The 53,529-nt window shown below is 39.6% G+C and carries 51 protein-coding genes, 1 tRNA gene, 1 rRNA gene and 1 riboswitch (1 of these 54 running past the window's edge); of the genes, 5 read left to right on the top strand and 48 right to left on the bottom strand.

The features are described 5' to 3' along the window. The 5 genes from BHF68_RS13655 to BHF68_RS13635 form a co-directional block, all read right to left on the bottom strand. A 16S ribosomal RNA gene (locus BHF68_RS13655) occupies nt 1-457 on the bottom strand; the annotation flags it as partial. Between the two features lie 338 nt (nt 458-795). Beyond that, on the bottom strand, nt 796-2,382 hold the full coding sequence (locus BHF68_RS13650; RefSeq protein WP_069644225.1) for a hypothetical protein: 1,587 nt from the start codon (nt 2,380-2,382) through the stop codon (nt 796-798). A gap of 53 nt (nt 2,383-2,435) precedes the next feature. Then, nucleotides 2,436-3,485 carry a selenide, water dikinase SelD gene (selD, locus tag BHF68_RS13645; RefSeq protein WP_084019474.1) on the bottom strand — a complete coding sequence of 350 codons (1,050 nt, stop codon included), beginning with the start codon at nt 3,483-3,485 and terminating at the stop codon, nt 2,436-2,438. Between the two features lie 2 nt (nt 3,486-3,487). Further along, complete coding sequence (gene selA, locus BHF68_RS13640; protein ID WP_069644223.1) at nt 3,488-4,885, bottom strand: L-seryl-tRNA(Sec) selenium transferase; 1,398 nt, start codon at nt 4,883-4,885, stop codon at nt 3,488-3,490. Continuing rightward, on the bottom strand, nt 4,882-5,811 hold the full coding sequence (locus tag BHF68_RS13635) for a stalk domain-containing protein (RefSeq protein WP_069644222.1): 930 nt from the start codon (nt 5,809-5,811) through the stop codon (nt 4,882-4,884). The genes selA and BHF68_RS13635 overlap by 4 nt, the downstream gene beginning before the upstream one ends. A gap of 144 nt (nt 5,812-5,955) precedes the next feature. Here BHF68_RS13635 and BHF68_RS13630 point away from each other — a divergent pair. The 3 genes from BHF68_RS13630 to BHF68_RS13620 all read left to right on the top strand — a co-directional run bounded on the left by BHF68_RS13630 (nt 5,956) and on the right by BHF68_RS13620 (nt 6,897). Continuing rightward, nucleotides 5,956-6,051: transfer RNA gene (locus BHF68_RS13630), tRNA-Sec, on the top strand. Between the two features lie 254 nt (nt 6,052-6,305). Beyond that, on the top strand, nt 6,306-6,569 hold the full coding sequence (locus tag BHF68_RS13625) for a type II toxin-antitoxin system HicA family toxin (protein ID WP_069644221.1): 264 nt from the start codon (nt 6,306-6,308) through the stop codon (nt 6,567-6,569). Then, nucleotides 6,562-6,897, top strand: coding sequence for a type II toxin-antitoxin system HicB family antitoxin (locus tag BHF68_RS13620; protein ID WP_069644220.1), 336 nt, complete (start codon nt 6,562-6,564; stop codon nt 6,895-6,897). Before BHF68_RS13625 ends, BHF68_RS13620 begins: the two co-directional genes overlap by 8 nt. 214 nt (nt 6,898-7,111) lie before the next feature. Here the strand turns inward: BHF68_RS13620 and mntA are convergent, their stop codons facing one another. The 19 genes from mntA to BHF68_RS13520 all read right to left on the bottom strand — a co-directional run bounded on the left by mntA (nt 7,112) and on the right by BHF68_RS13520 (nt 25,050). Next, a complete protein-coding gene (gene mntA, locus BHF68_RS13615; protein WP_069644219.1) occupies nt 7,112-7,498 on the bottom strand; it encodes a type VII toxin-antitoxin system MntA family adenylyltransferase antitoxin in 387 nt (128 codons plus the stop codon). A 72-nt stretch (nt 7,499-7,570) separates the two neighbouring features. Then, entirely contained in the window at nt 7,571-7,987 is a 417-nt protein-coding gene (gene hepT / locus BHF68_RS13610) for a type VII toxin-antitoxin system HepT family RNase toxin (RefSeq protein ID WP_069644218.1), read from the bottom strand. 168 nt (nt 7,988-8,155) lie between these two features. Further along, entirely contained in the window at nt 8,156-8,374 is a 219-nt protein-coding gene (locus BHF68_RS13605; RefSeq protein ID WP_069644217.1) for a hypothetical protein, read from the bottom strand. A gap of 255 nt (nt 8,375-8,629) precedes the next feature. Continuing rightward, the gene (asnB, locus tag BHF68_RS13600) at nt 8,630-10,480 is read right to left on the bottom strand and encodes an asparagine synthase (glutamine-hydrolyzing) (protein ID WP_069644216.1); all 1,851 of its coding nucleotides are present in this window, start codon (nt 10,478-10,480) and stop codon (nt 8,630-8,632) included. 246 nt (nt 10,481-10,726) lie between these two features. Next, nucleotides 10,727-11,560 carry a formate dehydrogenase accessory protein FdhE gene (locus tag BHF68_RS13595; RefSeq protein ID WP_069644215.1) on the bottom strand — a complete coding sequence of 278 codons (834 nt, stop codon included), beginning with the start codon at nt 11,558-11,560 and terminating at the stop codon, nt 10,727-10,729. A 199-nt stretch (nt 11,561-11,759) separates the two neighbouring features. Continuing rightward, entirely contained in the window at nt 11,760-12,419 is a 660-nt protein-coding gene (locus BHF68_RS13590; protein WP_069644214.1) for a formate dehydrogenase subunit gamma, read from the bottom strand. Beyond that, the gene (locus BHF68_RS13585; RefSeq protein ID WP_069644213.1) at nt 12,388-13,221 is read right to left on the bottom strand and encodes a 4Fe-4S dicluster domain-containing protein; all 834 of its coding nucleotides are present in this window, start codon (nt 13,219-13,221) and stop codon (nt 12,388-12,390) included. Before BHF68_RS13585 ends, BHF68_RS13590 begins: the two co-directional genes overlap by 32 nt. 1 nt (nt 13,222) lies before the next feature. After that, complete coding sequence (fdnG, locus tag BHF68_RS13580) at nt 13,223-16,228, bottom strand: formate dehydrogenase-N subunit alpha (RefSeq protein ID WP_141706298.1); 3,006 nt, start codon at nt 16,226-16,228, stop codon at nt 13,223-13,225. A gap of 620 nt (nt 16,229-16,848) precedes the next feature. Beyond that, nucleotides 16,849-17,811: a lysylphosphatidylglycerol synthase transmembrane domain-containing protein gene (locus BHF68_RS13570; protein WP_069644210.1), complete on the bottom strand. Its 963-nt coding sequence runs from the start codon at nt 17,809-17,811 to the stop codon at nt 16,849-16,851. Continuing rightward, entirely contained in the window at nt 17,789-18,502 is a 714-nt protein-coding gene (locus tag BHF68_RS13565; RefSeq protein ID WP_069644209.1) for a TVP38/TMEM64 family protein, read from the bottom strand. Before BHF68_RS13565 ends, BHF68_RS13570 begins: the two co-directional genes overlap by 23 nt. Nucleotides 18,503-18,543: 41 nt before the next feature. Then, complete coding sequence (locus BHF68_RS13560; protein ID WP_069644208.1) at nt 18,544-19,116, bottom strand: hypothetical protein; 573 nt, start codon at nt 19,114-19,116, stop codon at nt 18,544-18,546. Nucleotides 19,117-19,125: 9 nt separating this feature from the next. Continuing rightward, complete coding sequence (locus BHF68_RS13555) at nt 19,126-19,791, bottom strand: YdjY domain-containing protein (protein ID WP_069644207.1); 666 nt, start codon at nt 19,789-19,791, stop codon at nt 19,126-19,128. A gap of 132 nt (nt 19,792-19,923) precedes the next feature. Next, nucleotides 19,924-20,844 carry a LysR family transcriptional regulator gene (locus tag BHF68_RS13550; protein WP_069644206.1) on the bottom strand — a complete coding sequence of 307 codons (921 nt, stop codon included), beginning with the start codon at nt 20,842-20,844 and terminating at the stop codon, nt 19,924-19,926. 4 nt (nt 20,845-20,848) lie between these two features. Further along, nucleotides 20,849-22,006: a double-cubane-cluster-containing anaerobic reductase gene (locus BHF68_RS13545; RefSeq protein ID WP_069644205.1), complete on the bottom strand. Its 1,158-nt coding sequence runs from the start codon at nt 22,004-22,006 to the stop codon at nt 20,849-20,851. A 53-nt stretch (nt 22,007-22,059) separates the two neighbouring features. Then, a complete protein-coding gene (locus tag BHF68_RS13540; RefSeq protein WP_069644204.1) occupies nt 22,060-22,851 on the bottom strand; it encodes an acyl-CoA dehydratase activase in 792 nt (263 codons plus the stop codon). Between the two features lie 19 nt (nt 22,852-22,870). Next, nucleotides 22,871-23,215: a sulfurtransferase-like selenium metabolism protein YedF gene (gene yedF / locus BHF68_RS13535; RefSeq protein WP_069644203.1), complete on the bottom strand. Its 345-nt coding sequence runs from the start codon at nt 23,213-23,215 to the stop codon at nt 22,871-22,873. After that, nucleotides 23,215-23,430 (bottom strand): putative Se/S carrier protein, encoded by a 216-nt coding sequence (locus BHF68_RS13530; RefSeq protein WP_069644202.1) that lies wholly within the window; start codon nt 23,428-23,430, stop codon nt 23,215-23,217. Before BHF68_RS13530 ends, yedF begins: the two co-directional genes overlap by 1 nt. Further along, nucleotides 23,424-24,611, bottom strand: coding sequence for an aminotransferase class V-fold PLP-dependent enzyme (locus tag BHF68_RS13525; protein WP_069644201.1), 1,188 nt, complete (start codon nt 24,609-24,611; stop codon nt 23,424-23,426). The genes BHF68_RS13530 and BHF68_RS13525 overlap by 7 nt, the downstream gene beginning before the upstream one ends. A 19-nt stretch (nt 24,612-24,630) precedes the next feature. After that, nucleotides 24,631-25,050: a C-GCAxxG-C-C family (seleno)protein gene (locus BHF68_RS13520; RefSeq protein ID WP_069644200.1), complete on the bottom strand. Its 420-nt coding sequence runs from the start codon at nt 25,048-25,050 to the stop codon at nt 24,631-24,633. A gap of 216 nt (nt 25,051-25,266) precedes the next feature. Here BHF68_RS13520 and BHF68_RS13515 point away from each other — a divergent pair, with 216 nt between their 5' ends. Further along, nucleotides 25,267-26,130, top strand: coding sequence for a rhodanese-like domain-containing protein (locus tag BHF68_RS13515; protein ID WP_069644199.1), 864 nt, complete (start codon nt 25,267-25,269; stop codon nt 26,128-26,130). Between the two features lie 139 nt (nt 26,131-26,269). Here the strand turns inward: BHF68_RS13515 and BHF68_RS15450 are convergent, their stop codons facing one another. Genes BHF68_RS15450 through modA form a run of 3 tightly spaced genes read right to left on the bottom strand, consistent with a single transcriptional unit; the run spans nt 26,270 to nt 28,926 of the window. Further along, on the bottom strand, nt 26,270-27,370 hold the full coding sequence (locus tag BHF68_RS15450; protein ID WP_069644198.1) for a sulfate/molybdate ABC transporter ATP-binding protein: 1,101 nt from the start codon (nt 27,368-27,370) through the stop codon (nt 26,270-26,272). 3 nt (nt 27,371-27,373) lie between these two features. Beyond that, complete coding sequence (modB, locus tag BHF68_RS15445) at nt 27,374-28,060, bottom strand: molybdate ABC transporter permease subunit (RefSeq protein ID WP_069644197.1); 687 nt, start codon at nt 28,058-28,060, stop codon at nt 27,374-27,376. 29 nt (nt 28,061-28,089) lie between these two features. Further along, nucleotides 28,090-28,926: a molybdate ABC transporter substrate-binding protein gene (modA, locus tag BHF68_RS13500; RefSeq protein WP_084019471.1), complete on the bottom strand. Its 837-nt coding sequence runs from the start codon at nt 28,924-28,926 to the stop codon at nt 28,090-28,092. 90 nt (nt 28,927-29,016) lie between these two features. After that, nucleotides 29,017-29,193: riboswitch (molybdenum cofactor riboswitch) on the bottom strand. A gap of 165 nt (nt 29,194-29,358) precedes the next feature. On the opposite strand from modA, the gene BHF68_RS13495 reads away from it, so the two are divergent. Further along, a complete protein-coding gene (locus BHF68_RS13495; protein ID WP_069644196.1) occupies nt 29,359-29,592 on the top strand; it encodes a hypothetical protein in 234 nt (77 codons plus the stop codon). Nucleotides 29,593-29,680: 88 nt separating this feature from the next. Here the strand turns inward: BHF68_RS13495 and BHF68_RS13490 are convergent, their stop codons facing one another. The 21 genes from BHF68_RS13490 to BHF68_RS13385 all read right to left on the bottom strand — a co-directional run. Then, complete coding sequence (locus BHF68_RS13490; protein WP_069644195.1) at nt 29,681-30,370, bottom strand: formate dehydrogenase subunit gamma; 690 nt, start codon at nt 30,368-30,370, stop codon at nt 29,681-29,683. Then, nucleotides 30,370-31,182: a 4Fe-4S dicluster domain-containing protein gene (locus BHF68_RS13485; protein WP_069644194.1), complete on the bottom strand. Its 813-nt coding sequence runs from the start codon at nt 31,180-31,182 to the stop codon at nt 30,370-30,372. The genes BHF68_RS13490 and BHF68_RS13485 overlap by 1 nt, the downstream gene beginning before the upstream one ends. Nucleotides 31,183-31,232: 50 nt before the next feature. Next, a complete protein-coding gene (locus BHF68_RS13480) occupies nt 31,233-32,399 on the bottom strand; it encodes an aminotransferase class V-fold PLP-dependent enzyme (RefSeq protein ID WP_069644193.1) in 1,167 nt (388 codons plus the stop codon). 23 nt (nt 32,400-32,422) lie between these two features. Then, complete coding sequence (locus BHF68_RS13475) at nt 32,423-33,295, bottom strand: formate dehydrogenase accessory protein FdhE (RefSeq protein ID WP_069644192.1); 873 nt, start codon at nt 33,293-33,295, stop codon at nt 32,423-32,425. Nucleotides 33,296-33,320: 25 nt separating this feature from the next. Next, entirely contained in the window at nt 33,321-36,329 is a 3,009-nt protein-coding gene (fdnG, locus tag BHF68_RS13470) for a formate dehydrogenase-N subunit alpha (RefSeq protein ID WP_084019470.1), read from the bottom strand. Nucleotides 36,330-36,663: 334 nt separating this feature from the next. Beyond that, nucleotides 36,664-37,458, bottom strand: a complete 795-nt coding sequence (locus BHF68_RS13460; protein WP_069644189.1) for an energy-coupling factor transporter transmembrane component T family protein — start codon at nt 37,456-37,458, stop codon at nt 36,664-36,666. After that, nucleotides 37,448-39,103, bottom strand: coding sequence for an ABC transporter ATP-binding protein (locus BHF68_RS13455; RefSeq protein ID WP_141706297.1), 1,656 nt, complete (start codon nt 39,101-39,103; stop codon nt 37,448-37,450). Before BHF68_RS13455 ends, BHF68_RS13460 begins: the two co-directional genes overlap by 11 nt. Continuing rightward, nucleotides 39,081-40,136 carry an ECF transporter S component gene (locus BHF68_RS13450; protein WP_069644187.1) on the bottom strand — a complete coding sequence of 352 codons (1,056 nt, stop codon included), beginning with the start codon at nt 40,134-40,136 and terminating at the stop codon, nt 39,081-39,083. The genes BHF68_RS13455 and BHF68_RS13450 overlap by 23 nt, the downstream gene beginning before the upstream one ends. Then, the gene (locus BHF68_RS13445; RefSeq protein WP_069644186.1) at nt 40,127-41,725 is read right to left on the bottom strand and encodes a metallophosphoesterase; all 1,599 of its coding nucleotides are present in this window, start codon (nt 41,723-41,725) and stop codon (nt 40,127-40,129) included. Before BHF68_RS13445 ends, BHF68_RS13450 begins: the two co-directional genes overlap by 10 nt. A gap of 113 nt (nt 41,726-41,838) precedes the next feature. Next, a complete protein-coding gene (locus BHF68_RS13440; RefSeq protein ID WP_069644185.1) occupies nt 41,839-42,876 on the bottom strand; it encodes a molybdopterin-dependent oxidoreductase in 1,038 nt (345 codons plus the stop codon). 21 nt (nt 42,877-42,897) lie between these two features. Beyond that, nucleotides 42,898-43,971, bottom strand: a complete 1,074-nt coding sequence (locus tag BHF68_RS13435) for a hypothetical protein (protein WP_069644184.1) — start codon at nt 43,969-43,971, stop codon at nt 42,898-42,900. A gap of 40 nt (nt 43,972-44,011) precedes the next feature. Next, nucleotides 44,012-45,388: a molybdopterin-dependent oxidoreductase gene (locus BHF68_RS13430; RefSeq protein ID WP_069644183.1), complete on the bottom strand. Its 1,377-nt coding sequence runs from the start codon at nt 45,386-45,388 to the stop codon at nt 44,012-44,014. A 39-nt stretch (nt 45,389-45,427) separates the two neighbouring features. Next, a complete protein-coding gene (locus BHF68_RS13425; protein ID WP_069644182.1) occupies nt 45,428-46,516 on the bottom strand; it encodes a molybdopterin-dependent oxidoreductase in 1,089 nt (362 codons plus the stop codon). 216 nt (nt 46,517-46,732) lie between these two features. Further along, on the bottom strand, nt 46,733-47,866 hold the full coding sequence (locus BHF68_RS13420; protein WP_069644181.1) for an ABC transporter substrate-binding protein: 1,134 nt from the start codon (nt 47,864-47,866) through the stop codon (nt 46,733-46,735). Between the two features lies 1 nt (nt 47,867). After that, a complete protein-coding gene (locus BHF68_RS13415; protein ID WP_069644180.1) occupies nt 47,868-48,704 on the bottom strand; it encodes an ABC transporter ATP-binding protein in 837 nt (278 codons plus the stop codon). Then, nucleotides 48,697-49,749: a FecCD family ABC transporter permease gene (locus tag BHF68_RS13410; RefSeq protein ID WP_084019467.1), complete on the bottom strand. Its 1,053-nt coding sequence runs from the start codon at nt 49,747-49,749 to the stop codon at nt 48,697-48,699. Before BHF68_RS13410 ends, BHF68_RS13415 begins: the two co-directional genes overlap by 8 nt. 18 nt (nt 49,750-49,767) lie before the next feature. Beyond that, nucleotides 49,768-50,499, bottom strand: coding sequence for a hypothetical protein (locus BHF68_RS13405; protein WP_069644179.1), 732 nt, complete (start codon nt 50,497-50,499; stop codon nt 49,768-49,770). Between the two features lie 62 nt (nt 50,500-50,561). Further along, nucleotides 50,562-51,353 (bottom strand): hypothetical protein, encoded by a 792-nt coding sequence (locus BHF68_RS13400; protein WP_069644178.1) that lies wholly within the window; start codon nt 51,351-51,353, stop codon nt 50,562-50,564. Between the two features lie 16 nt (nt 51,354-51,369). After that, the gene (locus BHF68_RS13395; RefSeq protein ID WP_069644177.1) at nt 51,370-52,149 is read right to left on the bottom strand and encodes an ABC transporter ATP-binding protein; all 780 of its coding nucleotides are present in this window, start codon (nt 52,147-52,149) and stop codon (nt 51,370-51,372) included. 18 nt (nt 52,150-52,167) lie between these two features. After that, nucleotides 52,168-53,214 carry a FecCD family ABC transporter permease gene (locus BHF68_RS13390; RefSeq protein ID WP_069644176.1) on the bottom strand — a complete coding sequence of 349 codons (1,047 nt, stop codon included), beginning with the start codon at nt 53,212-53,214 and terminating at the stop codon, nt 52,168-52,170. Further along, nucleotides 53,186-53,529, bottom strand: the 3' portion of a protein-coding gene (locus tag BHF68_RS13385) for an ABC transporter substrate-binding protein (RefSeq protein WP_069644175.1). Its footprint extends 784 nt past the window's final position; only the last 344 of its 1,128 coding nucleotides appear in the window; its start codon lies off the right edge, out of view; the stop codon is at nt 53,186-53,188. The genes BHF68_RS13390 and BHF68_RS13385 overlap by 29 nt, the downstream gene beginning before the upstream one ends.

Below are 53,529 nucleotides of genomic sequence, written 5' to 3'. Positions count from 1 at the left end.
TTCCTTAAAGACAGAGCTTTACAATCCGAAGACCTTCTTCGCTCACGCGGCGTTGCTCCGTCAGGCTTTCGCCCATTGCGGAAGATTCCCTACTGCTGCCTCCCGTAGGAGTCTGGACCGTGTCTCAGTTCCAGTGTGGCCGATCACCCTCTCAGGTCGGCTACGCATCGTTGCCTTGGTGAGCCGTTACCTCACCAACTAGCTAATGCGACGCGGGCCCATCTGTAAGTGATGCCGTAGCATCTTTTATATAAAGTGTATGCACACTCTACAGTTATCCGGTATTAGCTTCGGTTTCCCGAAGTTATCCCAGTCTTACAGGCAGGTTGCCCACGTGTTACTCACCCGTCCGCCGCTAACTTTGATAAGAGCAAGCTCTCATCTCTGTCCGCTCGACTTGCATGTATTAGGCACGCCGCCAGCGTTCGTCCTGAGCCAGGATCAAACTCTCCAATAAATGTTTGTTTATATCCTTAACGTTACCTTGGCTAGAAGATAACGATTTTAAGCTCAAAAGTCACTGACTTTTTTTGTTGGATTCTTGCGAATCCGAATTGACGTTGTTTTGATTGCATTATACAGTTTTCAAGGAACTTTGTTGTCGTTTTTGGCGACTTTTATATCATATCACAGGTTGTTCGTCTGTGTCAATAACTTTTTTTAAAAAGTTTTGAGCAACTGCTTTATGAGATTTAAAATGCCGCTCGTTCGGAGCGACATTTAATAATATACCACATGTGTTAACAAGATTGCAAGCTTTTATTCATGGTAATATATTACACTAAACAGACACTATTAATCATTCTCTTCCGCCTTCTCTTTTACCAGTGTTTGCGACACTTGGTCTAGTATAATCATGGTGTTTGTATGACGCGAGAATATCACGGGTATGCGATTATCAGAAGCATAGTCTTTAATAGCCCACATACATGCGTGGGATATATGCTGAGTTAGAACGACAAGCACATCACTTTTATTCATTACAGAAATACCTTCAACGGTCTGAGCTGAATTAGCGTTTAATACTGTGCATTTATATGGCTCAATTTGCTCAGTCTGTATTTGTACATCTCCAAATATCCCGACTGTTTTATCGTCAAGTACAGTCGCATCCAAACCTTTAACTTCTTTCAAACCCGAATAATGGCTTGAATGATGGCAACTAGTGCTATCTTTTTGTAGCTTTCTCTCACTCGCAGTTGTAACTTGACCATCTTCTTTTTTATCCTGCACCTCATCACGTAATGTTTGCAACTCGTAGCGCAGGGATTCGATAATACCTTTAAGACCTTTAATTTTTTTTGTTTGTGTGATTAAGTTTGGCTGTTCTTCTTTTAATTGAAGCTCTTTATTAAGCTGGCTATTCTTTGACTCAATAGTTTCTAACTTACTTTCAAGTAATAATATAGTTTCTCTTTGACGTTCTATAGTCTGTTGCATCTTCTCAATTTTCTGATTTGCTTTTTTTAAATCATTTTGAACTATATTCATTACTTCGTGTCTTTTTTGGGTGGTTTTCTTCTTAGGAATTAATTTATATAGTGCCTCTTCCCTCAAGTAGGAAAAGTGTTTTGTCAAAGGGAATTGCATTACCATATATAGTAGTAATGTTTTGCCAATCATCTTCTGATACTTGCCAACATTCCAACGTAAATAATAAATACCTTGAATGAGCTCCCACTCGACAAAGTATTTAACTATCAAATAAAAAATCATTTGCTTGCCTTGGTCATCATGCTTTTCAGCAATTTGACGAATCTGTTTTTTCACCCAATTTAGATAAGTTTTCTTATCCTTTTTATTTACCTTTACTGGTGCTTTCAAGGATTTTAAGTGAATTCCATATGAGGTATTCATTACAGCATCTAGTACATCTAGTATCTCTTCCCCGTCCATTTCTTGAATAATTTCATCAAAATGTATTGAGAAGTACGAATAACAATGCTTGTAAAATTCCTCTTGCTTCCTAGCCAATAGACGTGTTTGCTGGGCCAGTTGCTTTTGGATGACAATTTGTTCTTCATATGATCTCGTTATCGGATAACTAAGTAACTCATCACTTATAACTGGTACTTTGATAGTACCTATCTTATAGAGCTGCTCCTCACTAAATAACATCTCGTCAATTAACGGATTTATTTTTCCATGCCCATCAGCTTTAAGGCGTATGTGGGTTGGATACTGTTTTTTGTCGCAGCAATCGAAGCTTGGTAGTATATATAAGTCTTTGTAAAAGAGCACCCACGGCATTGTCGATTTCGGTAACTTCTCAGGTGCCTTTTGCAGTTTTGCTTCTTTAACATTTCCACACGCTGAGCAGTTCAAGTATGCAGAGGGCGTTACTTCATAAAACTCAAGTATGTCTTTAACTATTTCATTCATAAGTTTGCCCCTTATTGTGTTATTTGTTTGCCCTTATCCTTGCGTGCTTGTTTTTATTTTACAAAAATATTTAACTCATCTCTTTTTTCTATTACTTTACCAATGATTTTGGCATCAATGTTTTGTTTGCGTAGTTCTTCTATTGCTCTCTCAGCATCTTCTGAATTCAAGCTAGCGAATAATCCGCCCGATGTAATTGCGTCACATAAGGTGTATTGCATATCCATTGTAATGTGTTCATCATACTTAACACATTCACCAAGCCACTGATGATTTGCTTTTGTTCCACCTGGTACTATACCTTCCCGTGCGAAGATCAATGTATTATCTAGTACTGGGACTTCTTTAGCAGTAATCTCTATGGCTACATCGCTTGCTTTAGCCATCTCATAGGCATGTCCTAGTAGACCAAATCCAGTAATATCCGTGCACGCAGATATTTCATACTGCTGCAGAACCTCACTAGCTATCTTATTTAAAGTTGCCATTGCCTCCGTTACCCGTTGCACGTCTTCGTCAGATGTACGATTTCGCTTAATAGCAGTCGTAATGATACCTACGCCAATTGGCTTCGTAAGGATTACGACATCGCCTACTTTAGCGCCCTTATTAGCCCAGTACTTTTGTGGATGACAAATACCCGTAACAGATAGTCCATACTTAGGCTCGGCATCATCGATAGAATGACCGCCTACAATAACAGCTCCAGCTTCTCTAACCTTATCTGCACCGCCACGGAGAATATCCGCTAAGACATGGGCACCTATTTTCTTAACTTGAAAGCCTACGATATTCATTGCTGTTATTGGTTTTCCGCCCATAGCATAAACATCACTAAGTGCATTGGCTGCAGCAATTTGTCCAAACATATAAGGATCATCGACTACTGGAGTGAAATAATCAAGGGTTTGTATTAAGGCAAGCTCGTCCGTTAGTCGATAAACTCCAGCATCATCAGAGTAATCTATACCTACTAACAAATTCGGATCTTCAAGATTTGGCGGTAAATGACACAATACTTGCGCCAGTTCGGCAGGGCCGATTTTACAGCCTCAGCCTGCTTTTGTCGATAATGAAGTTAGTTTTACTGTTTCTGTAGTCATCCTTACACCTCTCTGGTAGTTGTTTTTTCGATAATTTCTTTTATGCTGATAACAACCTCACTAAACTCTTCGTCAGCAATTGTTCTTACATCAAGTAGAATTTGTTCCTTCGATACCCTTGGCATTATTGGATAGCTCGCCTCACGCATTAGTTCAACCGCCCTTGCAATTGTCGTATCAGCAAAGGATAAAGCCACTACATAAGTAGGCATTTGCTCTAAAGGTAAGGCTCCACCACCGATTTGCGAAAAACCTGGCTGGACTTCAACTTCAATGCTATTACTAACTGCTTTTATCTGTTCTGCTAAAAGATTGGCTTTTTCCAACATACTATCTTCCGTTCCCATAATCATACGTAGGGTTGGAATCTTAGTGTATTCCTCTTTAACATAATGTAGCAATGTCGCCTGTAACGCCGCTACTGTAAACTTGTCCACTCGCAAGGCTCGATTTAGTTGGTTCTTTTTAATACGGTCAATGTATTTTTTTCTTCCTACTATAATACCAGCCTGTGGTCCACCCAGAAGTTTATCTCCACTAAAAGAGACTACGTCCACCCCTGCTTTAACGACTTCTTGTACTGTCGGTTCATCGCCCACACCAATACTCTTAAGATCATAGAGCATGCCACTGCCTAAGTCTTCGTATACAGGTATGTCAGTTTTTCTACCTAGCGAAACTAATTCCTCGGATTCAACACTCTTCGTAAACCCGACAATGCGATAATTACTTGTGTGTACCTTCATTAGCAATTTAGTATGCTCTGTTACATGGTCCTCATAATCATAAAGGTGCGTCTTATTGGTAGTTCCCACTTCTACTAGCTGTGCTTTACTCTCCTTCATTACTTCCGACACCCTAAATGAGCCACCAATTTCAACTAGTTCACCACGGGAAACAATAACTTCGCCACCGCTCCCTAGCTCTCTCAGGACAAGCAGCACGGCAGACGCATTGTTGTTTACAACTAGTGCTGCTTCAGCACCCGTAAGCTCACATATAAGCTCTTCTACATGGGAGTAGCGCGAACCACGCTTACCAGTGTCTAAATTCAATTCTAAATTATTATAAGAACGGGCAACTTGAGCAACCATATTGACAGCATCTTCAGATAACAATGCTCGTCCAAGATTAGTGTGTAATACTACACCAGTTGCATTTATGACGCGTTTTAAGTTAGGCTCAAGCTCATTATCTAGGTTTGCTTTTAACTTATTCAAAACAGCCTCTTGTTCAAATTCTTCAGGCAACAGCTCGGCGATTCGATCTCGCATCTCGTCTATCAGCTTTGCTGCTGCCTGGGATATCTTAGATAAAGGGTATTCTTTTTGCCACTCTTTAATAGTAGGGTGTTGTAATAGCTTACCTACCGCAGGCAGCATTCTATATTTTTCATTCATAGTCTCATTGCGCCTCCATAACCATCATTTGTCCTGTCTCTATTGTCTACTAAATGGTGTATAATTTCAACTATTATCCATTGTTGGTTTTGTAAGCGAAACTCATACTGCGAATGAACTTTGTAAGTGCTAAAAAGTGTTGGCTTTCTTTTCACATATAACATTAACCCAACTTCATTATTTAAATTCTTAATGCTCTGTAGTTCTATTGATTCAATATTATTAGCAGGCGCTATCGTAATTGGCCTATCCGTTGGTATCACTTGATAAAAACCTTCGTCATTTTTAATGTAGTAATGCTCTATAATTTGCTCGGATATCGCTTTTGAATAGTATCTTGTTAATCTTGATTCCAATTGTTTACGATCCTGTTGTGTTCTATCTTTAAAGACTCGAAAAAGGTACTCATCAGCTTTATGAACACATAGTGCTAATTGTTCAAGCTGGAACTCTTCCTGCTTCTGTTCTTTATAAATATTAGTCAATCGCAAACCATCAACACGGGCAATCTTCGTTTTAGTTATAAGTTCGACAAGTTCAACATTTATCATAGTCCTTCCAGATTTTATTACAGGTAAAGGGTGCTGTTTGCTGCTAAATTGCATGCCATTTACTTTCACAGAGTGTGCTGCTCCTGATTTATGATTAAAAATTATATATAATTCCTGCCCGTTTACATGCGCTATGACCTCTTTCGTGTGCGGCTTCCACTCGATTTCGCCACCTAACCCCTCTACTACAAACCGTATTGGTAATAAAAGATCAGATGAACTGTCTATCGGAGCAACATCAGGGTTTAAATTAGTTCCTTCTAAAAATAACCCCCATTCATTTCTATGATCTTGGTATTCACTAGCATAAATATTTCCTGTCAATATCAATATAAGGGCAATAATAGCAAAGCTATACCGAACTATGTTCTTCATTAATTATCACCTCCCCTCTATAAAACTAAATAGCTTTTGCTACATTCATATACAGTTAATATATTTTTATGACGGATTTGTGATTTTTACATTAATTACAGCTTGTTTCACTAGCACAAAATATGATATATTAATTAGACATGTGGGGGCGGATAGGGTACTGGTGTCCCTCCCGGTCTTCAAAACCGTGCGTGAGGCTTTAGGGTCTCAGGTGGGTTCGATTCCCACACGCTCCCGCCAAACCTTGATATATCAAGGTTTTTTTTTTATGCTCTATTTTACAATGTTAAACTTAGAAACACAGATTTATATTCTTGCAACTTATTATTAGGTGTTATATAAAATCATTTATTGATATCGGGTAATATTTGCCCCCATTAATTGACTTTTAAATCAATTTGGTATACATTAATAGTGTGTTAGCAACTACCAGATAGTTGCATGATGTCTTGTTGAATTTGACTGTAAAAATATTAATTTATAGGGAGCAGCAAATGACAAAAATAGAAAAGCTTTTGCAAAGGCTTTACAGTTTGCCAAAGGATTTCACCTATAGCGAGCTTAAAAAGATAATGAAATCATTAGGATTTATTGAGCATACTAAGGGCAAGACATCAGGTTCAAGGGTTGCTTTTCACAATCAACAGCATAATCTGATAATTAGGTTACACAAACCACATCCAGGTAATATTTTAAAAAGATATCAGTTAGTAGAGGTTATTAAAATAATAAAAAAGTTAGGTGATAACGATGAATAATCTACTATCTTACAAAGGATATCATGCTAGGGTTGAGTATAGTGATGCAGATGAAGTATTTTTTGGTCTAATTTTAGGAATTGAAGATAGTATTAGCTTCGAGGCTGATACTGTCATTAAATTAAAAAAAGCATTTCAAGAAGCAGTTGATGATTATCTAGAAATGTGTGAAGAACTAGGCAAAACTCCAGATAAAGCATATAAGGGTAGTTTCAACGTAAGAATATCACCGGAGGCACATCGGAAAGCTGATTTATTAGCTAAGTCAAAAGGAATATCATTAAATCAGTTTGTAGAAAAAGCCATTAAAGATAGTATGGCCAATTAGTAAGAAAAGTGACAGAATATATGGGGGCAATACGGGAGCAACTTCAAAACCGTGCGTGAGGCTTTAGGGTCTCAGGTGAGTTCGATTCTCACACGCTCCCGCCAAACCAGTAATAAAAAGAAAAGGCCATGCTGCTCTGAATAACTTTCAGTGTAGTATGGCTCTTATTATATAGATATTTTCATTTTAGTTAATTTTCAGGCAATTTTCACCGTTAGATGTATTTTTCTTTAAGTGCTCTATGTGAAGCTTCTAAATACTTCTCCATATCATCATATTCAAATAGAGCTTTGATGCGCTGTTCATTAACAAATGTTTGAGATTTTGCATAGATTTGAATTCCTGTTTGAAACACTTCTTTTTTTAGCAACGGTGCTGCATCGTTAAGTACTACTAAATCTACCTCTAGTTTAGTCAACTCAGTTAGCTCCATTTTCATTTTTAAATAATCTTCCAAATCTACTAACGGCTTATCTAACATAATTGCAACATCTAAGTCGCTGTCCTCACATTGCTTATTGATCGCATAAGAGCCAAATATAAAAGCGAATTGGACGGCGTCATATTCAGCTATTTTCTTTTTTATTAAATCGCATACCATATGACCACCTACTTCCTGTTCTCAAATTCTTAATTGCTATTTCTTGCGTTTACTTGCAGTTCTGCGTTGTTATTATATGATATCCTCTAGTACAAAACTGACAAATTCCTTTATATCTTTAACCTTTTCATTCATGGCTGTATATACTATTTTTTTGTCTAAACTTGTATATTGGTGTGCTATTATGTTGCGAAATCCAACCATGTTCTTGTAAGTAAAAAGTTGTCTCTCAGTGATGTATTTTTTTGCAAATAGTATTTCAAATCCATCAGACAGTTTTTCTGGCTTACCTAAATCCCCATCAGTTACAACATGTTGCGCAATATCTATCATAAGATTGATAGCTTGGAATAAGTTATACTCCACGACATCTTGTACAATATCATCCTGAGCAAACTGCTGATAAGTATAATTAGAATATTTATTAATTTTCTTAATGCATTCATCAATATAAGCTATTTTCCTTTTAACTAACTCGCTATTTACCACTTTTGTCACCCTCTTTGTTCAATTATAGCATACCTTTACCAATATTCTACATTTAACCAAGAACTTCTTTATTACATTCTTTATATACTAAGTATTTATTAAGCAGAAAATTTGTTTGCGAAATAGAACAAAAGACCAGGATTTGAACTGGTCTTTTGTAATTTCAAACTATGATAAATGATTAATCTTATCTTCAAACATTTTTTTCTGTTGCTTCATTAAATCAATTGCTGCGTCACTAAGGGTACTTAACTCTTGATATAATTCACGCGATTCTTGCTGATCTCCTTCTTGCACTTCAGAATATATTTGTTCTGCAAGCTCTCTTCTACGATGACCTATACTACGAAGCTGGTCTCCTAATGTGTTTAATTCCTGCCAATCCATTTTTTTCACCTCTACTTATTGTAATATTAATTCATCTCTTCTTAATTAATTTTCCGCAAATGGATTTAGCTATACTAATTAATACTATTTGCAAGTCTTGTTTGTAAATCTGTTTGCAAGTCTGATAGGAGAGACTGATTACCGCATCTTTTGCATCTTTGAAATACTTAACGTTATCAATATGCTGATTAACGAGTGCTTGCCCACCTATGATTATATAAAAAAAGGCTCAGGAATGAGCCTTTTTTATCTTAGCTACAGTTGTAGCTGTACTTTATATTTACGCATCCATGTATCTAGCTGCCCTATATACGCCAAGAATTGTGGCATATTCATTAACTGGCCGAACCAGGGCATATTTGAGCTTGGAGATACTGAATTTAAGAGTAATCTGATATTCTTACAGTTAATAATTTGATGAGTAGGCGAGTTTGGAGTGTTGATAATTTCTGTTACCCATTCCTTCATAGCTGCTAAATACGCAGGGTCGTGAGTTTTTGGATAAGGGCTTTTTTTGCGATAGAGAACGTCATCTGGTAGCACACCCTCTAATGCTTTTCGTAACAAGCCTTTTTCAATTTGATTGTAATACTTCATTTCCCACGGAACATTCCAGAGGTACTCAACTAAGCGATGGTCACAGAAAGGGACACGAATCTCTAATCCTTCTGCCATACTCATGCGATCCTTGCGATCTAAAAGCGTTGGCATCCAACGGGTTAGGTTTATATAGAACATCTCCCTTATACGCTCGTCATGCCCTTGCTCACCTTCAAGCCTTGGCACCTCCTCCATCGCCTCATGGAATCGCTGTTTAATATAGGACTCTGGTTTTATTATGTCTGTGATTTCTTGCGAGAAAACCGTCATTCTTTCTGACAGGTTTCTGGTCCAAGGGAACATTTCTAGCGGTCTATCATCTAGGTTTTTAAACCAAGGATAACCACCAAAAACTTCATCTGCACATTCCCCAGATAGCGCTACAGTAGCATGCTTTTTAATCTCATGACTAAAAAGCATAAGTGAGCCATCAATATCCGCCATTCCAGGTAAGTCCCTTGCCAGTGCAGCTTTCTGTAGCGATTCAACTAAGTTATCGTTTTTGATTCGTATATAGTGTGATTTACTACCTAGGTATTCATTAACACGTTTAATGAAATGTTCATCTGAGTTTGGTTGAAATTCATTCGGTTTAAAATGCTTGTCATTATCTTCATAGTCTACTGAGAATGTATGAAGTGGACCCATTCCGTTAGTAACACTCGCTCTGTGGGCGTATGCTGTAATTGCACTTGAGTCTAGCCCGCCTGATAAAAGTGTACAGAGTGGTACATCAGATACTAGTTGCCTTCGTACTGCATCTTCAAATATTGTCTTAACCCTTATTACTGTTTCTTCAAAACTGTGCGTATGTTTTTTAGATTCTAGTGCCCAATATTGCTGTGTCCGTACTCCTTCTCTACTGAACTGCATGAGGTGCCCTGGTTTTAGCTCATAAACATTTTTGAAAACCCCATGGCCAGGCGTTCTTGCTGGACCAATTGCTATTATTTCTGCAAGTCCTGAACGATCTACTATTGGCTCTACATCAGGATGACTTAACAGTGATTTCAACTCCGATGCAAACACAAGCGAATTACCTTTAAGGCTATAAAATAATGGTTTTACCCCTAGACGATCTCGAGCTAAAAATACTGTTTGCTTACGTTCGCGCCATATTGCAAAGGCGAATATGCCATTGAAGTACTCTACGCAGCGCTCTCCCCACTGAATGTATGCAGTCAATAACACTTCAGTATCTGAGTGTCCCTTAAATATATGACCACAGTTTTCGAGGATATTTCTTAAATCTTCTGTGTTGTAGAGCTCACCGTTGTATATAAGGACAAAGGTTTCTCCTTGGTGCTCTTTAACCATAGGCTGAACACCACCGACAGGGTCAACAACAACTAGACGCCGATGGGCAAACGCAGCATGGGCTGAGACCCAGCTCCCTTTCGCATCAGGTCCTCGAGGGATTAATGTCTCCCCCATTGCATTTATCACAACATCTATATTATCAGCGAGATTCATTTGGTAATGAATCCAACCTGCTATTCCACACATAGTAAAACCCCCACTTAATCAATCAACTTCCTAGATATCGATAAACTATCACTTGCTCGACATGATTATGATAATGTCATAAAGTCATATGATAATTTTTCTCAATCAAAGGAGCTTATATTTATGGTATGCAATAGCTGTATTAGGTTGCTAGTCCTAGCATAAATAATACAAAAACCCTTCCACGACAAAAGAAAGGGTTTATTTCTGTATTATTATATTTGAAATCGTAATCATTTCGTCTAACTATTTCATTGGCGAATAGCCTTTTTCTGCTGCTAAAAGATCTAAAAATAGTGTTTCTACATTTTCCATCAATTGATTATTTGACAATCTTGGCACATCTGCCCTTTGATCAAAAGTCTTAAGATAGGTCTTACATTCCTCACAGTGATATATTTTATATCCCTCGACATCTTCTAAAACAATGTATCCAAGCTTATCATAATCATCATTGCCACAGTAGCTACAGCCCATACGCTTGTATGGCCATTTAACATCGCATTGTATGCATATTAAATATCTTTTGCCATGCTTGTCTTCATCAAGTACAGCAAAGTCTGCAAACTGTCCACACACAGGACATGTTGGTCTCGAGTTTACAGGCAGATCAGTAATTTTTTCTTTATTATCACTAGCTACTGCACGCCAATATGGACTCATTGCCCAGTAAGAGAGACGCAATAGCGAATGCACATCAAGCTCTTTTTCTTCAGCAAGCTTAATTACACTTTCCTCAACTTCTTCTATTGGTTTATCCCAGAATTTCTGATTGAAAACATCTTCATCAATTAGCTTCTTTATAGAGTTAGCTAGTTGATTCTCAGGTGTACTTGCTTCAAGTAATTCCACAAGTTTATTAAAGTTTTTTGCTACCTGTTCACTATCCATTGGAACATAGCCTTCTTCAAGCAGTGAACTCTCTTTGCCAATTTTCTTTAGGAATTCCTCGATTCCTTCTACTTTGTTAATTGTTACTAACTTTAGGTTCTTTGTTTGATTACTAACAAACTCATCAAGATTTTTATAGTAAGCAACCATTTCCTCTGGAGGCTTAGGAATATTTTTGTTTTTATTCAAGGTGCTTCCCCTTTCTATTGTTTGCTACTATTATAACCTATAGCAAATTATAGGTAAAATCATTTTTATATATAAGTCCAATATTATTTTAAATTAAGCTTAATACTTTATTTGTATAGAATGTAACAAATGGGACTAGATAATCTAGCCCCATTTGTAATTCTTAAATATAATATTTACTTTGAAGCCTTATAGTCTATTATTGACTTTTTCCAGCTTTATAAACATCGTTGTACCATTGCTCATGGTTTTCAATCATGTATTTCTCAGATACTTTACCATGAGTCATAGCTCCAAGCGATTCGTTAGAGATTGGGTTTAATAATGCTAACCAGATGTGACCAATAGCTCCAGCAGTAGCTACTGCAAAGAACAATGCATGCAATGGAATTGCCCACATTAGTAATCCTGCACTAAATGAATCACTGAACCACATAATGAAACCTGTTACTATTAGGATTGCTCCAGAGAAAATTTGAATTAAAGAGTTAACTTTTTCTCCACCGTTATAGAATCCTTGTGGTGGAATTTCTTTCTTAATTCCCATGAACTTATGAGGGAATGTAGCTAAGAAACCAAAGTCATTTTTTGTAAATGTAAAGCAATCTTTAAACCAAGTTAACATCTCTTTTGGACGCATTAGTAATGATATTACAATTGAACTAACAAGGAAAACAGCTGCCACACGGTGAACAATCATAGCTCCTTCAATACCACCAAATAACGGTGCCATCCAGTCTAGCTTTGTACCGAATAGCATGTATCCAGTAATCGCTAGGATGATGAAACTGATTGCATACATCCAGTGTGTAATACGAACGACTGGACTAAAGCGCACGATCATTTTTTGTTTGCTCATCGTAGTAGCCTCCTTCTTCCAACTTAGCACTTTCCTTCAATCCTACAACCTTACGGCGTGAGAACAAGAACGCTAGTCCTGTAGCCGCTAAAGCTGCACCTACCATAAAGTTTCCAAACGGATGAACTAGGTCTTTCCAAAGTCCTAATGTCGGGTGTAATGTTGGATTTACTGGTAAGTCAAACTGATCTGGAGAGTCAGGTAAGATATAAATAGCACCTAATCCACCAAGCTCATCCTTACCATAAATTCTTGCATTTGGATACAAGTTTCTAGCTTGAACTACACGCTCATCAGCTAACCTTGACATATCTTCCCAAGTTCCATAGACAATCGCCTTAGGAACACACGTTTTAGCACATGCAGGTTGAAGATTGTTTGAAATTCTGTCATAGCAGAATGAACATTTTTTCATCTTCTCTTCTTTTTCATCAATCTTAGGAATACCGAATGGGCAATGTGGTACACAATAGCCACAGCCGATACAATTCTCTTCTACGCGAATAACTGCACCATTGTCAGCTTTTCTAATAGCATCGTTTGGACATGCCTTCATACAACCAGGATCACCACAGTGTAAGCAGCAGTTCTTACGGAAATGCCACTCAAGACCAGTAGCTTTCTTCTGCTCGTAGAACTTAATCATTGTCCAGCGACCAGGAGAATTGTCATGATGCGACTGATACGAACCAGTGAATTCACCAATTTCTCCTTCTAGTTGATTCCAGCTTTTACAAGCAACCTGGCAACCTCTACAAGCTGTACATCTAGTGATATCGATTAATCTCGCCATTCTTGTCATATTATCTCACCTTCCTTACATCAACCAGGAATGCTTTGTACTCTGGTATCGAAGTATTGGCGTCACCAACATGTGGTGTAAGTGCATTTGCAACGTCACCAGTAACAAGTCCTTTGAAACCAAAGTGCCATGTTAAACCGACCTGATACGTCTTATTACCATTAATGTTAAAGTCAGCATTACGAGGTGTAACCATTGCTACAGCTTTAATTGATCCACGAGCATTAACTATTTCAACTGTTTCACCATTCACAATACCTTTTTCAGCAGCTAAATCTTCGCTCATTTCAACGAATGAAGCAGGCATTAACTCAGCTAACCATGGCATATGACGGCTTGTTGCACCTGAATGCCAGTGCTCACATACACGCCATGTAGAACAGATTATTGGATATTCACTAGGATTACTTCTATATTCATCCGAGCTACCAACAGCACCTTTATAGTGTGCAGGATTTGTCTGTCTACCATTGAATACGTTTTCTGTTGGGCTCTCCCACGGCTCATAGTGCTCTGGAAGTGGTCCATCATTCAATCCGCCGATTGCGAATAGGCGACCTACTTGCTCTGTAAGCATGATGAATGGAGCATTAATGCTTCCATCTTCCGCTCTAAGTGGAGCACCACCATCAACAACATCATATCCACTCCAGCCAGTGCTTGCACTCCATCTCATGTATTCACGATCTTCTGACCATGGTCTACCGTTTGGATCAACTGATGCACGGTTGTAAAGAATACGACGGTTTGCTGGCCATGCAAATCCCCAATCAAGGTATGCACCCCAGCCTCCTGGATCATCTACTCCACGTCTTTGCGAGCGGTTTCCAAGAGCTTCAGTATAGCAACCAGAGTAAATCCAGTTACCACAATCTGTTGTACCATCATCTTGTAGTTCTGTAAACAGGTTAACCTGTAAACCAGTAGTTAGATTTCTACCACTAATTTCTCTAGTAACAGCATCAATAAATGCTCTATGATCTACTGCTGGGTCAGGATAATTCCAAGTAAACGCTTTAATTGGCTCATCTTCTGGTCTTGTACTACTAGCATATAAAGCTTTTAAGCGCTTAGCTAAGCGATCAAGAATGTAAGATTCTTGCTTAACATCACCAGGTCCTTCAACAGCCTTCCAACGATACTGCATTAGACGTCCACTGTGAGTTACTGAACCTTCCTTCTCTAAGAAGGTAGTTGGAGGTAATAGGAATACCTCTGTTTGGATGTCTCTAGGGTTTGCACCTGGACGCTTCCAGAATGCCGCTGTTTCATTCTCAAATGGATCTAAAACAACTAACCAATCAAGGTTTTCCATTGCTTTTGTACTGAAGTTGTAGTGAGGTCCTGCAACTACAGGGTTTTGACCCCAGCTGATAAGCCCTTTAACTTCTTCAGCATGCATACCTTCAAACACTGAAATATGCGAATAATCTTTCCCAGCTTTACCTTTTGGCAGCCATCCATAATGGAAGTCATTATCTGCTTGTGCTGAGTCACCCCACCATGCCTTTAATAAACTAGCAATGTATTTAGGACGGTTCGACCACCATGCAGGTGCCGCAGGAGTTGTTGCATTATATGCTTCTAACGTCGCTAAGCTCTCATTAGGAGCTGGAAGATATCCAGGTAAAATATGGAATAGGCACGCCATGTCTGTTGAACCCTGTACGTTTGAGTGACCACGAAGTGCCTGTGTTCCTCCGCCTGGAATTCCTAAGTTACCTAATAATAACTGAATCAAACCAAGTGCACGTACGTTTTGTGCCCCTGAAGTAAACTGTGTTTGACCCATAGCATAAAGAATTGAACCTGCTTTACCAGTTTCTCCTGTAGATGTAAATAGCTCATAAACCTGCTCAAGCTTATCAACTGGAGCACCCGCTGCTGCAGCAGTCTTCTCTAAAGTATAGCGAGAATAGTGATTTTTCATGATTTGGTATACTGAACGCGGATGGTTTAATGTCATATCTCTTACATAGTTACCATCTTCGTCACGCTCATAATCCCATGTAGAACGATCAGTATATCTTCCTACAGCTTCATCATAACCAGTAAATAAACCAGTTACATCATCGAAAGCAAATCCTTCTTTAATTACAAATGTTGCGTTTGTATAATGCAACACATAGTCTCTATGCATTCTGTCGTTTTCTAAAATGTAGTTAATCATACCGCTATAGAATATAAGGTTAGATCCACTTCGAATTGGACAGTATAAGTCTGATCTTGCTGATGTTCTTGTAAAGCGTGGGTCAACGTGAATAATCTTAGCACCGCGCTTTTCCCTTGCTTCAGTTAACCATGAAAATGATACTGGATGGTTCTCTGCAGCATTACTACCACAAATTAGTGCAACATCAGTGTTTTTCATGTCTTGCCAGTGGTTTGTCATAGCTCCTCTACCATACGTGGCCCCCAGACCGGCGACCGTAGAACTATGTCAAATACGAGCCTGATGCTCGAGATAGGTAACACCTATAACGCGCATTAACTTAGAAATTAGATATAAATCCTCATTATTTATAATAGAACTTCCTAAACTTGCAATAGCCTCTGTACGACTAACCATCCTACCTTGTGCGTCGCGAAGCTCAAAGCTTTCATCTCTAGTTCTCTTGATGTTATCAGCAATTCTATTAATTGCCCATTCCCATGTTTGAACTTCCCATACCTCTGAACCTGGTGCACGATATAATACCTTCGTTACACGCTCATCGTTCTTGTGAGTTTGGGATACTGCAGCACCTTTAGAACAGTTTGTACCGCGGTTTGACGGATTGTCAGGATCCCCCTCAGTAAATACTAATTCCCCATTAACAACTTGTGCGATAATACCGCACCCTCCAGAACAGAAACAGCAAATCGAAGGATATTCTCTTGCAAATTTCGTTCTTAACGTTGCGCTATCGGCTGAAACCTTAGAAACATTAAAGCCTAAGTTAGCAACCATAGCCGCTGTTGTACCAGCACCAGCTAGCTTCAACAGATTACGTCTTGATAACTTCATCAATTAGTCCTCTCCTTTCTATTCTTTGAAACTTTAGACTAAAAACTTTGATCCCCTAATCATTAGCGTAAGAGCAGTCCCCCTTCTCTAGAGTTATAAAACTAGATAGAGTCTGAGATTATACTAAGTCTAGTAAAAGGATATATCATTACTATATTTACTAGAAACAGACTTAATATATTCCTGACCCTTGGATAAACTCTCCGATAATAAATCTAAACTAATAATAGGAATATAACTATAAAAAGTACTAGTAATACGATAATAATATAACTTCACAAAAAATACAATATCTTTCATGAAATTAGCGTAAGTCAATAGTATTTAGTTTCCAAAAACGAATAATTAGCATTTTATAGTTCTGCTAATGTGCGCGCTATCACATAAATACCCCTTGAACATAACTGCAACAAACTAATTTATACTAAAACGCTAGTAATAGTGTGTATGTATTAAGTAGTAATGTATAGCTAGTTTAATCTTTATTTCTTCATTTTACTTCATGTTATATTGCACTAGCTTTTCCACTACAATCAGGGTTAATTCTATAAAATAAAAAGCCCCCATTGTTCAATAACAATGAGGTTATAGATAAATATTAAGCTGTATTTAATTTAATATTACATTTCTGCAACATTTTTTGACTTTAATTGACCTATGTCAATTTTCTTTTCTGATATCCATATGATGCCACCGATGGATGTGCATATAAGAACTGACAGATAAAATAGCAACGATACCGTAATCGAAATCGACTCTGCTATTCCGACTGTCGCAAAAAAATACGCGTACGTTCCTTCTCTGACGCCTAAACCATTCATCGAAATTGGAATCATCGTCATAGCTGATATTACAGCTACAAATCCAAGCTGATAGAGAAAATTCACCTCTATACCTAAAGCACGGAATAGCAAATCAGTGATCCAAACGAAGCATACCTGAAAGGCTAAAGATGCTAATAATAATTTGGTTAGCAAATACTTTCGCGTTTTATAGGTCTCAACTGTCTTATAAAAGTCTCGCACGCTTTTCCCTAGTCTTCTTGTAAGCAATCCAATGATATAGTTGTTGAACAACAGTAGATAAAGTACAGCAAATATTCCCGCCAGCAGCCATACATGATGAGCATATTCGCCAGCTCCACTAATTACTACGAATCCGATCACAGCAGTTATAACTAATGCAATCCCAGCAAACACCCGCTCAACGGTTATCGATGCTATCGCGTTTGTCATCCCTATCTTCTTACTTGCATAGTATGCCCTCGGTACATCACCACTAATACTACCTGGCAGAAAATTGCTAAAGAAAAAACCGATATAATACCAGCGCAAGCTCTCAACAAACGTAACATTCGATGTGCTTTTAGATAGTATATGCCACTTATACGCGCTAATAAATATCGCCAGTTTAGTTGCTAATAATGCTGCAATTATATACCTATAATCGGCCCCCTGGATGTGCTGAGGAACTTCCCTCCACTCAATTCGCCAAAACAAAAAGGCGAGAATCCCTGTAGATACAAGGATCCTAAATGCTATTGATAGCCTTTGTTTAGATTTATTTGATAGCTTCTTGTTCATTTTTTACCAAAAACCCTTTCGCTGCCCAGGCGAATACCATAAGTACAGAAACTGCAATCACTGCCCAAAAGATAATAGGTACTGAAATCACTGCGTCTCCGTGTAGAATCTCATCTCCGATTGAATAGGCAATATATGAGTAAACAATGGTTGCAGGCGCTTGACCGACGCCCGTAGCCCACCAATATGTCCAGAAACGCATTTTTGTTAAGCCTGCAGCATAGCTTACAATACCAAAAGATAGGATTGGAAGTAGTCGTGTAATTAAAATCGTATGCTTTCCGTACTTCGCAAAAAATCCATCAAATATATCTAAGCTTTTCTTACCAACCATTCTTTCTACTAGCGGTCGACCATAAATCTTAGCTAAAGCAAAATTTAGTGCTGCCCCAATCATAGCGCCGCTCCAGGATAATAAAATCCCCCATTGCCAGCCGTATAATAGTGAGTTAGCTACTGTAATGATAAATGTTGGTAATGGAATAATCATAGTATTGACTGTCATCATCAGCATTGATATAATTGGGCCCCATATACCAAACGAATGGATATAATCCCTCATAGCAACAAAGTTGTTCTTCTCAACAAGCCCTAGTACATATTCTCTCCATTGGGGCACAGCAAAAATGATAGCAATTACACCAACCAAAACCCCAATTTTTATCCACTGTTTCTTTTTTTCTGCGTCCAAAAACTCATCTCCCATCATCTATAAAAGCCAAGTGACCCCTGTTATATCCCAATCAGACTGTTTATAAAGTACCGTATTCCTGGTTGAACCATATACATAATTAAGATAATAAAGACAGTATACATAACAGTTAATATAATTATCCTTTTGGTACCTTTTAATGTTGATCGAGTATCGTCATTGTCAATAGATGTCTGTAGTTTATGATAAATTACATAACTAACAATCCCTATTAAAAATACGATTCCTACCCAAACGTTAATTTGATTTAGAGTTATATTTTTTAAAAAAAATCCAGCCCTTACCGTCGAAGCAGGGACTATTTGCATGTGAAGCGAATTAAAAGAGTTAGTCAAGGCAATAACTACCCCACTGGCTGCCACTAGTATGATAGCTAGTGGCCTTTGCCAATATAAAGTCTGATAAATCCTTACTTTAGTATTAATCAGATAAACAAATCCTGAAATCATCAATAATGCTGGGATTATTGCACCTGCATTAGTTCTCATATCTAGCCATGTCCACTTAACCATTAACATTGCAACCGCTAAGCCAACGAAAAAATGAATAAACAGTGTATTAAATAATCCCATGCTCCATTTTATTCTGTTCATACAGCTTACCTACTTGATTTTGTAAGTAACTACTACAGGTGTACCGTCACTTGGTAGAATATCTGCGTTGCCTTTAAACTCCGCTACTTTACTATCAAATGTTGTAGTTGGATGCGAGCTATTACTTGTAATACCCACAGGGCAGCTATCCAAGCACAGTAGGCAGCCTGTAAAGTTGCCTTCATGTCGCTCGTAGTTACCTCCGAATTTAAATACGAATGGCTTCTCAGCAGAGTCAATTAACACTTCATTAATGTCATATACCCTATCGGCGCCAGCCCAGGTAATCGTTACTTCTAAATCTTGTCCTTCAATATGAAGTTTTTCTGACATATTATCCATGGTAACGTTATTACCAGGTGTTGCCCCTAGCTCTATCATCGCATCATGAAAATTAAGTGGATTAGCATACGCTGCTAACACAGCTTGATCTCCAAAGCGGCCTTCATGAAAGTTCATTCCATGACGTGTTGGCTCTATTAAATATTTGCCATTTACCTTCGCGTATACAGATATAGTTTTACTTTGTTGATCAATTACTAGTGGATTACTTTCTGATACTTCCACACCAGTTGCCGCTTGTGTTTCAGTAGCTTCTTGATTCGAGCTACAACCCAACATAACCATACCTAATATCAGTGTTGCTAGCATGATAAACCATAATTTCTTTGTCATTCAGTTACTCCCCCTATTTAGTATAACTTTCAATAAAAATTCTTCATAAAAATTAGTTATAGTTATATAAGTAATTTTTATAGTGAAAGTATACCACTATCAAAAAAACAGGGTCAATTGTTTTACGTTAAATCATGTTTCTATTTTGTCACGAATATCTTGGTTATGTTGCGTATTTGGAATGCGGTGTATGAAGTGTATAAATTCTTTGGTAACTGGGTTTAAATAACGATCTTTTAAAACAGCCACATAAATTTGTCTCTTTATTGAGCCCTCGACAATTGGAATCTGTTGAATTTTTCCTAGCTTGATAGCGTCTTGCGTAACCCACTTCGAGAGGAAACTACAACCCATTCCACTTATTACCGCAGATAAAATTGCCCGATTACTACCTAGCTCCATAGTAGAGCCAGGTAGGGTTATGTTTTTCTCTCGCAAGAATTTTTCAACTACTGTCCTTGTACCTGATCCCGATTCCCTTGTTATCAAAGACTCAGTCCATTGATGCAAAGATGGTTTTAGTTTAATTTTGGGCTGAACTGCTCCCACGAGCACTAGCTCATCCTCGATAAATGACTGCAAGTCAAGCTCCTCATCATCAATATCAGCACCAATAAACGCTACTTTAACCACTCTATTTTTTAGCATAGATATAATTTCATTAGTCTTGGCAATTTTCATGCGTACATTGATATTAGGAAATAAAGTCTTAAATTCCCCTAATATTGAGGGAAGAATATATTCTCCTGGCAAGGTGCTAGCACCCACATCTAGGTATCCAGCCTGTAGCTGCTGAAGTTCCTGTACTGTTTCCTGCAAGCGATAATAATTTTCTAAAATTGTGACTACATGCTGGTAAAAAACATCGCCATATTCTGTCAACATTACCTCACGGTCATAGCGTTCAACAAGCTGCACACCTATTTCAGCTTCTAGTTTTTTCAATTGCTTGCTAACAGCAGATTGGCTCATGTAGGTTTTCTCGGCAGCTTTGGTGAAGCTCTTTTCCTGTACTATTGCAACAAATGTTTGAAACTCTTTTATAGAAGCCATAACTCTACCCCTGTATCATTTCTAAGAATGTATCAACCCTCAATTTAATTTGCTGGTTATCAGATTGGCTATAGTCCGTTTCAATTTGCAGCAGCGGAACACCATTATGCTCACGTAAATATTCTTTTAGTGTATAGGACTCAATATTGTACGTGTGACAAGCTTGTAACGTAATATCAACAACTCCATCGATGGCATACTCGTTACATAGGCCACTTGTTAACTCCATTCGTCTTGGGTTTGGCGATAGGCATGAGCACGGAATATCCATATATTTCGCAGCCAATGCTTCATATGGATCAGCTGTTTCGTCGACAAGATCCACGAAGCCTTTAATGCCACTACAGGCTTCTTGTAATATGACCTGACCGCCTGCATCCTCGATAATTTTCATTACCTTTTCTTGACCTACACCCGTCGGAGAGCCAGTAACTAGAATCCGTGGCTTCTTCGGTTGTTTTTCTGCCGTGCTTTGTTCACGGTTGGCCACAATGTCCTTAACCTCATCAATCAATGCTAGAAGATTAGTTTTAAATTCTTCTCGATCAATCTGAAAGCTTCTTCCCCACATTACTTTCAGTAAATCAATTCCTGACATTGGAGCTGGTTCGTGCTTGTTTAAGGACACAAGCTCCATAATATTCTTGCGTTCTTCATTATACGTAGCAATTGTATTACGTAGGTTATCTATTGTTACTTCCTGCCCTAATGTATCTTCCAGGAAGTCTTTCATACGAAGGATTTCTTCCGTCCAATGCTGTTTACGTCGCTCTAAGTTTGTCGTGTTTGGGATGTCTAGCACAATCATCGGCTTCATCTTTTCCATCAATTCATACATTTTCTTCTTTCCATCACAGGTTGTCTCTGCTACAATTGCATCGGCAAAGTGAAAAAACGGACACTTCCCTGAAGCTGCAAAACCGTAGCTCGACTTAATTAGTGGACATAGGTTTCTTGGTAATACCTTTTCCCCATCGGCAATTGGTTCCTGTTTTGTAGCACATAGACCCACAGGCAGCGCCCCGGTTGCTTCGATTAGTTCTATCGGCGAAAACACACAATAGTAGCCTACAACCTTACGTCCTGCTTCTTTCACATTTTTAATTGCTACAGCATTGTTCGCAATCATTTGATCAAAATACTCCATCGCTTTTGGTCTCATATATATAATCTCCCTTGTATTTTTATAATTATTTGCTAACTATATTTTTGTGATTATATGGTAGATTTCTCGTAGCCGATAATTGCCGCACCTAAGGCACCAATAATCTGCGGATTTTCAGGTGTATGGATTTTCCAGCCTGAATGGCCTGCAAGCATTTGACACAGATTTCTGCTTCTGGCAAGACCACCTGTAAATACAATATGTTTATCTCCTGACTGATTACCCGTATCAAAAAGCTTCGCCGCCATTGCAGACATACGTACGGCAATTGATTTCAATACGCCCGCTAGCACTTCTCCTTGAGACTTTCCCTGTACTATAAGGTTTAGCACCTCGGTCTCAGCAAACACTGCACACATACTGCCTATCTCTACTGGTTCTTGCCCTGAGGTCATAGCATCGATTTCATCAAGCTCAATCCCTAGAGCCTGTGCCGTCACCTGCAGAAAACGTCCTGTACCTGCCGCACATTTGTCGTTAAGTAGGAAATCAATTACCTTACCATTTGTGTCCAATAGCATAACCTTGCTATCCTGGCCACCGATATCTATCACCCCTGTGGCAGCAGGATAAAGGTAGGACGCACCCTTTCCGTGACAGGAAAGCTCATTGACTGTTTTATCAGCATAAGGCATGTGCACACGACCATATCCCGTTCCTATAATACAAGCAACTTGACTGCTTGTTATATTAGCTCGCGTTAGTATATGTTGTAGCCCCTGTTCACCTGCTTTTTTCGGTGAAAAACCCGTCGGCAATATTACGTGCTGATACGATTTACCATCAAACAAGACTACCTTTGTTGTAACTGAACCAACATCAATACCTACTGTAGCAATCATATGAACCCCCTAGCCAAAGTTACCCCAACGTAATCACATTATCTGCATCTGCCATAATATCTCTGAAGCTATAAATATTACTAACTTGGCCAACTGCTAATTGCTCCTTTAATTGATAATAGTCGAGACAAGTTCCACATGTTAAAACAGTAACGCCATTGTCTGCTAGCATTTTTATGGAGTTTACAGTTTTCTCTCCTTGCTTCACTAATTCTACACCTGTGTTGATTAACAGAATGTGAGAAGGCAACACCTCTCCCTCTGATAGGGCAATGAGATAGTTAGACATAAGCTTTTCTCCTAGTTCAACTGCTCCATCTCCCAGAGTTTTAGACGTAATTAGGACAACATAGTTTTTTTGCATTAGCATTTCCCCCCTAAAATCTTCTCTACTGGAATTTGCTCCTGCTGAAAGATTTGCATAACTAGATCCTTTAGTATTAAGTCAACCTTAATACCGAGACCACAGCCTTCATTTACATGGGGCGGCACTGGTACTACGATATGTTCTAACTCCTTAGATTTAAGCGCTTTTTCCGCACACAGCGTCCAGTGAACCGTTGGAAATATCATTAACATATAATCTCCTCCAATGCATTAATTAATTGTTGTATCTCTTGTTCTGTAGTGAAAGCGCCCACGCTCATACGAACAGCCCCACACTCTAATGTGCTGATTAATTCATGGGCAAGCGGCGCGCAATGCAAGCCCGTTCTTGTCGTAACCCCATATTCACGTTCTAATCGAAATGCAAGTTCGTCAGCTCTAATTCCATCAACATTAAATGCGACTAAACCAACCCGTGCCTGTTCGTCTATTGGGCCATAGATTGTAATCTGTTTATGCTCAAGACAAAATTTTATGAATAGATTAGTCAACATCTGTTCATGTGCACGCATGTGCTCCATATTCTGTTTGCAATACGTTACGCCTGCTAGTAAACCTGCAATGCCTGGTATATTTCTTGTTCCGCTTTCCACTGCTTCTGGATACGATGTCGGTTGCTTGAGTAAAGCCGATTGACTACCTGTTCCCCCATGTATTAGCGGTTCTAGGTCAATCCCAGGCCTTATATATAACCCACCTGTCCCCTGAGTACCAAGCAACCCTTTATGTCCTGTAAAAGCAAGCAGGTCTATATTCATTTCTTGGGCGTTTATGGGAATAACCCCAGCTGTTTGTGCCACATCTACCATAAATAATACGTCCTTTGATTTTGCTAGCCTTCCAAGTTCAGTAATTGGTAGTATTGAGCCTACTACATTAGACGCATGGGTCGTACAAATCAATTTAGTATTATTTTGTAACGCATTAGCAAAAGCTTCTACTACTAACTCTGGATTTTTTAAAAAGTTACTATTGTTAAGTCGATCTATGTTATCTCCGTTAATTTTATCTCTGTTTATGTTGGCAATTGAATAGCTTACACCCTTGGCCATTTTCAAGTACTCAAGAACACGGACAACTGAGTTATGTTCAAATGGACTTATTACCACATGCTCCCCTTCAGATAAAAATCCCTTCAGTGCTAGATTTAGTGATTCTGTGACGTTTTGCGTAAACACAACTCTTTCTGATGCCGAGATATTGAAGAAATCAGCTAGTGCATTCCTTGCTTCCAGAAGAATGCGACTGGCAGCTAACGACTTACTGCTAGCTCCCCTGCCAGCATTTCCTACTTCTCTGAGGGTCTGTTCCACTGCTTTATATACCGATTCTGGCTTTGGCCAGCTAGTAGCTGCGTTGTCTAAATAAATCAATCAACTCACCCCCTTCTTGTTACCCTTCTTCTTTGTATTTATGAATAAGCTCAAATAAGTCACGAGCTGCATCTCCCGTAAGTTCACAGCAGCCGTTCCCTGTAAATCGATTCATAAGACCTTGTTTTTTGTGAATAACTCGACAACAGGTAGCGGTGTTCCGTTCTTTAAATCGTCTCTCAAACTCTTTAGCTGCTTCTAGACCTTTTGGATGGTCATGTAGCACATAACCTATAATCATCATTCCACCAGCTAAAGCTCCGCATATACACCCTGTCTCAGCGAGTCCTTTTCTAAAAAAAGCGCCCATGTTCGCGACTTCTTTTGGCAATGGTATGTCAAATAACTGAATCGAAGTCAGAATCATGCTTTTACAACAATTATCCGATTGTTTAAATATATCTTTTGCGTATTCTTTCGCAGAACTACTATATTCCATTCTGTTCACCTCTAGCCCCATTATAGTAATGCTTCACCATGAGTATCAAACGAATGTTTTTCCTAAAAGTGTTGTGTCAAGTTCCATTTTGGAATAATGCAATGATTAAACTAAATGTACTATAAGTTATAGTTATTATCAATATAAGTTTTTTTAATATAAAATAGATTTTGTACTAATCTTCTAATAGGTCATTTCAGAAAGGATGTTACATTTATGCAAAAAAATCTTTTAAGACTATTTCCTTTATTATTAGTAGGATTGCTTGCAATAAGTCTGGCTTTAATTGGCTGTTCGTCTGAAAGCAAAACAGAGTACCAGTATATATCAGCGGCTGAATTAAAAAATAAGTTAGATGCAGGCGAAGACGTTATTATCGTTGATATTCAAGTAGAGGAAGAGTTTAATAGGCACTTCATAAAAGGGGCCATCCCCACTTATGCTTTCCCAGTTGAGACAGCTGAAGATCGTGCTAAATTAGTTTCAACTCTTCAGGAGATTAAGACATCTAACGCCCCTGTAATCATTGTTTGTCCTCGTGGCGGTGGCGGAGCTACAAGAACTTATGATTACTATAAGGGTGAATTCGTATCCGAGGATCGTTTGTTTATACTGGCAGACGGACAAGAGCAATGGCCATATAACAATTTATTAGGTAGTATTGATAACACAGAAGATATCAAGCAGAAATCGGAATCGGTCCAAATATTTCAACCTAAAGAGGCAATAATCCAGTATGTATCACCAGAACAGGTAAAATCAGATATCGAAAACGATACAGATATATTATTAATTGATATTCAACCGGAGAATGATTTTAGAAAGCATCACATCCAAGGTTCTATTGCTACTTATGCATTTCCTGTCACTTCAAATGACGATAAGCAAAAACTTGCACGCATCTTGCCAGATGTGCTCACATCAGAAGCACCTGTGTACGTTTTGTGCCCTAGAGGAAGAAGCGGTGCTGAAAACACGCTAAACTTTTTAGCTGAACAAGGAGTTGACCCTAATCGGATGTTTATTATTGAAGGCGGTCAAGCAGGTTGGCCGTATGAGGAATTAGTAGTTACACAATAAAAATAACCTAATTAATTATAAACACACTAATTTATTCTACTTTTTTGGGTGAATGACATGTAAAAATGAGCTTGTGATACAACGTTTTCGATTGCATCACAAGCTCATTTGTTTTCCCAAAATTTCATCTACTTTTAGCCTATTTAGTTAAAAATAAGTGTTCCGGCTTAAGTTGAATGTATAGGCTCTTTTTATTCTGCCAACGCTTCCATTTTTCCTTATATATCTCCATTTGCAAATGATGTTTTCCAGTGCCATAACCTATCTGTAAATATACGGTCATGTGATGTGGTCCTTCCTCTGTTTTAATGACGCCAGCTTCAAAACAATTGTCACCTGATAAATCATCTGCAACTTTAATGTGAAAGGCTCTAATCCCTATATATTTATAGCTTCCTGGCAACTGCTGAATCTTTAATTGAATGTTACCCCAATTCATAGCTACTGCCACTGTATAGTTAGCTTCTATATTTTGTTCTATATTTTGTTCTTTGTTTTCTAGCTGTTGCTGAAGCTCTATAGCAGAGATGTTTTTGCAACCCGTAAGCTTTGCCACTGTATGCGTTGGAGGCTTACGAAAGATTACTCCTTTATGATCATCCGCAATTACTTGTCCGTTGTCCATAATCATTAGGCGCTCACAAACTCTATAAGCCTCTTCAAGGTTATGGGTCACAAATAGTGTAACACCTGAGTAGCTTTCAAGAACTTCAATTAACTCCCGCTCCATATGACGTCTTAGGAAATTATCAAGGGCTGAGAATGGTTCATCAAGAAGCAATGCCACTGGCTCTGTCACCATCGCTCTAGCTAAAGCTACTCGCTGCTGCTGCCCACCAGATAATTCATAGGGATAGCGCTTAGATAGATTACCAAGCTGAATCATCTCTAATTTATCTTTAATTCGCTTCTCCCGTTCATAAGACGAAAGTTGACGAATGCCAAACTCAATATTTTCTTTTACCGTCATATGGGGGAACAATGCGTAGTTCTGAAACAAATAGCCGATTTTGCGATCCTTGGCTGGTATATTAATACCCTGTTCCGAATCAAATAGCACACGTTCATGTAGAACAATTCGCCCTTTGGTCGGCTTATCCAAACCAGCTATACAACGGAGGGTCATACTTTTTCCTGAGCCTGAAGCACCTAGAATGCCGAAGTTCTCATTTTCTGTATCAAATTTCGTTCGCAGCAGAAAATCGGGTAACTTCCTTTCAATATCTACACTTAAAGACATCCGTTAGTCCCTCCTTGTTTTCGCAAAGACCGCAAAACGGCGCTGCTGCCAATCGTTCGTAACCACTACCATCAACAAAGATATGACAACCATTATAACAACCCACGCAAAAGCTCTCTCCATCTGTCCCGCTTCAACTGCAAAAAATATAGCTACAGGTACGGTTTGCGTCTTTCCTGGTATACTTCCCGCTAGCATCAAAGTCGCTCCAAACTCCCCCAAAGCCCTAGCAAAGGCAAGGATTGTTCCTGCAATTACCCCTGGCCATGATAATGGCAATAAAACGCGCCAGAAGATTTGCCACTCGTTATAGCCTAATGTTTTAGCGGCTTCAATATAGGTGTAGTCAATTTGTTCAAATGCAGCCCTAGCCGTCTTATACATCAATGGAAAAGCTACTACCGTTGCAGCAATTACAGTCGCCCACCAAGTAAAGATAACCGTAATATCAAAGTACATCAGAAACTGTCCTATTGGTCCATTTCGCCCAAAGGTATAGAGTAAGATAAATCCAATCACCGTGGGTGGTAATACCATAGGTAGCACAAGGAGACCATCAATCAACCCCTTAGCTCGACCACGATAACCCGCCATCCAACGAGCAATAAAAATACCCAAAACAAAGGTAATTATAGTTGCCGTAGTTGCCGTCTTTAATGAAATCCATAGCGGTGAATAATCTGTAATCATCAGGGCTTTTCCTCTCTATTGTGCATCTTTTATTCGTTAACCGTTTGAAAGCCGTATTGCTGGAAAATTTCCTTCGCTTCATCGCTTTGTAAAAACTCCAGGAACTGGCTAGCATGCTGATTATTTCTACTACTTTGAATCAAGGCTGCTGGATAAAGAATTGGCGAATGGCTGGTTTCTGGAGCGACTGCAACTACCTTAATTCGTTCTGATAGTAGTGCATCGGAGTGGTATACTATTCCCGCATCGGCATTTCCGAGTTCTATATACGATAGAACCTGCCGAACATTCAATGTGTGAACGAGCTTGTCCTTTAAAGAATCCCACAGTTCCATTGTTTCAAGTGCTTCTTTCGCATAGCTCCCTGCTGGTACAGACTCTGGATTACCAATACCAATAAATCGAACCTGTGGAGAAGCTAAGTCTTCAAAGCTCGTAACCATGTTTGCATCCTTATGTGCAATCACAACAATTTCATTACGTACTAGGTTGACACGAGAATCCGTAACAATAAACCCTTTGTCTGCTAGCGCATTCATCTGCCTTTGGGCTGCAGAGATAAATATATCGACAGGTGCTCCTTGTTCAATTTGCTGCTGGAGCTGACCTGATGATCCCATATTAATAATAATGTTAAGCTCCGGGTTATGCTTAACATAAGCTGCTTGAATAGCGTTCATCGCATCCTTCAAGCTAGAAGCGGCTGAGACGGTAATCGAACGTCCCTCTACTGGCACTGGCAGCCCCTCTAGTCCCTCTGTTTCATGGTTCCGCTCAGAACAACCTATGAGTATACCTATTACTATAATAGGTGAAACAAGAAATAAAACTATACCCCTTTTCAAACGATTCGATATTCTTCGCATAGCAATCTCCCTCAGCAACACTATCCCTTAATAAAGACATTTCGTATGAAATAAAAAATCACTGCCCCAATGGAACAGTGATTATATTAATGAAAATATAACCATCGTCCTTATACAATGGGAAGGCATAATTGTTTCCTATTATACCCTGGCTGCTTCAAAGAAATCTCGTGACTACCTGCTTCACCATCGCTTCTTCAAACAACGACCTTACTTCCATATTGCATAATGCAACGTAGGCAAGTAGGTTCGGACAATTGATGTTTTACATTTAATATACTACTAGCAATCTTGTCCGTCAATCACCCTCATTTGTCTATCAATGCAATATTTCATTATAAACCAATGGCGTCATAAATGACATAATGTTATGATAGATATGTTATGGTTAGTTGCATTTTATTAATTGTCAGAAAGTGAGGAGGTAAGTTAATGGTCTACGTAGTCTATGCACCCGTTGGATTTGGCGAGGCTTTGCAAACAATCATAGTTACAGAGCATATCGATCGCGCGATCGTTAAGTATATTGAAGCGGGTCATAATGCACAGATTGAAATTTGGAAGGATGAACAAGAAATCCTGTCCTACGGTTTTATCAAGTGGCACAATCATACAGATGCCAAAGCAATAAAGAAAGAGATTGAACTTGCACTAGAAAAGCTCTAATACTTATATTTTATAACCAAAGAAAGCTGTATTCGAGGCAACCCTACGAATACAGCTTTCTTTTAAAAACTATGTTTTATAGTACCAATTATATTGTCTTTGTCTTCTTCGACTCTTCTTCCATTACCTTATCATACCATTTAGCATGGTGACTTTTGGCAAATTTTGCATCTACATAACCATTAATCATCCCTGTGAATGCTGCCTTAGAGCCTGGATGCAATGTCCCTAAATAGATATGCACGATAGCTACTGCAGTTAATAACGCAGCCGATCCACTATGAATTACAATCGCCCATTGTACTAGCACTTGGCTAAAGCTTCCAGAGAACCACATGACAAAACCTGATAATATCAACAGTGTTGAAAACGTAATAGTCATTAGAGAATTTACTTTTTCCCCTGCATTAATGAATCCTTGTGGCGGAGTTTTTGCATCAATACCGAATAGTTCTTTTACAAAAGATGGGAAAAAGCCAAAGTCGTCTTTTGTCCACGTAAAACAGTCCTTTAACCAGCCGAAAAAACTTTTAGGGTCAAAAAGTATAAATATCACAACTGGTAAAATAAAAACAACAGCAAAGATTCGATGAAGCAATTGGGCGTTCTCAAAACCACCAAACAATGGTGCTATGAAATCAAAGGCGTTACTAAACAAAAGTAGCCCTGTAAAGAATAACACTGCATAAGATATTACATAAACCCAATGTGTAACACGAGCAGTCTTAGTAAAACGATATATTTTACCATCCTTGACCATAGGTGTCTCTTTCGCCATTATACATCGACTCCTTTCTTGCCATCTTCTGCTATGTCGTGATCATGATGTGGATCTTTACCTCTTGTTAACACAAAACTCGTCAATACAGCCGCCAATGCTCCACCTAATGCTACCTTACCTAAAGGCTGTACTATATCCTTCATTACTGATAAGGATGTTGGTACAACTGGGTTAACAGGCAAACCGTAGTTTTCTGGGGAGGTTTCTAGTACATAAATCATATGCGTTCCTCCGACACCTGTTTCGTTAATGCCATAGGTTTGCGCATTTGGATTAGTTTTTCTTAATTCTTGCACCCTCGCTTCTGCCATTGCAATCATATTTTCTTTTAATCCATAATAAATCGCATCAGCTGTACAAGTTTGTGCACATGATGGTGTCATACCTTGTGCTATTCTGTCTTCACAAAGATTACATTTTGTTGTCTTCTCAGCACCTTCATCAATTTTCGGAACTCCAAACGGGCAATACTGGGCGCAATAGCCACATCCTACACATTTATCCTCATTTAAAGATATTACCCCATTACTAGATTTCGTAAGGGCTTCCTTGGGACAAGCTTTGACGCAAGCTGCATCCCCACAGTGCATACACTGAAACTTCAAGAAGTCCCAGTGAAATACACTTCCTTCCATTCTTTCACTCATTCTTAATACGTTATACGTTTTTGGACTCAAGTCTGTGTGTGACTGGTATTCACCAGTAAATGGTGTAATTTCAGCCGGCAAATCTTTCCACTGTTTGCATGCTACCGAACATGCTCTACACGCAGTACATTTTGACACATCATGAAACATTGTGATTTCCATATCGTTCCTCCTCTCGTGATATACAGCACGTAACTTTTAATTGATTTTACTTAGAATAACATCCAATCTACTTGCGTGGCTGCCACTTTTTTGATAGCATCCACTAGGTTTTCTATATCATCATCCGTGTTAAAAAATCCTGGACTTATTCTTACTGTACCCTCTGGATGGGTTCCTATTGTCTTATGAGCTAACGGAGAACATTGCAGTCCTGAGCGCACTTGAATTTTGTAGTTGTGTTGAAGTATATCGGCCAGATCATCTGGTTCCCAACCTTCTATATTCAAGGACAACACAGCTACTCGCGGCATATGGGGTTCTGGTCCATATAACTGAATCTTTGGCACTTGAAAAAACGACTCCCATAACCTTTCTAAATGCTGGTGTTCACGCTGAGCAATCTGCTCAATTCCCTGCTGCTCTATAAATTCAATACCTGCACCTAAGGATACAATACCTGGTATATTCATCGTACCTGCCTCATATTTTTCTGGCCAATTCACAGGCTGGTATTCTGATTCCGAATTATAACCCGTACCACCCTGTCGGTATGATAGTAGTTTTTCAATGCGGCTACCAATCACCAGTAATCCCGTGCCTGGTAGTCCAAATAATCCTTTATGTCCTGCACAAACAATCATGTCTACATATAATTCATCCATCTTTAGTGGCAATACACCCGCCGTCTGTGCAGCATCTAGCAATAGATAAGCTCCTCGTTTACGAACTTCTTCACCAATATCTGCAACAGGTTGTACAGCCCCTGTCACATTTGATGCATGATTCAACACTACCAAACGTGTTTTCGGTGTAAACGCTTCCCAAAGCTTGTGCTGATCAATATAGCCTAAAGAATCACACGGGACAATCGTAAGCGAAATTGTACCCGCCTGCTCTAAGTGACGTAACGGTCGGAGCACTGAATTATGCTCAATTGCAGATATAATCACATGATCTCCTAGTTCGACAAACCCTTTTATCCCTAAATTCAATGCATCTGTTGCGCTATAGGTGAATACGATTCGGTATTCATCACGAATTCCAAAAAAATTCGTCAATTGTTTACGTACCTGCAGAACTCTGCTATCAGCTTTCGTTAACGAGGTGGGAGTCGATCTACCCGGAGATCCTGAACCCGTTTCTAGCCAATGAATCACTCTCTCATTTACCATTTCTGGTTTCGGATAACTTGTTGCAGCATTATCTAAATAGATCATTTCTATCTCCTTTGCTTCTCGTACTATATCCCGTATAATTGATATCCAAATCGCTGATAGCCGTTATTCTTGCCTACCAAATCTAAATGCAACGTAGACCAATCACTTAATATTACTTGTTCATTTCCTTCATCTGTGTACGTTTTAATATACCCTTTGCATTTGTCACAAGTGTCAATACGCAAATTCTTTACACCTTCAAGTTCAATAATATTTAGGGTTTTCTGTTTGTCATTCTTACAATAAGGACATCCCATACGCTTATATCTCCATTGCATTTGGCAACAACCACATACAAGATTGCGTTCCCGACCTTTACTAGTACGAACTAATTGTGCCATCCCAGGCAATTGTCCACAAACTGGACAATATTCTTTATTCCATTTTAAGCTACTAGTTTGTAACTTTTCATCTATTATAGTTTTTATCGGATGTAAAACATGACTCAGGGCATTCCAAATTACGTACATGAGTACTCCTCGGTCAACACTGGCAAGCGTTAGCTCTTCCAAATCGACTTCGTTTTCAGTTAGCACTTGCTTGATGAGCCCACCCATAATCTCTGGTTCTTCTGACGCAATAGCATGAATTTTTTTACATTGCTCATTCATCTTAGTAGGCAAGCTAGACGATGACAATGCTTCTGCTATCGTACGTACTAGAACCACTGTCGCTTCTACTTCTGCATCGTTGATACTGATTGTTTTTAAAGCGGGAATCCCTCTTTTTAGCTCCGATTCCATCTCTTTGCTCTCGAACATCGCACCTGTTAGCATACTTTCAGCATGAGTTGCCTCTTCTAAAGTAGCTACCATTACTTTTTGTAGATTGGCAATTTCATCGAGATAAGGGTGTTTCTCTACCCACTTTTCTATAGCGCTTAGTACTTGACTCATGTTTTACCACCTTTGCATCATGTTGTTATACTTTTCGTAAATTAATTAAACATGCCTTTGTTTCTTGGATCCATGTGTTCGGGTCGCCAGCATCAATCGTTACCATATTGGTACTAGCTGCTTGACTTAAACCTTTGTAACCCCAGTTATAAGGCATCCAAACCGTTTCTACTTCTTTTCCATTAATCATCAGTGTTTTAATTCTATGTGTCACCATCGCTTTTGCCTGGACTTCTCCACGAGCCGACCAGACAAGGACTTCATCACCATTTTCGATATTGTGTTTCGCCGCTAACGACTTTGGAATTTCAATAAATGTTTCTTTTACAAGTTCGTTAAGCCACGGAACATTTCGAGTCACCGTTCCTGCACACCAGTGCTCTGCTAAACTCGATGTACATAATACATATGGATAATCTTCCACCGTACCAATCTCTTGTAAGCTTGGTAAGCGTGGATACTTCAAGCATGGATTAATCGGTACTTCCGGATGTAAAATGTTCGTTGTTGGACTCTCCACTGGCTCGTAAAACTCTGGCATCGGTCCATCTACGAGTACACCTGAAGAATCCCTAGGTAATACAGTGTCTGCCTGTGGATCCTGGTACGGTCCAGCAATTAAACGGCCCAATCCTTCCCCTGACATACGGAACGCACGCTGTCCATTTGGTGTATCTGGACCATGGGTCGCATTCGGTACGTCTGGACCGTCGTAACCTGTCCAGCGACCAAGTATAGAATCCCACCAAACAATTTTTTTCGATTCATCATACGGCTTACCATCTTTATCACAAGATGCGCGGTTATATAATACGTGAATATTGCCCGGCCAGCACCAACGGAAACCTGGATAAATCCCGAGTCCACCTGGGTCGTTTTCGTTATCGCTTCGTTTCGATAGGTTCTCATTATTGGCAAAGACCCCTGCATACAACCAGTTTCCTGAAGATGTCGTTCCATCGGCCCTTAATGCTCCAATTCCTGCCACAGGTTGCCCTGTCGTTATATCGTAACCATTAAGCTCTTTTAGAACCTGCTCAGCAAAATGATTGTTTGAGTAATTCCATTTTGCATTTAAAATCGGTTGGTCTTTCTCTGCTCTCGATCCCTGCAGCAATTCACGAACTTTTCTGAAAATCAAGTCGATCATTTCTAGATCTGACTTCGCCTCTCCTACTTGATTCAATGTCGAATATCTCCATTGCACCAGTCTACCAGAGTTACTTAATGAACCTTCCTTCTCTAGGAATGATTGTGCTGGCAGGAAGATGACTTCTGTATCGATTGTGCTCGGATCCACTCCTGGTTTCTCCCAGAAAGCCGCCGTTTCCGTCATAAATAAGTCAGCACATACAAGCATTTCCATCTTAGATAATGCTTCGTGAACTAACTTCAGGTTCGGGCTTGTAACCATTGGGTTTTGCCCCATAATGTACAGCATTTTCATCTGATCTTCTATGGCCGTTTCAAAGATTCTGAATATAGAGTAATTGGCTGCTGCGTTCTTTTTCATTATCCAATTAAATCCAAAGTCATTTTCTGGGGTGGCGTTTTCACCAAACCAGGCTTTTAACAGATTGACCATAAACGTGCGTCGGAAAGTCCCTGTACGCGAAGTCCATGTATCCAAATCGACAACGTCGTGATTCGGTGTCGCCAAATACCCTGGCAAGATATGGAATAGACAGGCCATGTCCGTAGCACCTTGCACATTCGGCTCACCACGCAACGCATTTACACCACTACCAGGCTTACCGACGTTACCTAATAGTAACTGGAGCACACCAAAACTACGAATGTTCTGAGCGCCTACGGTATGCTGGGTCATTCCTAATGCATACATGATCGTACCTGGTCTGTTTTCGACTAGTGTATCTGCAATTAACTTAATTGTTTCTTCTGGGACTCCACAGATATCCGACGCTGTTTTGAAATCATAACGTTTGAAAAATCCCTTGATTTTGCTAAACACACATCTAGAATCGTTTAGGCTGTCGGCTTTTTGCGGTTTACGCTCTTCATCCAATTCATAACCCCAAGAAGAGGTGTCATAGCTATAGCTACCTTGGTTGTAACCTGAGAATAAACCATTATCAAAGGCAAGGTCTTCATTGGCAATTAATAAACCATTGGTATGATCTTTGATAAATTGCTCATCGTAGAGGTCATTTTCTAAAATGTAATTGATAATAGCATTTAAAAAGGCAATATCTGATCCCGCACGAATTTGAGCGAATATGTCAGCGACCTTTGATGTTCTCGTAAAGCGTGGGTCTACATGAATTACTTTAGCGCCTTGTTCTTTGGCTCTCATAACCCATTTCATCGACATCGGATGATTCTCTGCTGCATTACTACCCTGAATCAGAAAGACTTTGGCGTTTTTTAAGTCTAGCCAGTGATTGGTCATAGCACCACGTCCAAATGAAGCTCCTAAACTAGGAACGGTTGGACTATGTCAGAGTCGTGCCTGGTGTTCTACGAAAGGAGAACCTAATAGCCTCGCCATTTTGACGAACAGATAGCACTCCTCATTGTTGTTTTGTGCTCCACCCAGAAAACTTAGAGCATCAGTTCGGTTTACCTTGTACGTTTGCCCACCTACAGTTTCATTGTCAATCCAATGCTTATCGCGGATATCAATGATTTTCTTGGCGATTTTCTCTACTGCCGTTTCCCAGGAAATTTTTTCCCATTTGTCACTTCCTGGTGCACGATAAAGTGGTGTTTTAATACGTTGGTCAGAGTTCGGAATGACCTGCATCGCTGCTCCTTTACTACAAAGAGCTCCTTCATTGATGATGTGATCAGGATCTCCCTCTAAGTTAATCAGTTTTCCATTCTTCTCATGACAAATCATTCCACAACCACAAGAGCAGAACGTGCACACTGAAGTAAACTCCTTAGCACCTTCGAGTTTGAACTCCTTAGTGGATGCTTCTACTTTATTGACATCAAAACCTAAATCTACTAAAGCTAACCCTACTCCTGTTGCACTTGATAATTTAATAAATTCTCTTCTTTTCAGTTTCAAAACTAACCCTCCTTAATTGACTTCGTTTCTAATTACCCTAGTAAACCTTAAGAATCTCTTAACTACTCTATTAACCACCCCCCAACAGGTATGAAAGACTAATACATTTCATCATACTTTTTTCAACACACTAGTTGCATAGTATTTATTCAAAGAACAATGCTACTAATGACTTTATGTAATAAAGTCCCCCATTATGTCTAAAAAGACATAATGGAAATACTAGTGATATATTATCATCCCAAAGACCATTATGTCAATATAGACATAATGGTCTTTGGGATTTTTCTATTCTTCGATTTATTTACACTTACCAGGTTACTTCGATGTAAAATTATATAATAATCCAAATTGTTATAATAATTATCACACTTCCTCCAATAACCAACCAATCCACTAACGAAGCTTCCACCGTTTGAGAGAATGTCCTTTGCTTATACATCCCAAACGCTCTTCCTTCCATTGATATCGATAATGTTTGCACCTTACTTAATGAAGATACGATCATCGGAATAAACAGATATTGAACCATACGCACGAGCGTTTTGATTGAAACACCTTTGAAGCTAATCCCTCTAGCTAATTGTGCATTTTTAATTTGCTGAAATTCATGATGGAACGTTGGAATGAACCGAAGTGCCGTTATAAGCATAAAGCCATATCGATAAGGTACACCTACTTGCATAAGACTATAGGACAGAAGTTTTGGTTGGGTTGTCGATACGAACAAAAAGCTCGACGCTATAATATTCAAAAAACGCAGTGCTAATTGTAGCCCATTATCAACTGCCCCAGACCACACTTGTATATGTATTATGCCTAAAGTAATTGTAAAAAGTACGTGTCCTTCTTTTGTAAAGGCTATTTGTACTAGCAATATCATTACACAGAAAATAAGTATAAAACGTAATTTTCTAGTAAAATACGAAAGCCCAAGTTCTGCCATCTGGTATCCTATAAGTAATAGTGCCAGCAATAACAGACCACCAATCCAGTGATTAACTAGAAACACAGACACACTAAAGCAAACAAGCATAACGAGTTTTGCTAAAGGATGTAATTGGTGCAGCAGTGTAGTACCATGAATATATTTCAAATCTGGTAGTATCGGGTATCTATCAATTTTCATTGCCGTCACCTACCATCTGTGCATTTTTGTCAGTCATTTCAAATTCTACATACCCTTTTTTCGCTAACTTGTGAAAGACAAGACTCGGAACATCATCATATAGCAGCTTACCATCTTCCATGAAAAGAACCCGATCAAAGTATTCAAGCACCACTTCTGGTAAATGGCACGCAACGATGCAACTGTTCCCTCGCTGGCAGTACTCTAGTAATATTTGAAGCAGCAGATCTAGATGCCGTTGATCTTGACCTGCCATTGGCTCATCGAGTAGCAAAATCTCTGGTTGATAGGTTAGCAAAGTAGCTAAAGTTAAGCGTTTTTTCTCACCTTGACTTAGTAGGAATGGAGGTTTATTTTTATAAGCTTGTAACGATAATCGCTCTAGTAAACCTTCTACTATTTCTTCGTCGACTGGCTCTTCTCGTAAAAATTGACTCGGCATTTTCATTTCGTCTGCGACTGTTTTCTCAAATATTTGATGATTGGGATTTTGGAATAATAATCCGATATGCTTCGCTCGTTCTCCTACATCATCTGTAGTAATTGATTTCCCATGCATAAATAACTCACCAGCGTGTGCCCGATAGATCCCCAATAGTGTCAAAAACAAAGAAGTCTTGCCACTTCCATTATTGCCCATAATAGCTACCAATTCTCCTGCTCGTATTTTGAAAGTAATTGCATCGAGCACTTTTTTTTGTTCGATATAGTAGCACAGGTCTTTCCCTTCTAGTAAAGGCTTGCCTCTTGTATTCGATGCTACAGTCATCGAGTTTTGTTGCTTGGGCTCTTTTAGTTGTCTATGAAGCATAAGACTTTTGCGACTTACTTTCCCTGCTTCCCACATGCACTTCTGGTATACCGACAGCCCTGCTATTGGCTCCCCGTCATAAATCAGACGTCCTTTTTCCATGACAAACAGACGATTAGCTAAAGCCAAAAATCTTTCAATTCGATGCTCAATTACAATAACAGTATGATCCGTGCATTTATTAATCATTTCCAATGTACGAACAACTTCCTGAGTTCCTTGTGGATCTAGGTTAGCAGTGGGTTCGTCAAGTATTAGGATGGCAGGCTCCATTGCTAAAATCGAAGCAATCGCTACCCGTTGTTTTTGCCCTCCAGAAAGTGTATGGTTTTCACGCTCAATTAATACTTGTATATTCACTTGCTTAGCTGCTTGATCTACTCGTCTTTCTATTTCCGCAACTTCTAAACATAGGTTTTCAGGACCAAAAGCGATTTCTTCCTTAACGGTAAATGTACATAACTGGCTATCGGGATCTTGCTGAATGACGCCAATCGTTCCTGCAAGCTCTTCGACTGGTTTCGCCTTCGTTCCCTTCACTACCACTTCACCTGACATTTCGCCGTGCTCTTGGTCGCGAAGAAAGCCTGCCATTATTGAGGCCAGTGTCGATTTTCCACATCCACTCATGCCCGTAATCAATACGAAATCACCCTGATTAATACAAAAATCAAGGTGATTTAAGGCTGGAGTCTCTGATCCATAATAGGTGAAGCTTAAGTTGCTCGCCATTATTTCATTCTTTGTTTCTATTGGCATTCTATCACCTGTTCTTTCTACGCAAATCTCTCTACTTACGATAGTCGTGTAATTATTCAACTTGGAGTCGTACAACTTGTCTCACCCAGTACCCACCTGCATAATTTCCTGCTATTAAGCGTAGTTCGGAGTCTTCTTTAGTCAATAACATTTTATCATCCGCTAACACATCCGCTAAAGAAAAACTAACTTGATATCCATCACTTGCAATAACGATTAAGGTTGTAGCCTCATCTCTAGGCTGGGCAACATTTAGAAGTACGGATACAGGAACTCCAGTATACTCCTGTTCTGGTATATGAGTAACTTGCCCCTTCAACTCTGCACGTATCGTTTCACGCTGGCTATCATATTGCTCTAAATTCACTGAAATTGGATTTTGCACACTACCACTAATCTCTAATTCTTTATCTACCCATGGCGCTTGATATACTGTCGCAAAGTAAAATATAGCCCCAACTGAAAAAGCTATAGATACAATTACCGTAACCATGAATGTCCAGCGGTTATTCCTTGTATTCTGTGCTTCATCCTTTTGTTTATTGGCAAACGACTTTGTTTGATACAATAACTGTAATACGCCGTGTCCAAATCCACCTGCCAAAAGTATTCCAGAAATGAGGGCAAAACCACTAATAAGTCCAATATAGGCTATAGGTGCTCCAGAGAAGTATAACAATTGAAAGAGGATAACATTTGACGCGGCAGCCAATCCACCAGCCACCGAGTACGTAAACAGATTGTGCTTATTACGCATTATAAACAATACAACATCAACGATTAATCCTTGCACTAGCGATATAAGAATAATGACAGCCCCATGGGTACTTCCTGTAAAAAACTCAACCGCTCCCTTTACTAGCCCTGCTGCGGTAGCAGCCCCAGGTTTACGAATTAAACCTGCTATGATAATAATCCAGAAAACGTGTAGACCAGAAACAAACTGCCCTGCTCCAAAGGGAACACCTACAAGACGATTTAAGAGATTTCCTAAGTAGCCGATATAGGTACTCAGTACACCTCCTAAACCACTAAGTACAGCAATCATTAATAGATCATAGTTAGATAGCTTACGAGATTCTTTGACTCCATTTTTTCCTATTCCCATTTATGAACCTCCAAACGTACAGCACTACGCACCCAACGCGCGCCCGCCGACGGATATTCATGGAACCCTTGTTCAGGTCTCGATGTAAGAGAACTGTCTTCATTCGAGTAGAGTCCATCTTTAGGTAAGAATACCAATCGATAGCCTTCCTGCCACTCTGGTGGATACTCTCCATTCATTGACGTCGCTAACACCATTGGCCCTTGGATATATAGCCATCCGTGTTCTTCTGGATAGACGTTTTCATAGAAAAACTCTTGCTTATACCCGTCAACTGCATATACCTCTAGTACTTCATCTTTTTCTATCCCACCTACCAAAGTGAGCAGGTCGCTAATCAATATACCCGAGTATTTTCCGTGACCACGAATGTTACCAAACTGATTTTGAAATGAACTCTCACCAGAAACATGCTCCATCGCCTTTAATTCTTCCATTGTTAAGATCAAATCCTGTTCCTCTTTAAGAATGACAAGATCAGGAGCAAAGAAATCGATTTCAATAGGGAAGACTTCTACATCGATTTTTTGCGCTGTTGGACTTACAATCGTATAATGATAAAATCCGCCTTCATCCGGTGCAGCATATAGGCTTCCACCAGCACCACCACTTGTTACAAATAAGGTTTCATCAATCTCTTGTACATAAGACATATGTACATGCCCATGAAACACGGCCTTAATTGGATAATTGGGGTCAGTAGTCATTGACCGTAGACGAGCTGCCGCATCTAAATCGCGAAAACTGTGTTGCCTGCCACGAGGGTCATAACTTGGCACATGCATAAACAGATAACAATCACTGTCTGTATTGATTTGTTCAGCTAGCCAAACAAATTGTTCCTCTGAAAGTGTAAAGTCTGCAGTATCTAAAAAGATATAGCGTGCATCCCCTAATTCAAACTGATAATACAACGGTGCTAAGGTTTCTTGATAGATTTCTCTTCCGTTGCTGCGTACATCATGATTCCCTGGCACTGTATAATACGGAACTTGTAGCTTGTCCATTTCATAGAAGAAATCCTCGTATTCACGGTCTCTTCCCGAAGGTACTAAATCTCCCAAATGGATTAGAAAGTCAACCTCATGATTTCCATTAATTTCTTCTATGATTTTACGCAACACCTCATTACGGCCTTGGTTATCACCAATGGCTGCAAATCGAAATGCAGTTCCTTTGGGTTTTGGATGCAGGTTAATTTCTACATCTCTCGTATCCGATTCAATTGTTAGCTCTACCACAGTCTCCGTTATTTTTGCAACATCAACAGAAGCTTCATAGCCATCTTTAGCACTTGCTTTAGCTTGCAATTGATCGGCCATTACATTGTGAACGATTAACTTTGTTTTGTACTGACTTTGTTCTTCTTCCCATGAAAGTTTGATAGCTACATTCGGTTTATATGCACGTAGTTCTAGCTGCTGATTCTTCGCCGGAAAAAATATCGCTCCATTTAATTCTGCATGGGCTACCGTAGCATCTACTGATGTTGTTAAAAACCGTGGTGCAAAAGCATATAACGAAACCAGGAATGCCCCACCGACAATAATAAATGTTTTCCTATTCATAGAAGTATTTTCTTTGGACATCTCCATTCCTCCCTAAAACCAATAGGGGACATTAGGGCTTCTATACCCCAACATCCCTACTAGTAATCTAAAGTACTCTATGGTAATTCCACCACCTAAGGTAATTCCACCACCTAAGGTAATTCCACTAGCTCAATTCTTTCAATATTTTTAATTGCGTGTCTTTTACTTGGAAGACCCGAACCTATAAGTTGCAGTGGTCCATCTTCCTCCAATAAAGGTACTCCATTCATGCGGTATGCCAAGATAATATCATTGTTGTAGGCAATTTCTTCTGAAGTTAGTTCAACCATAAACCCATCTTCAGCATAAATCTGTACAGTATATCCTTGTTCCGCTAACTCCCGATTGAATCGATAATGCCCACTCGGTGGATTATTCCCGTCTACCGTAGAAAGCATTACCCATAATGCAACACCTTCATATACATCAACTGATCCGTCTTCTTTATCCTGTTCAAAGGTCTGAGGCGGATGTGGGGATGCGTGACAGCTTGCAACACTCTCAAATGTTGAGCGATCACAGCGATATTCTCCAATCCCTGTAAGATTTAGGTTCCACTCAACTACAGATGGTACGACTTTAATTTCTGCTATATTTCGCACCCAAAAGTGACCATTTGTTAGCGGACTTTCAGGCCCAGTAAACACAATCCTTGGCATCCCTGGTTTTAATTCTTCTGCGTCTGTAGCAAATGCTATCATGACATCGGTTGGACCATTGGAACTTACAAGCTCTCCTGAATGATCATAGACTGCAATATTCCCCTGTGATTGTTGTGCATTGAGTGTCATCATATAGCGATCAGTCGCCGTAATCTGCAACGCATCATCAGAAGTATAGCCTCCCAACGTATCTACAAGACTTTGAAGCAATGGACCTTGAAATCCAACAGGTCCAACAATCGATCCTCCTGATTTCTTAAAACCACCTGCCCCTTCCGTTATTGGCAACTTAGTTAAATCTACAAGATGTTCGTTTCCATTTCGATCTATATAAACTATTTCAACAGACTCGTCTACTTGCTGTAAATCCGCATCATTTGCATCATAATCTGGCAACGCTGTTGGTTCATTGATATCGTTACAGGCCACTACTATCATCATTATGCAAAGCAATATCGAAAAAGTAATTGTCAGTTTTTTATTCAATGCACTTCAAACCTTTCCTAACTATGGTAGTCCTACTAACTCAATTCTTTCTATGTTTTTAATGGCATGTCTTCTTGTCGGAAGACCTTCCCCTACAAGCTGAAGGGGTCCATCTTCATCTAATAGCGGGGCTCCATTTTTGCGATATGCTAGAATTATGTCATTATTATAATAGATTTCATCTGATGTTAGCTCTACCATAAAACCATCTTCAGCATAAATTTGGACAGTATATCCTTGTTGAGCTAGTTCACGATTAACCATATAATGACCACTAGGCAGGTCATTTCCGTCAACTGTAGAAATCATCACCCATAGGGCAACCCCTTCATAGACATCCATTTGTCCGTCACTGTTTTCTTGCTCGAATACCTGTGGTGGATGTGGCGAAACATGGCAATTAGCTACGCTTTCAAAGGTAGAACGATCACATACATACTCACCGTATCCAGTTAGACTCAGAGTCCATTCAATTACAGAAGGAACAACCTTAATTTCTGCAATATCTCGGATCCAGAAATGACCATGCGTGATAATTGGAGTATCCGGTGTAGTAAACACCAATCTCGGCATTCCATAATTCATTTCTTCAGACTTGCTTTCTATAGCTACCATTACATCTGTAGGGCCTACACTTAGAGTGTTGAAATCTCTATCATAGATTTCTATGTGTCCTTGGGCTTGCTCCTTCGTAAATGTCATTCGATAGCGATCAGTTGCCATAATCTCTAGGGCATCTTCCTCTGTGTAGCCACCGAATATATCTACAATATCTTGAAGATAAGGCCCTGTAAAGGTTGCAGGGTCTACAACAGAGCCAGATGATTTAATAAATCCTCCAACACCTTCTCTATGCATTAACATCGTGAGATCTACAAGGTGTTCGTTTCCATTTCGGTCGATATATACGATTTCTATTGGCTCAAAATCTAAATTTTCGTCAGATTGTTCAACAGCAGGATCACCATTACCACCCGTTACATCGTCTTGATTGTTATTTGGTGTAGTCGATGACTGCTCGAGCTGGTCACAAGCAACAAATACCATCATCAAACATAACAATATTGTGAATGCTATCGTTAGCTTTTTATTCAAAGTTCTTCATCCTTTCGATCTTACAACTTAGATAATCGAACTATTTGATTGTGACTTTAGCCACTTGCTTAATCCACCAGTTTGGACCTTTGCCATCGGCTACAGTTTGTACAGGTCCGCTATTTTCATCAAGAGCAACACCATCAGCCAACCATGCTATCAATGTACCATCACTACTAATCAATTCATGATCGTACGTTCTATTAAATCCATCAATTGCTTCAATTATAACTTCTGTTGCATTAGGAGCTCCAAGGTATTCTAATAAATCTTTAACAAGAACGCCCGTCCATTCCTGAACTGTTTCATTGCCATCACGGTCTCTGTGAGTTGCCATAACATTTTTCACACCAATTTTTTCTGCATCTTCATTCGTAAGCTTAGCCTGCTCAGCCCCTACAACTTCAATCGTCCACGCTACGTCTGCAGTTCCTTCAGCCACTGCAGGTGCTACTACAGTAATCTTAGCTACTTGCTTAATCCACAAGTTTCTTGCTAAACTATCTGCTACAGTTTGCACAGGACCGTCATTTTCACTTAATGCAACTCCATCAACTTCCCAAGCAATGCGTACTCCCTCATTGTTGATAAGCTCTTGGTCAAATGTTCTGCTAAATCCGTCAATTGCTTCTACCGTAACTTCAGTTGCATTGGCAACACCAAGATACTCTACTAACTCTTTCATAGTGATACCTGTCCACTCTTGTACAGTTTCCACACCATCTCTATCAATATGAGTAGCACTTGCAACGCTAATACCGATTGCTTCAGCGTCTATGTTAGTAAACGTTGCCTGCTCAGCTCCGACAATTTCGATAGTCCACGATGCATCTGCGCTACCTACAGGTGCTGTTTCTTCAGTAGTTGTCGCACCAATTACTTTGACCGTCGCTACATCTCTAGCCCATTGAAAACCATCAGTTAATACTGGCTCTTCAGCGATAAATGCAACCCTTGGCAAACCAGCAGTCAAATCTTCGTTGTCGCTTTCAACCATAATAACACCTTGTACCACTGCGTCTATTAGTTCACCGTTAACATCATAAGTAATAACGTTACCTAATACTGCGTCTCCAGCTAATGTCGCCTCATAACCATCACTTGCAATAACTTGAATTGTGTCTTCGGATGTGAATCCGCCCACTTCTGCTAATAATTCTTCAAACGTTATACCAGTAATCTGTCCAGGACCATTGATTGTTCCTGTTGAACGCCTTACTCCACCATAACCAGTAACTGTTTCCAGTGTTCCCAATTCAACAATTTGTGTTGTTCCATCTTTACCTACTACTTCAATGCTTCCATAATCCTGTATTTGCCCTCCTGGAGTGCTGACTGCCTCATCATCACACGCTGTTAAAACACCTATTGTTGCTATTAGCGATAAAACAAATAGAATCTTCAATATTTTTTTCATGCAAATCTCTCCTCATTTTGTTTTTTTATTAATGATTTATTAATGAATAGTAATCTTAGCTACCTGTTTAATCCACCAGTTTGGACCTTTGCCATCTGCTACCGTTTGTACGGGTCCACCATTTTCATCAAGAGCAACTCCATCGGCCATCCATGCGATTAACGTACCGTCACTACTTATTAACTCATGATCGTAGGTTCTATTAAATCCATCAATCGCTTCGATTGTCACTTCTGTTGCATTAGGCTTTCCTAAATATACCATTAAATCTTTAACTAGGAGGCCCGTCCATTCCTGAACTGTTAGATTACCATCACGGTCTCTGTGAGTGGCCGTAACGTTTTTCACGCCGATTTTTTCGGCATCTATATTAGTTAGTGTCGCTTGAGAGCCGCCTACTACTTCAATTGTCCATGTAACTTTTGCTGGCTCTTCATCTGTTGGTTCCGTCGCAGGTGCTGGTTCTTCAACAGCTGGCGCTTCAATTGGATCTGCAGCTGGCTCCTCAGCTATAGGCTCTTCAGTAGCTTCAGTTCCAATCACCTTCACCGTAGCTACATATCTTGCCCATTGAAAACCATCAGTAATAACATTCTCATTACCAATAAACGCCACTCTTGGTAGTCCTGCATTTAAATCTTCGCTATCACTTGAAATCATGATAACACCTCTGACATCGATACTTGCTGGCTCCCCATTTTCGTCATAGGTAGCAACATCACCAGATATTGCGTTCCCTGTTAACATTGCTTCGTAACCATCAGTGGCAATGACCTGAATCATATCCTCTGCAGTAAATCCACCAACTCCTGCTAGCAGCTTCTCAAAAGGTATCCCCGTAATCTGACCTGGACCGTTAATCGTTCCAGTGGAACGCTTTACTCCGCCAAATCCTGTAACTGTCTCTAATGCGCTTAAATCAACTATTTGGGTTGTACCATCTTTCCCGATTACTTCTATTGTCCCGTAGTCGTGATCATCCACTTCATCATTACCTGCCTGCGAATCTTCTGGCGCTTCCACATTTGGTTCTTCGGTAGTTCCTGCATCTTTACTGCTGCAGGCCGCAAGTAATCCCATTGAGATGATTAGAGAAAAAATGACAAACAACCCCAGTACCTTCTTCAAGTAAAACCCCTCCTGTTAATATGTTTAGTGAGTACTTTTTATGTCTACATTGACATCGATGTATTTTTGAGCATCAGTGTCAATTCAGGCATCATGAGCGCGTATAAAACTGGTAAAAGCAAGTAAATCCAATCTCTCGCCATTTACGGTTTCGACAGTTTCCATTCCATGTCAAATTCTTGGAAAAGATCCGTTTTCAAACTTATTTTATTGTGCTTATTGCCCTTTGGCATCTCGCATTCCATCTCCTGTTAAGACATCTTCAATATCATCGGCCGTCAACTGATAATTAAAGAAGCGATCAAAAAAGTCATAGATTTCTTGCTCCATGCTAATATCTTGAAAATAATTTGGATATAATGTTTGCGCTGCCCAGAGCGTCACCAATGGAGTTTCGAGGGCATTAGGGTGTCCCCAGCGCGAAAGACCGTGAGGCATTTTGTACACACGATCATTAATTACTGCATCGATTGGAGCCCAATGCTCGTTTTCCCTCACATAACTAACGACTCGATGCTCATTAGCAAACACCACCTGCGGATTCCATAACAATATCTGCTCAATCGTAGCGTAGAATTCATCTTCTGTTTCCCTTAGGTCTTCACCTACAGATACATTGATAGCTCCCGCCGCTTTTGACCAATCCGCCATCAAGGTCCCTGTGGCAGCAGTACGCGTAGCATCGTTAACAGAATGATAAATACGAACTCGCTCTGCTTCAGGTATTGTGCTAGTAACACTTCGAACGAACTCTATCATATCCTCATAGTACTGATTAAATGCCTCTGCCTCTTCTAGACGATTAATTGCAGCTCCAATAATAGAAATAGCTTGCATTTGCTCTTCCATACTATTAAATTCCACTACTATATAAGGGATATCTATTAAATCCAGTTTAGCTATCTCCGCTTCATTGATTGCCGATTGCATGTCAATAAAGATAACGTCTGGATTGGCATTCAATAACTCTTCTATGTTTATAACACCAGATCTTTTCGGAACAGCTACCTCAGTAATCCCAGGTACCAGTATTCTCATCATTTTATCTCGTTGCACACCATTAGGGGTCGCAACTAACATATCTCCCTTACCTAACATCGTTGCAGTGTATGCAGGAGTGGGAAACAAAGCAGCTATTCTCTGAGCGTCAGCAGGGACTTCTACCTGCCTTCCAATAGAGTCTACTACAATCCTTGGCCCTTCGACCTCATTCTCAATTGTGGTTGATTGTCCATTGGTACTATTGTTAGGCTCTACTGACTCGTTCGCCGTTGGTTCTGACATACATGCTGTCATAATGGTCAATATAAACACGAGCAGTAGCGTAATATATAACTTGTTCGTCTTCATGCTATACCCCCTCAGAATATTCTCTTGCTTCTATCGTATTTACTGGGATAATTTGTCTGATTGATTTGTCCATACCCAAATCGTAGGACACCAGCTTGGAACGAATACGAAAGGTTTTTTTCATATTTTCTTCTGTCAATACCTTGTTTGGTTCACCATAGGCTGCAAATGTGTGATTGTTCATAAGCGCCACCGAAGTAGCTATCCTTTCATTTTCAAAATAAAATGCATGATTCGGAAAATGAGTTGCCATAATTACAGATACACCTTGCTCTTTTACTAAGCGTACCATGTTCTCAAGGATAATTAGCTCGTGTCGAAAATCGAGATGCGCCGTAGGCTCGTCCATAATTATAATTGGTGTTTCTTGAGCAAGAGCCCGGGCCAGCATCACTAGCTGTGTCTCACCTCCACTTAGCATAGTATAAGGGGTATCTCGATATCGTTTCATCCCTACCAGCTCTAGTGCATTTTCCGCAATTTGTAAATCATCTTCATCAGGACCTCCAAAAAAAGGTGTTTTAGCGGCCCTACCCATCAAAACAATATCGATGACCTTATAAGGAAACGTCTTCTTATGCACCTGCGGAACATAGGCAATTTGCTGGGCAATTTTTCGTGGGCTTAATGCTTCGATGTTTTGTCCTTGTAGGCTGACGCTCCCTCTATCGAGTTGCAAAAGTCCTAATAGGCACATAAGCAACGTAGATTTTCCACAGCCATTTGGCCCAAAAAGGCATAGGATTTCTCCTTGATTTAACTGAAAATTCAAGTTATGAAATATATTTTTCTTGTTATATTGAAAGGAAGCATCGGTAATATTGATTAATTTATCCACTTTGCCACCCAGCTCCCTTAGTCTTTTTCAAAATATAGACAAAGAACGGACCACCAATCAGGGCGGTCAAGATTCCTAGTGGAATCTCAGAACCTGTTAAAACACGTGCCATGTTGTCTACTAGAATGAGATAACAAGCCCCTAGTGAGACCGTAAATGGTATTAAAACTCGGTTATCTGTCCCTACAATCATTCGCGCAATATGGGGTATAACTAGACCTACCCAACCAATGATTCCACTGACACTTACAGCCCCAGCCGTTGCCAATGTTGCAAACCCTATAACAAGGCCTTTTATCAGCCCTGTATTGACACCAAGTGTTCGTGCTTCCTTTTCACCCATGGACAGCAGATTCAAATTCCACCTTAGCACTAATAACCCAACAATGCCCACTACCATAGGAATTCCTGCATAATAAATGTCCTGAAACCTAGCAGATGCTAAACTTCCCATAAGCCAGAATACAATCGTTGGTAGTTGCTCGTATGGGTCTGCTACATATTTTACTAGCGATATCAAAGCTGAAAATATCGAAGATACTATCACGCCACCCAAAACTAGCATTATTGTCGGTGATGTGTTATATGTTCTACCAATTAAATAACTAGCTACAACAGCTAACACTCCAAAGCAAAAGGCAAATACATAGACTAGAAATGTAAAATTAAACATTACAATGGCTAAAGCAGCCCCAAATCCTGCCCCTGAACTAACTCCAAGAATACCAGAGCTTACCAGTGGGTTACGGAAAAGCCCCTGAAAAGCAGCACCACTTATTGCTAAGCTTGCTCCTACGAGCGCTCCAAGAATTGCCCTTGACAAACGCACATCGATTACCACTGTGTGATAGACCTTTTCTAGCTCAGAAGGGATGATTGGTGATAGGAGTACCTTCATTACGGTAATGACGTCAACTGGATATCTACCGATAAACAGTGATGCAAAAATAATAATACAAGGGGCTATTATTAGTAGTGAAACAAAACCAATTTTTCTAATCCATCCCTTATTCTTTCTAGTGGTAGTTTCTGTCGTCGATGTCATATATTGTCCCTTCTTTTATCAGTAGCTTCTCAAGTCTTGCTTTCCGACGATTTTCCATGTATCCAATTCTGCTTCTTGTACAAGAAGGGTTTCCATAGATTCTAGTAAAACTGTTTTTATCGGCTGATCCACTTTGACCAGACCATCGTTAGGAACTACTTGACCGTCCTTAGTTTGTATCCTATCAATCCCTGTTTTCGCTATAATGTCTGAAACTCGATAGGTCGTATATTCAGGCAAGATATATTTCCCTTTAAAGCGTCCGTCGTTACCACTTAGTCGTAATCCTACACCCGCTATTGCCCCTATTATCCCTTGGCCCGTTCCCCCATGCTCTGATAAATGAACGTTACATAATTTTGCTAAGCTATATGCTTCTTCCTTCGTTAATACTTGTATTTTTGCCTTGTTGCCAAATTTTATAAGTGACGGCTCTTTTATAAGCTGCATTTTGTCGGCAACACACAGTCCTGGATCAGAGCCTGGGGCGCTTTCATTTTTTAAAAAATTTTCAATAAATGGAATGATTAAATCTTTGGCTTCCCTATTAACTTCATATATCGGAAAGCACATGGCACTATTATGAGATGTATAGGGTATGTCCTTATGTACCAAAAGTTGATGTCTTGTGACCTTCCCTACTTTTCCCCATTGCTCCTCTTCTATGAATCTAGCAATAATCTCTGCTAGCTCTCCTGTCCCTCTGCTATCAATAGAGTCGGTATCATCAATACAAACGTACCATTCCATACTTCACCCAGCCCCTTCCTACAACAATAAAAATAGCATAACAAGTACTAATTACTGGCTGTTTATCTGACCTCTATTTTGGCTACTTCCCGTACCCACTGAAACCCATCTGTTACCACTGGCTCTTCGCCAATAAATGCAACCCTTGGCAGATTATTGTTTAGTGCTTCATGGTCACTCTCGACCATTATTACCCCTTGAACTATCGCACTTACTGGCCCACCTTCTATGTTGTAAGTAGGTACACTTCCAGCTATTTCTTTACCTGTAAGCGTAGCGACATATCCATCCGTTGCTGTTATTACAATTCGATCATCGGCTGAATATCCTCCTACAACCTCTAATAAAGCTGCAAAGGACACGGCCGTAATCTTACCTGGTCCATTAATCGTTCCAGTGGAGCGTTTCACTCCACCGTAACCAACTACTAAATCTAAAGTGCCTAACTCGATTATTTGAGAGGTTCCATCCTTACCTATGATTTCAATCGTTCCATAGTCTGGGGAGTTTATTACTATTTGTTCCGATACTTCTGTATTTTTAACAGGGTTACTAGGTTCTGCCAGTTTAGGTTCTATGTTTTTAGAGTTTTCATCCGCTTTTATTGGTCCAGTTGATTCAGCATTATCAACTAATTTGGGCGATTCGATTGCGCTACGAGATTCTGTGATTTGATTATCTATGGTTGATTGTTCTTGTTCGATGTTAGGTGATTCGTTGCCGCTGGAAGTTGTTCCAACTGCATCAGAAGCATCTCTTTCCTCTATGATGCTGGTCTGTTGGTTTCCTCTACAGGCTACTAATAGCCCCAATATCATAATGAATGCTAATGTAATCCATAATGTGCGCTTCAACTTGATACCCCCTTCTCTATATCGCAGGTAATACGTATTTCCTACCACACGGGAGTCCACTAAGATCTATATTCATATCATACAATTGTTTTAAATTAACTTCCGTCATAACATGGTCCACAGCACCCTCAGCCATAAGCCTTCCGTGCTTTAGCATTAAAATATGATCTGCAAAGCAAACAGCCAGATTCGGATCATGCATTGCCATAATCGCTGCCACTTGTCGCTCTCTACTAATATTTTTGACAAGCTGTAAAATTTGGTGTTGATTCTTAAAATCCAAATGGGATGTCGGTTCGTCAAGAATTAAATATTTTGCCCCTTGAGCAATGACTCTTGCAATGAGCACCATTTGTCGTTCTCCACCACTAATTTCCATAAAACTCTTATCCCATAAATGCTGGATTCCTATGTCTTGAAGTGCTTTAATTGCTTCCTGATAATCTTCGTCTTTAGGCCTCTCGAAATATCCTAAATGAGGGTTCCGACCCATGACTACCATCTCAAGTACACGATAAGGAAAAACACCTCTATGCTCCTGCGGTACAAAACCTATCTCTTTTGCTATTAAGGCTCGCGACTCTTTATGAACGTCCAGTGTTTTAGTATCTGTATGTATTTTGACGTCACCGTGTTGTGGCTTTAATAACCCATTGATTACTCGAAGCATAGTAGTTTTCCCTGAACCATTGCGGCCAAGAAAGCCATAGATTTTTCCAGGTTCTATTGTTACATTGATACCACTTAAGATAGGATGATTTTGATAGGAAAATGTAATATTTGTACCTACAATCATGAAATGCCGTCCCTTCCTTTACCGATTCCAAGCCTTGTGGGATCTACTAATCAATAAATAAGCAAAAAACGGTGCTCCAAGTGCTGCCGTTAAAATACTTATAGGTATTTCTGCAGTAGTCAAGTTGCGTGCAACAGTGTCCATTAACAGTACAAAACCACCACCTACAAACATAGACATTGGTACTGACATAGTGTGCTCAGAGCTAGTAAGCATTCTAGCAATATGAGGTATTACTAATCCTACCCACGCAATCGTACCTGCAGCGCTGACAGACGCTGCTACCATGAATGTAGCTACAATAATTAAAACAAAGCGAAGCAGCTTAACGTTCAATCCTAAGGATTGTGCCTCATCGTCGCCTAATGAAAGTAAATCGAGCTTCCAGGCCAATAGCCATGCAATGATTAGACATGGAATAATAGTGATTGCCAATATAATAGCTATATCCCACGTTATTCGGAAAAATCCACCCATAATCCAGAAAATAATAGCTGGTAGTTCATTGTAGGGATCCGCTACATATTGTAAAAATGAAAGTGCTGCTGTAAAAAAAGCAGATACAACCATACCTGCTAATATAAGCATAATAATTGGTTCGCCTTTGCTGGCTTTTGAAATGGCATAGGCTGCACCCATTGCCAATGTTCCAAAAACAAATGACGATATTGAAATCGAGTAAATCGTTGCAAATGGCATCAAAATTCCTAACGCTGCTCCAAAACTACAGCCAGACGAAACACCTAGAATATCTGGGGAAACCAGAGGATTCCGGAACATCCCCTGGAAAATTGCACCTGCTACAGCAAGGGCTGCACCTACCAGTAAAGCTACTACTATCCTAGGTAGCCGTATGTAAAAAAACACTGAAACTGTAGGGTCATTAAAATCTAAACTGCCTGGTCTAAATAAACCTTGAATAAATAGTCTGATTGCTTCTCCTGCTGGTATACTGTATCTCCCTAATGTTAAAGACAGTACAAAGATTGCGATAACAACGATGCCAACTACAACAAATAATTTGCTGTTACTTTTCTTAGAAGATAGATACTGCTTCTGATTCATCCAAGTTGCCTCCAAGCTCAGTAAAGGTCTTACCAAAGAAACGCTCATGATAATTCTCTACTTCTGCCATGAAATCCATGTCGGCAAATTGGTCAGGGTACATTGTTTTGGCCATCCACAATATACCTAAGGCTGATAATGGTTCAGGGAAATCCCATGATGTGATGTTTGCTGGGAACTTATATAAGTTACCTTCACGAACGGCCGTAACAGTTCTTAGTCCAGCCTGACTTCTTATTGTCTCTATTAAATCATCGTCAAAAAACTGGGTTGCAAAAATATAATCTGGATTCCAAGCTACAAGTTGTTCCGCCG

The sequence above is a fragment of the Desulfuribacillus alkaliarsenatis genome, from assembly GCF_001730225.1.
Lineage (GTDB): Bacteria > Bacillota > Bacilli > Desulfuribacillales > Desulfuribacillaceae > Desulfuribacillus > Desulfuribacillus alkaliarsenatis.
Note: the sequence above shows the minus strand (reverse complement) of the source record. Positions and strands in the feature narration are given on the sequence as shown.

Coding starts and splice junctions, on each gene's coding strand:
- BHF68_RS13560 (WP_069644208.1), bottom strand. CDS start 19,116: ATGAACAGAATAAAATGGAGCATGGGATTATTTAATACACTGTTTATT.
- BHF68_RS13585 (WP_069644213.1), bottom strand. CDS start 13,221: ATGACAAGAATGGCGAGATTAATCGATATCACTAGATGTACAGCTTGT.
- BHF68_RS13410 (WP_084019467.1), bottom strand. CDS start 49,749: ATGACATCGACGACAGAAACTACCACTAGAAAGAATAAGGGATGGATT.
- selA (WP_069644223.1), bottom strand. CDS start 4,885: ATGAATGAAAAATATAGAATGCTGCCTGCGGTAGGTAAGCTATTACAA.
- BHF68_RS13485 (WP_069644194.1), bottom strand. CDS start 31,182: ATGGAAATCACAATGTTTCATGATGTGTCAAAATGTACTGCGTGTAGA.
- BHF68_RS13475 (WP_069644192.1), bottom strand. CDS start 33,295: ATGAGTCAAGTACTAAGCGCTATAGAAAAGTGGGTAGAGAAACACCCT.
- BHF68_RS13540 (WP_069644204.1), bottom strand. CDS start 22,851: ATGATTGCTACAGTAGGTATTGATGTTGGTTCAGTTACAACAAAGGTA.
- BHF68_RS13390 (WP_069644176.1), bottom strand. CDS start 53,214: ATGAATCAGAAGCAGTATCTATCTTCTAAGAAAAGTAACAGCAAATTA.
- BHF68_RS15450 (WP_069644198.1), bottom strand. CDS start 27,370: ATGTCTTTAAGTGTAGATATTGAAAGGAAGTTACCCGATTTTCTGCTG.
- BHF68_RS13605 (WP_069644217.1), bottom strand. CDS start 8,374: ATGGATTGGCAGGAATTAAACACATTAGGAGACCAGCTTCGTAGTATA.
- BHF68_RS13545 (WP_069644205.1), bottom strand. CDS start 22,006: ATGAGACCAAAAGCGATGGAGTATTTTGATCAAATGATTGCGAACAAT.
- mntA (WP_069644219.1), bottom strand. CDS start 7,498: ATGGTATGCGATTTAATAAAAAAGAAAATAGCTGAATATGACGCCGTC.
- BHF68_RS13570 (WP_069644210.1), bottom strand. CDS start 17,811: ATGAACAAGAAGCTATCAAATAAATCTAAACAAAGGCTATCAATAGCA.
- BHF68_RS13555 (WP_069644207.1), bottom strand. CDS start 19,791: ATGACAAAGAAATTATGGTTTATCATGCTAGCAACACTGATATTAGGT.
- BHF68_RS13650 (WP_069644225.1), bottom strand. CDS start 2,382: ATGAATGAAATAGTTAAAGACATACTTGAGTTTTATGAAGTAACGCCC.
- BHF68_RS13420 (WP_069644181.1), bottom strand. CDS start 47,866: ATGAAGACGAACAAGTTATATATTACGCTACTGCTCGTGTTTATATTG.
- BHF68_RS13550 (WP_069644206.1), bottom strand. CDS start 20,844: ATGGCTTCTATAAAAGAGTTTCAAACATTTGTTGCAATAGTACAGGAA.
- BHF68_RS13405 (WP_069644179.1), bottom strand. CDS start 50,499: ATGGAATGGTACGTTTGTATTGATGATACCGACTCTATTGATAGCAGA.
- BHF68_RS13450 (WP_069644187.1), bottom strand. CDS start 40,136: ATGGGAATAGGAAAAAATGGAGTCAAAGAATCTCGTAAGCTATCTAAC.
- modA (WP_084019471.1), bottom strand. CDS start 28,926: ATGCGAAGAATATCGAATCGTTTGAAAAGGGGTATAGTTTTATTTCTT.
- BHF68_RS13515 (WP_069644199.1), top strand. CDS start 25,267: ATGCAAAAAAATCTTTTAAGACTATTTCCTTTATTATTAGTAGGATTG.
- BHF68_RS13530 (WP_069644202.1), bottom strand. CDS start 23,430: ATGTTAATGATATTTCCAACGGTTCACTGGACGCTGTGTGCGGAAAAA.
- BHF68_RS13480 (WP_069644193.1), bottom strand. CDS start 32,399: ATGATCTATTTAGATAATGCTGCAACAAGTTATCCGAAACCAGAAATG.
- BHF68_RS13445 (WP_069644186.1), bottom strand. CDS start 41,725: ATGTCCAAAGAAAATACTTCTATGAATAGGAAAACATTTATTATTGTC.
- asnB (WP_069644216.1), bottom strand. CDS start 10,480: ATGTGTGGAATAGCAGGTTGGATTCATTACCAAATGAATCTCGCTGAT.
- BHF68_RS13460 (WP_069644189.1), bottom strand. CDS start 37,458: ATGAAAATTGATAGATACCCGATACTACCAGATTTGAAATATATTCAT.
- BHF68_RS13495 (WP_069644196.1), top strand. CDS start 29,359: ATGGTCTACGTAGTCTATGCACCCGTTGGATTTGGCGAGGCTTTGCAA.
- BHF68_RS13395 (WP_069644177.1), bottom strand. CDS start 52,149: ATGATTGTAGGTACAAATATTACATTTTCCTATCAAAATCATCCTATC.
- BHF68_RS13590 (WP_069644214.1), bottom strand. CDS start 12,419: ATGAGCAAACAAAAAATGATCGTGCGCTTTAGTCCAGTCGTTCGTATT.
- BHF68_RS13625 (WP_069644221.1), top strand. CDS start 6,306: ATGACAAAAATAGAAAAGCTTTTGCAAAGGCTTTACAGTTTGCCAAAG.
- BHF68_RS13490 (WP_069644195.1), bottom strand. CDS start 30,370: ATGGCGAAAGAGACACCTATGGTCAAGGATGGTAAAATATATCGTTTT.
- yedF (WP_069644203.1), bottom strand. CDS start 23,215: ATGCAAAAAAACTATGTTGTCCTAATTACGTCTAAAACTCTGGGAGAT.
- modB (WP_069644197.1), bottom strand. CDS start 28,060: ATGATTACAGATTATTCACCGCTATGGATTTCATTAAAGACGGCAACT.
- BHF68_RS13520 (WP_069644200.1), bottom strand. CDS start 25,050: ATGGAATATAGTAGTTCTGCGAAAGAATACGCAAAAGATATATTTAAA.
- BHF68_RS13620 (WP_069644220.1), top strand. CDS start 6,562: ATGAATAATCTACTATCTTACAAAGGATATCATGCTAGGGTTGAGTAT.
- BHF68_RS13635 (WP_069644222.1), bottom strand. CDS start 5,811: ATGAAGAACATAGTTCGGTATAGCTTTGCTATTATTGCCCTTATATTG.
- BHF68_RS13430 (WP_069644183.1), bottom strand. CDS start 45,388: ATGAAAAAAATATTGAAGATTCTATTTGTTTTATCGCTAATAGCAACA.